Here is a 55478-nt window from a genome sequence, read left to right on the forward strand (position 1 = left end):
GCCGTGAAACGCCCCAGCGCCTATGGTACTTCGTCTCAAGACGCGGGAGAGTCGGTCGCCGCCAGGTCTGCAAAACGCAACAAATCAAAATCTTCTCTTAACAAAACAACGGCCATAAGCCGATATAAACCGGCCGCAACAATCGCGGTCCGTTCCGCTCAAAACAATAACGCGGGGTGGAGCAGCCCGGTAGCTCGTCAGGCTCATAACCTGAAGGCCGCAGGTTCAAATCCTGCCCCCGCAACCACTGAGACTTGAATATTTGCCCATTCAAGCCGCTTCACAGAAAGCTCCTCCGCATACGCGCCGAGGAGCTTTTGTTTTTGGGCCTGCGTCTCAAGTTCGCCAGCGCGACGCTTCTCCAGATAGTCGTGACGCTGCAACGCCTCGAACTGCTTCTCCACGCAAAACCATCATAGGCACAGCGGTTTTGTGGAGAGGTCCCGCAGCGCCGCTCGACCGGTCAAATATTGCGGATCATATCAGGCTCCTTCGCGTGCCGCTTCCAGAATGAGCTCGGCGACTTCATCTGGGTGCGAGATCAGCGACAGATGGCTGGCTCTTAACTCGATTGTCTTTGCGCCCATGCGTTTGGCGAGAAACCTTTCCAGGTCTGGATTGATCGTGCGGTCCTCGCTCGACACCGCATAATAGCTAGGCTTGTGGCGCCATGCCGCTTCCGTGACCTTGCCCGAGAGCAGTGCTTTCTGAAACGGATACTGCGTCGCGTAAAGCACTTCCGCACGAGCCCTTGGAATGTCGCCGGCGAAGTCCCGGAGAAACGCCTCCTTGCCAAGCCTGCCTTCCTCGCCGTCGAAAACGATACCGGCAGATGCGGGAGGAGTAGGAAAGGTCTTGGCTAATGCGGCGAAATCCTCGTTCGCGTCAGGCGCGCGGGCGGCGATATATACGACAGCTGACACGTTAGGATGCATGCCCGCCTGGGTGACGATCATTCCGCCGAATGAGTGCCCTACCAGGACGGTCGGTCCATCTTGCCGCGCCAGCACGCGCTCAGCTGCAGCAACCGACTCGGGTAGGGTGGTCAGAGGGTTCTGGACTGATGTGATATTCAGACCCTTAGGCTGCAGCCTTGATATTACCTCACTCCAGCAGGAGCCATCAGCGAAAAGCCCATGGACCAAGACGACGTTGCTGGCCTTTGGCGGGCGGGCAACCGCCGGGGCAGCCATGCCCTTCGTCGAAACGAGCGATGCTGCCGCACCGGCAAGCAATGCTGTTGAAAATGTGCGCCTGTTAATGATCATATCGGACTCCTTTTTTGTGATAAAGCACATGCTTCAGACGAGTCTTTCGGCGGCATTTCCCCGATTTTACATCTTCACGCTTATGTGATCGCTGGCCGAAAGCGAAGATTTTCGAACGCCACGTAACAACAGGTTTCGTCCAAACGAAGTTGCAGATGCATGGACACACGGGAAAACAGATGGGCGAGAGCGATGCGGGCCGAACGTATTGGAGATGGCGCAGCCTACGAGGCCTTTCTTCGAGATTTCGCAGCTTCAGTGCGGCGCATCGTTGAAATGCATTTGCGGCGCATGCACTTCAGCGTCGCGGAGGCAGAAGATGTTGTGCAGGAGGTGCTTATTGCCGTTCATTCCCGTCGTCATCAATGGGATATGCATAGAGCTCTGCTTCCCTGGCTGAACGCGATAACGCGCTACAAGATCATTGACGCAAGCCGGCGGCTGCGCCGCGACGCACGCGCGCGCATTGATCTTACCGAGGAGGAATGGGCTGGCATTTTCTCTTCTGAGGCGTTCGATCCTGAACGTAGTCCGGCAGATGTCGAGAAACTGATTTCTGCCTTGCCCCGTGGCGAACAGGCTGCCGTCCGCGCGATCGGTCTCGAAGGTGCCTCCCCGAAAGAGGCGGCGGCACGCCTTGGGTCAAGCGAAGGTGCGCTGCGGGTCGCGTTCCATCGCTCTTTGAAGAAACTAATGGCCGCTGCGCAGAGATAAGGCTTCACGCATGAACGACCACCGAAGGCCGGTAGGCCGAACTACGGACGATCTGATCAAGGGACTGGCAATGCAGGCGGGCAAAGGTTCATCAGGTACGCCCAGTCTGTCCATTGTCCTTCCTGCCACCGTGATCTTTTCAATCTTGGCAGCGATCAGCGTGGTTCTGCTGATCGGGGGGGCGCGCTCAGATCTCATACAAATAATGCCGACTTGGACATTCCTGTTCAAGTTCATCGGCATGATTCTTGTTGCAGCCGGCGCGCTCCAGCTCACCAGGACCGTGGTACGGCCAGGCCGGGCGGTTAGCGCGATGCTGTGTCTTGCTCCGGGCCTAGTGTTCCTACTATCCGGGGCCGTGCTCGATAGGAGCGGCTTTCCGTTCCTCGGGGTTCGCACGTACTCAGCCCCAAACTGTATTGGTATGATCGTCATGGCTTCCATACCAGCGCTGGCTGCCGTTCTTGCTGCAATGCGGGCCGGAACGCCTACGCGACTTCGCCGCGCAGGCGCTGTTGCAGGTTTGCTCGCAGGCTCCGTCGGTGGTCTTGCCTACACCATCGCCTGTCTCAACGATGGCGCTGCCTTCGTCGCATTGTGGTATTCAATCGCTATCGCATTCGTGACGGCAATTGGGGCATCGGTTGGTCCCAGAATTTTGAGGTGGTAGCCGGTTCCGGCCGACATAAGCCATGCCCCCTATACACTCTCGGGGACACAGGGAGCTTTCGGGCTCGGGCAGCGGCGTGAACCTGTAGGGTGTCATCTCTCGTGCCAGATCATCGAAAGTTGATAGGCCCATACGACGCCTCAAGGTAGTGACAAGGAATAACGACAGAGCAAGAAATGAAAGATCACATACGCAGCACAGCCATTCCCTCACGGACGATACAAACGCCACAGTCCATTAGCGCCGAAGCGCAAGCGGTATTGTCGCGTCTCGTTGACGAGGACGGCCACCCTATTAATGCACAGTATGAAATGCCGTCTCCGGAAGATTTCTCAGGCTGGATGAAGGTGAAAGCCGTGGCCGACGCGCATTACGCCGCCGCGGTCAAAGGGCTGGAGGAGAACCTGCAGTCAACTGCCGAGACGATTACTGTTGAACACGCAACGATCCATGTCGCGACACCGCACGGAGCCTTCGATGAGCGTCACGCAATCATCGATCTTCATGGTGGCGCATTGGTTTTCGGCGGCGGAGAGGCCTGTCTAGTGAGCGCGCTCAGTCAGGCGCATTATCAGCCTACATCACCGGCTCGGGCATTCTCGTCGACGGCGGCATAAGTGCCTGAGTATCGTACGAGGCGGCGACCTGCCGCCTCGTACGTCGCGTTCGGATTCTCCTGCCAAAGGGCAGACGATCATGGAGGCATCTGGAAAACGGTTTCGCTGCGCTAATCATCAGGCTCACTGAAATTGAAGTGCAAGCTCGTGATTTCAGCTACGTTCCCCGTTCCGCCGTTGGGTTCTCCTAACGAGATTATTTTGGTGCCGCGTCTGGCGGCTGGAGCGGGCTGATTTTCGATGAAGCGCCATGTGACGAGACAGAACGAAACACGTGGATACGGAGAAATAATTTGAAGACGATCGGCATACTTGGCGGAATGTCCGCAGCCTCGACCCAAATTTATTATCATGAGCTCTGCAGGCTTACGCGCGAGAGCCTGGGAGGACTTCATTCTCCTGAGCTTCTCATACGATCGGTCGACTTCGACGAAATCGAAAAGTTACAGGCATCCTCCGATTGGGATACGGCGGCAGAAATCCTGAGGGAAAAAGCCGTTGCTCTGGAGCGCGGAGGTGCCGACCTTCTCATCATGGCAACGAATACCATGCACAAGGTTGCGGACAAGATCTTGGGCGGGGTGTCGATCCCGTTCGTACACATCGCAGATGCGACTGCGACAGTTATCCTTGACAGCGGTTTCCGCAGGCCGGGACTGATGGCGACCGCCTTCACGATGGAACAGAACTTTTATACCGACCGCCTGATCGCTCGAGGACTTTCGCCGATAATTCCTGAGGCTGACGATCGGGCGGAAACCCATCGCATTATCTATGACGAGCTGTGCCGTGATGTTGTTCGCGAGGAAAGCCGCTTGACGTATGAACTGATTGCGCAGCGGCTGATCGATCGAGGCTGCGACTGTCTTGTCCTCGGGTGCACGGAGGTGGGGATGCTGTTGAATCAGGATAATGTCGGCGTCCCCGTATTCGATACCACCCTGGTTCATTGCAAAGCTGCACTTCAGGCTGCTTTGCAATGAGATGCCAGGCATTTTGACTATGCGACCCGCTCGCGAGAAAGCCTCGGGGAAATGGTCAGATCTGTTCTCCGAGGTGCTGTTGAACCCATTTCACCTCTTCCGACGCCGTGCGCCCGAAATGCCGTTTAAAATCGCGGCTGAACTGCGCCGGGCTGACATAGCCGACTGAAGCCGCCACCGTCGCGATCGTCCCGCTTTGGCGGGCGATCATAAGTCTCGCCTCATGGAGCCGCATCGCTTTTACGTATTGCATCGGACTCGAGCCGGTCAGGTTCTTGAAATGAACGTGGTAGGAAGGAACACTCATTCCCACGTCTCGAGCCAGATCCGCGACCGCAATTTCGGAGCCGTAGTTTGCCCGCAGCCACGCCACGCTCTCAACAAGTTTTCCGGACGTTCCTTTCCGCTGAAGGGCCGCAATCACCGCGCCGCCTTGCGGGCCGACCATGACGCGGTAGTGCAATTCGCGCAGGATCGAGGTGCCGAGCACAGCGACATCAACCGGGCTGCCGAGGGCCGTCAGTAAGCGCAGCAAGACGTCTTCGATACCGCTATCCATTTTGCTCGAAAAGAGACCTCTCGGCTCGGCCCTTTCGGGGCTGGCGTATTGTTCGACCTGCAAGGCAATCTCGGCCGCCATCTGCATATCGAACTGGAGATAGACGGCCAGCAGGGGCCGCCGTGGACTGGCCGTAGACGTCATCCGGAAGGGAACGGGTACCGAAACGGCAAGATAGTGGTCCTCATCGTAGAGGTAGATTTCCCCATCTAGAATGCCGTGTTTGCTTCCTTGCAATACGAACACTGCCCCCGGCCTATAAAGAACCGGAATGTCATTAAGCACCGATTCCGTCCGTAGGATACGCACACAACTGACCGCAGTTTGATTGTAGCCGAGACGAGGAGCTAGTTGTCCGGCCAGGATGACAAGCCGGTCATGCGGAGAGGGAGGCTTCTCGCTATTCATAGGATTTGGCAAAACTCTGAGAGAATCCGCGGTCGAACTAGCCGCTTTGCTAGAATATCTGTCACATGCAAGATTGATCAAGGAGTTTCAGAGATGTCGAGCAAAACCTTCTTCATCACCGGAGCGAATTCCGGTTTCGGCCTCGCCATTGCCACGGCCGCCAGCCAGGCGGGCCACACGGTCATCGGGACCGTCCGCTCCGAAGCCTCACGAGATATGTTGTCCAGGACGCTTCCCGCACTCCATACCGTTCTTGGTGACGTCACCGAATTCGACCGCATTCCGGATGTGGTCCAGCAGGCGGAAGAAGAACACGGTCCAGTTGATGTCCTGATCAACAATGCAGGATATGGTCACGAGGGCGTGCTCGAGGAATCGCCAATCGAGGAGATGCGCCGCCAGTTCGACGTGAACGTGTTTGGCGCGGTCGCGGTCGCCAAGGCGTTTCTTCCGAGGTTCCGTCAGCGTCGCCGCGGGTTTATCATCAACGTCACGTCGATGGGCGGTATGATCACCATGCCCGGCATCGCCTATTACTGCGGCAGCAAGTTTGCCCTTCAGGGTATTTCCGAAGTCATGCGTTCGGAGATGGCGCCGTTCGGCGTTCACGTGACAACCCTTTGCCCTGGGTCGTTTCGAACAGACTGGGCAGGGCGCTCCATGGTCCGTACAGAGCGGTCGATTGGGGATTACGATAGCCTTTTTGATCCGATCCGCGAGGCGCGCCAGGCTGTCAGCGGTAAGCAACTCGGCGATCCGCAGAAGTTGGCTGCCGCGGTCCTAACGCTGGTCGCGTCCGAAAATCCTCCGCCGCAGCTTCTGCTTGGCAGCGATGCTCTCAAGCACGTGACGGCGCGGATCGACCGTCTGCAGCGGGAAATTGAAGCGTGGAAAGACATCACAGTGTCCACAGACGGAGGATGAAAGAAACCAAAATATTTGTTATTGACGTTCTGCCTACTAGAAGGTAGACAGACCGCATGAGCAATCCTTCGACCACCTCCGACGATATCTTGGCCTCTGCCCGAACCCTCATCATGAGCGGAGGCTATAATGGCTTCAGCTATGCCGACATCTCGAAAGTGGTCGGAATTCGGAAGGCCAGCATCCACCACCACTTCCCTAGCAAGGTCGATTTGGTACGTGAATTGGTCAAGCGCTATCGAGAAGACGGCCAGACAAGTGTAACGGTTCTTGAACAAAGCGTTCCAGATGCACTGGACATCCTGAAGGTTTATGCGAACCACTGGGCGAAATGCATCGAGGATGCCAGCAGGCCATATTGCGTGTGCGCGCTGCTTGCCAGTGAATTGCCATCCCTTCCGCCGGAAGTTGCAACGGAGGTCACGGCATTCTTTCGCTTTATCTCCTCGTGGCTTGCCTCGGTGATGGAACGTGGATCTACGCAAGGCACCCTAGTCCTTGCCAGCGCGCCTGAGGTCGAAGCCGAGGCATTTTTGGCGACGGTTTATGGGGCGATGCTTTCGGCGAGAGCCTATGGGAAGCCTGAAGTATTCGCGACAATACTCCAACCCGCACTCAGCCGACTGACGCCCACTGCTTCTCACTAATCCTGCGGTGGTTATGCCACCCAGGTAAAATCGCGTCCTTCGAAACTACCAACTAGTAGGAAGAATGAAATGAAGAAAATTTTCCCTGCACTGGCTCTTGGCCTTACGACTGTCCTTTCGGCACCTGTCCATGCTGAAGATAAAAAGGCCGCGCCGATCCACGTGCGCGGCAGTATCGTCACCTACGCGGGATCCACGCTCAAGGTGAAGACGCGCGAAGGTGAGACAGTCGATGTCGCGCTCGCCGACGACTGGAAGGTGGCAAGCGTAGCAAATGCCAAGGTGACCGACATCAAACCGGGCGATTTTGTCGGCATCGCATCCTTGCCAAAGGCCGACGGTGGTGATGGTGCGCTTGAGGTTCTCATTTTCCCGCCGGCAATGAAGGGCACAGGCGAGGGTAGCTATGGCTGGGATCTTAAGCCCGAAAGCAGCATGACCAATGCGACCGTCGCAGATGCCGTCAAAGGCGTCGATGGTCGAACTGTCACCGTCACCTATCACGGCAAGGAAAAGAAAATCGCCATTCCCGATGGAACGCCCGTCGTGACCATTGCTGCGGCCACCAAGGAAGATCTCGTTTCAGGCGCCGTGGTCTTTATCACTGCCGAGAAGTCCGAAGCGGGCCCGATCGCCCACCAGGTGGTCGTTGGCAAGAATGGCGTGGTTCCCCCCATGTAAGCCACGTCGGCACTGGCCGGAGCAGCCGCCCCACTACTCCGGCCAGCAACTACAGATCGATGCTGCTTGATCTGCAGCCGTGAGATGTCACAGACAAGAGATGCTGAGATGAGCGCAAACGCCTCCAATGATAACGTTCAATATCCTCGGACAATCTTCATCCGCCGCCACTCCGTTGCGACTCGCCTTACGCACTGGTTGAACGTCCTTTGCCTGAGCTTCCTTCTGTTGAGCGGGCTGCAGATTTTCAATGCCCACCCGGAGCTTTACTGGGGGCATTACGGCGCAGACGGCGATCCTGCGGTGCTGACGATCGGCTCCGATGGGGAAGGGGGCGCGCCGCGCGGTTTTGTACGTGTCGCCGGGCTACAGATACCGACGACCGGCGTCCTTGGCGTTTCCAATGTTGATGGGGAACCAACCGCGCGAGCTTTCCCGTCATGGGTGACAATCCCGTCGTTCCAGGATCTCGCATCTGGCCGTCGCTGGCACTTCTTTTTTGCCTGGCTTTTTGTAATCAATGGCATTCTTTACCTCAGCTTCAGCCTGCTGAGCGGGCATTTCAGGCGGGACCTGGCACCAAAGGCGCGTGAGCTCTCGCCTCGCCATCTTGGCCGCGAAGTCCTCGACCATGCTCTGCTACGCTTTCCCGAAGGGGAGGAGGCCAAGCATTACAATGCTCTTCAAAAACTTACCTATCTGGCCGTCATTGTTATTCTGTTGCCTCTGATGGTCCTGACAGGTCTGACCATGTCACCCGGGTTGGATGCCGCTTTCCCCGCCCTCATCGATATCTTTGGCGGACGTCAGTCCGCGCGCACCATCCACTTCATCACAGCGTCAGCGCTTGTCATCTTCGTCATCGTCCATGTGGTAATGGTCGTCCTGTCGGGGACCTGGAACAACATCCGCTCGATGATCACTGGACGCTATGCGATCCAGGAAAAAGGCCCAAAATCATGAGCACGCTTTTTACGAGACGCCGCTTTCTGGTCGGTGGCACACTTGGCGCCAGTGCCTTGACTCTTTCCGGTTGTGATCTTCTGGATCAGAACGCGGATGTCGCCAATGTCCTTCGCTCAGCCGAACGCCTGACCATGAAGGCGCAGAGACTACTCCAGGGTCGTGATGCTCTGGCGCGGGAGTTTGATGAAAAGGACATTTCCCCATCCTTTCGGGTGAATGGAACGAGTGCTCCCGATAGTGACGAATATCTTGAACTGGCCGAAGGCAAATTTACGGCCTGGCGGTTGAAAATTGACGGCCTTGTTGAGCGTCCGCGAGAGTTTTCGCTTGCCGATTTGAAGGCGCTCCCGGCCCGCACGCAGATCACCCGCCATGACTGTGTCGAGGGCTGGAGCGCTATCGGCAAATGGACGGGGGTGCCGCTTGCAAGCCTGCTGCGTCTGACCGGGCTCAAGCCGACAGCGCGCTATGTCGTACTACATTGTGCCGACGAACTCGAAAAGACGCTCGACGGGAGTGGCCGCTATTATGAGAGCATAGATCTCATCGACGCTGTTCATCCTCAAACCATTCTGGCCTACCAGATGAACGGCCAAGACCTCAGCGTCGGCCACGGCGCTCCCTTGCGCCTGAGGGTCGAGCGGCAGCTTGGTTACAAGCAGGCGAAATACATCATGCGCATCGAACTGATCGACAGCTTCGCCGGCCTGTGGGGCGGGAACGGCGGTTATTGGGAAGACCGCGGGTACGAATGGTACGCCGGCATCTAAGGCCGCCGAACTTTTAGCCGCAGGATGATATGGTGATGAGCAGACGCAAGTTCAGAAAATAATGCCGGTTTCAGCGACCTCGTCTTCACGACAGGTCGCGATCAACCACACCAACTCGATCCTCTCCGATCCTGACGGCCGATGGGTGGCAAAGCGGCAAGGCACGATCAACGAGGCATTCGAGAAACGCATGCGCTTACCGAGCGATCACGGTAGCTCACAGAACGTCGAGTTCTCAAAGGATCCAGCCGGGAAACTCTCCGGCGAAAGCGACCGAATTGGTCGAAATGAGTGGGACGAGAATACCGCATTTGGGAAGCACGTCGGCTTCTTTTGACGGAGCCGCGTGATCAACTTAACCAATCAGGCAAGTGGAAGAATGCAATGGCGAACAATCGAAACTCCAACTCCGCGAGCAGCAATGAACAATGGCTGAAGCAATACTACTTTACCCGGGCAGCGTTTTCAGTGCTGTGGGTCGTAGCTGCATTAACCGTCGGACAGCAGTCATCTGAAGTGGCTGCCGCCCTGCTGATCATCTATCCGGCTTGGGATGCCGGCGCTAACATCGTCGATGCGACCAGGAGTGGTGGCTTCGCTGCCAACCGGAGCCAGGTAATCAATGTCACAGCGAGCTCGGTTATGACGATTGCCGTGATCTTGGCGCTGACAATGAGCATGAACTGGGTTCTCGGCGCCTTCGGCCTTTGGGCAATTTTTTCCGGGTTGCTGCAGCTTGGCACTGCTATCCGGCGTTGGAAGACAACTGGCGGTCAATGGGCGATGGTCTTGAGCGGCGGCCAATCAGCTGTGGCCGGAGCAATCTTTATGTTTCAAGCGCAAATGCCGCAGGTACCTTCGATCTCTACGGTGGCCGGTTACGCTGGTGTCGGTGCATTCTATTTTCTTGTTTCGGCAATATGGCTGAGTGTGAGTCTTTTGCGTCGTAGTGTGCGCGGAGCAGAACTTTAAGGTCTGAGTGTTTGGCCTGTGGGAAGCCAGCTTTCCTCCTTGATGAAAACGCCGACATGATGAACGAAAGGTTCGTTATACAACTACTGCTTCAATCCTGGGTTGATAGTCAATTTCAGACCGAAACCAATGTATTCCCAGGAGAAAGTCACGAGCCGATCATGGGCGCTGCGCTCAGCCGTGGCTTACGGCGACTGTATGGAAATCTCTAAGATTAGTCTGTCTCACTTGAAGGATACCTAAATGATCTCCCACGAGACCGCAGAGCAACTAGCGTTCTATCGAAAGACCATCGACAACCTGGATTCAGCTCTTCTCCATATCCTGGCTGAGCGGTTTCGCTGTACCGAGGAAGTCGGCCACTTGAAAGCAGAACAGGCGATGTCGGCGACAGATAGCGAGCGGGAGCGACGTCAAATGGATCGACTAAGGAATATTGCCGATGATGTAGGCCTGAATCACCTCTTCGTCGAGAAGTTGATGCATCTGATTGTAGGTACTGTTGTTGAGCGGCATAGGGAGATTGCGGCCGAGAGTGAAGAGCTCGCTGGACCTATTTGACCGCAGCGGTTCAATAAGCTTGATCTGAGATAACATCAGAAAGACAGGCTTGGCGTTTCCGCTCCGTGTACTGGGAAGAACTTGTAGAAGATCGCGCGCTCAAGTTAGACAGGAGCCACCGAAAATATCGTGCTCGTCCACGGTGCGCTCGTTGATGGCTCCGGCTGGCGCAGCGTTTATGACATTCTGACCCGCGACGGCTATACTGTCAGCATTGTCCAGCAGCCGCTGACAGGTTTGGACCAGGACATCGCAGCCACCAAGAGCGTACTTGACCAGCAGGACGGCGACGTCGTTCTCGTCGGTCACAGTTACGGTGGTACGATCATCACGGCGGCAGGCGATGACCCTAAGGTCAAGGCACTTGTTTACGTCGCCGCGCTGCAGCCCGAAAAGGGCGAAAGCACCGCACGATTGCTCCAATCGATGCCGTCACCAAGCAACGATCTCAAGCCGACAAAGGACGGCTTTCTTGTTCTCGATCGGACAAAGTTCGCGGCCGATTTCGGGGCGGATCTCCCTATGGATCAGGCCGAGTTCATGGCCCGGTCTCAGATGCCGGTCGAAATCGCTGGCGTTAACGCGCAGGTTCCGGTTGCCGCCTGGCACGATAAGCCTAGCTACGCAATTGTCGCCAAGGACGATAAGACGATAAACCCCAATCTGGAGCGATGGATGTACAAACGCTCCGGTTCAAACGTCACCGAGATCGACGGTAGTCACGCCCTCTTTATTTCGCAAGCCATTGCAGTTGCGAAGGTTATCGAGGAAGCAGCCAGAGCTGCCAAGTAACAACAGGATAGCGGCTCGCACTTGGAGCCCGTCTCTCTGAATTCGTCAGCTGCGTTCCGTGTAAGGACGTTACGCAGCTGATCTGGGACTTGACCATTTGAAGTACCGGCGAGCCTCGACGGCTGCTTCATGGCTGAATCCCCCGCACGAAGGCGCGGCAAGTCAGCATCAGACTGTGGATCACGGCGCCGGCTTGGCTCCATAGGCGGTGTAGCTAAACAGCCAACGCTTCTGCCGGTGGCAAAGATACGGGTATGGGGCAGTCCAATAATAACCGATTTTGCCGCAAAAGCGGATTAAATCAAATTCTTGGCGAGAACGACAAGTAGGTCAAGAGTTCGAACCCCTTCAAGGCGTGAAGTGGTTCACTACGGTCCGCGGGATAGTGTCAGCCACTCGGCGTTTGACGCGAAAGCTCTCGAGCTAGCTCCAAGAAAGCTCTAACACCCGCCGAGAGGTTTCTGCGGCCGGGATAGTACAGGCTGAGCCCCGGATAGGGCGGCGTCCAGTCTTCCAGTATTCGGACAACGCGCCCCGCCTGGATTTCCGGCAGAATGTCTTGTTCGAAGATGTAGCCGATGCCGGTGCCGTTGAGAATGGCGGTTCTCGTAAGGCTCGCCTCATCGAGGGTAATGGGGCCACGTACATCGACTTGCAACTGCTCGCCGTCTTTTTCGAATCGCCACCGAAACAAGGAGCCGTCCGGCAACCGAACTCGGATGCATCTGTGACAGAATAAATCCGAAGGAGTAGCCGGGGTGCCGTATCTCTCGAAATACTCGGGAGAACCGACAACCGCGTGCCGTTGGGGCCGCCCAAGTGAAACAGCAATCATGTCGCTTGGAACGAGATCTGCAACCCTGACGCCGAGATCGAAACCATCCCTGACGATATCGACCAATTTACCTTCCGTGACGATATCGACATGCATGTCGGGATAGCGGCGCAGGAACTCCAGAACGAGCGGTGAGATGATGGCGCGCGCCGCAAATGGCGCAGCGTTGACCCTTATCGTTCCGGACGGTGTTTCACGCTGCTCGCGCACGGCTTCCAGGGCGGCGTGGAGGTCCTGAAGCAAGGGAGCGACTTGCTGGATAAAGAGCCGACCTGCATCCGTCAGCGAAACGCTCCGCGTCGTGCGGTTGAACAATCTCACCCCCAACCCTGCCTCGAGCCTGCCTATCGTGTGGCTCAAAGCGGTGGTCGAAATGCCGAGATCGATGGCGGCTGCCCGGAATGACCCACGCCGGGCAATGGCGACGGCCGCTTCCAACTCCTTCACGCTTGGTTGGTTCATTGTCCCGATCTGTTCATTACCGCATGCCGGCTTATCCCACTTATCCGCGCAATGGTCGAGAGTTAAATATGATGACGCAGATGCTCCTTCGAAAATCCTGCGGTCGATACCGTCGTAATGCAGAGGAAAACAACTTCATGCCAGCACTACCCAAACTCATAGCCGATTATGTCGAGGCTAACGCACAACTCGATGTGGGCGGCATGCTGAAACCCTTCGCCGCCGACGTGGTCGTCCTGGACAATGGACACCGTTATGAGGGCCACGCCCAACTGAGAACCTTGCTCGAAGAGGCAGCAGGCGTGAAGGCGATCTTCACACCGGATACCGTCCGACATGAGAACGGTCAGGTCGTGGTCGAGGGCCCTGCCCACGGCGACTTTAAAGGCAGCCCGATCCGTTTCACCTATCGTTTCACGTTTGAAGACGACGCCATCCAAGCCTTGGAGATCACGGTATGAACATCAAAGCGGATCCAACCGAGTTCGCTGGAAAGCGCGTGCTCATCAGCGGCGGCACGAAGGGTACGGGCCGCGCCACGGTCGAGCGGTTTCTAGCAGGTGGTGCCCGGGTGATCACTGCCGCCCGCGGAGCCCCAGAGACCATCGACGGCGTGGAGTTCGTCGAAGCGGACTTGACAACAGCCAAGGGCGGAGAGGCCCTGGCCGAGGTGGCACTTGAGCGTCTGGGCGGGATCGATATTCTGGCTCACGTGCTTGGCGGATCATCGACGCCGGGCGGCGGCTTCGTCGCCCTGACGGACGACCACTGGCTATCCGAATTGAACCTGAACCTTCTGGCGGCCGTTCGCCTTGATCGTCTTCTGATCCCGCAGATGATCGAACGTGGCAGCGGCGCGGTGGTGCACGTGACCTCCATTCAATCGGTACTTCCTTTGCCTGAGGCCACCACCGCCTATGCGGCCGCCAAGGCTGCGCTCAAGACATATAGTAAGTCGATCTCCAAGGAGCTCGGTCCCAAGGGCGTGCGAGTCAACGTCGTTTCCCCCGGCTGGATCATGACCGAGTCGTCCGTGGACTTTTTGAAACGACTGCAGGCGGCAAATGGCGGCACGATCGAGGAAGCGCGGCAGGTCGTTCTTGACAGCTTGGGCGGTATTCCTATCGGGCGTCCAGCTGATCCCCACGAGGTCGCCGACCTCATCGCCTACCTGGCCTCGGATCGCGCCGCTGCAATCCACGGCGCCGAGTTCGTCATTGACGGCGGCACCGTTCCGACTGTTTGAGGGCACACCCCGGCGTTCGTACTCTCTGCGGACGTCGGCTTCACTGTGCCTGCCTTTTGTCTTCGTTGCCGGATCGCATGTCGATGGTGGACGATGTTCTCAAGGTCTCCGGCACTGACGGCCTTCGCGTCGGCGACTCTTCGACTATGCCGCGGATCACCACCGGCAACACGATGGCGCTTTGCGTCGTTATCGGAGAGGGGGCCGCCGGATCTAACCGAGCATCTCACTGCCTTATGGCTTGAGTGGGCGCTTTTCTTGATCTGTCTATGGGTGGCTTACAAAAGCACGGCGGCACTTGCGTGGGGTGCCGCAGTGCTTCTAGCGGCCAGCGTGCCCTAGATGTCCAAGCCTTTATCCATGACAAAGGACATCATGGATTCAGCGCCGGAAATTGACAGGCCGCGGGATCGTATCCCTCAAGAGCGCTACGCAAAAAGCCCGCTAATCGGGCGAACTGAGTACGCAACAGACGCTAATGGGCTGAAAAATAGCCGGGACGCCAAGTTCCTAAGAAAGACCCTCCTGCCAAGCCTGGTAGACGGTCCTTATGCTGGGCCGAAAACCCAGGCTGCGGGCGAGAGACGTGTCGACATGCAGGTACCATGGATTTGCGAGAGGCTCGGAACTTGAATCCAACCGGGACCCCACCATGCCCGCGAGTTCGTAGATGGAGGTGGGCGCCTCGTCGGCCAAGTTTACCACGTGCCGATCAAAGGTACCCTCCAGCGCCAGCGTGACTGCCAGTGCAATGTCACGATGGTGGATCGTGCTCATGCGTTGCGCCGGGTGCCAGGTGCTGATGTGCTCGGGCAGAGATTCAAGATGTCCGTCACCATCGCCATAGACAAAGGGGAAGCGAAGGATCGACCAGTTCAACCCGCTTTCGCGCAGCTCTTTCTCCGCGGCCACCTTGCTCGCGGGATAGGTGTGCTGTGGCTCGACCGGATCTTCTTCCCTTCCCGGATGCGGATTGTCCTTATTGTAGACATGGCTGGTGCTCGACATGATGAACCGCGCGCCGGGAGCATGGGCCTTTACGGCGGCAATCAGGTTGCGTGTCCCGTGGAGGTTGCTCTTCCAGATGAGATCGGTGTCTTGGGTACGAAACACGGCGGCCAGATGCACGATGGCGGAAACTCCGCGAACGGCGTCTATCAGGCTTGAAGGCTCGAGAATATCGCCGGTCACGGCTTCAGTTGCCTCTGCGCAGGCCTTCCCCGCCCGGAGCAAGACACGGCAGACAAAACCGGCCTCTGCCAGCCGCGGCAGAAGTCGCTCGCCAACGAGCCCGGTGGCTCCGGTGATCAATACGGTCATTTGCTCAATCCTTTCGCAACAGGGTCTGCAATCGTTCGGTCGCTGATTTGAGGACGCGGATGGTCGTGGCCAGATCGACCTCGTCGATCCCGCCGAAGGCAGCGTCGTGAATGAAAGAAAGATCAGGAATTCTGCGCCACAGCGCCTCACCTGCGGCTGTCAGCGTCAGCAGACGTTGACGCTGATCGCCGCCATCCGAGGTCTGTGCGACCAAGTCCTTTCGGACCAGCGTGGCGATGATTCCGCTCAGGGTCGCCCTTTCGAGTTCAAGTGCGCGACCGAGGTCTCGCTGGACTGACGGGCCGTTGTTGACGAGATACCAGAGAACATACCATTGCGTGGATCCCAGATCGAAGGGCCGCAAGCGCTCGTCCATGAGGGCCCGGCCCGCGAAGTAACACCGCTTCGTCCATGCCCCCACTGAGAGATTTTTGGTGTCCGCCTGATCGTGCATGGGAAAGCCTGCCCATTTCGTTTGCTACCATACGATAATTGCAAGGTAGCGAACGAATGTCAACGCGGGTTCGGATGAGGTAATCTCAGAGTGCTGAGCCAGAAAGCTGGACAGCGTCTTCGACGAAAGCGGCGCGATGGAGCGGGCAATCCAGGCGACCATCCACGATGCGGCAACGGCCAAGGTAACCGTGGCCCTCAGGGCGTTAGCGTCGGCCCGCCTGTGCCCGGCAGTGCCTGTCACGACAGCGATGTCATGGGCGGATGCTATCGCCACCGCTTCACATGGTCGATGAGTGCCCGAAGCTTCGGAGCGAGATTGCGCCGGCTGGGGTAGTAGAGAAAGAAGCCGGCAAAGGGAGGGCAATAGTCCTGAAGGAGAGGGACCAACTGACCGGATTTCACATAGGGCTTGAACGTGTCTTCCATCCCGAAGGTGATGCCGCCGCCGGCACAGGCTGTGCGGATCATAAGCCACATGTCGTTGGTGGTGATCTGGGGATCAACTGCCACATCGAAATCGCGCCCATGCTGGCCGAATTCCCAACGATAAGGCGCGCTGTGTGGCGCTGGACGCCAGCCTATACACCGATGGGCAGAGAGCTCCGAGGGATGTTCGGGTCTGCCGAAACGCTCAATGTAGGACGGCGCCGCGAAGGCGCCCTGGCGCTGCTCGCCCGACACCGGAACGGCAATCATGTCCTGATCGATGACTTCGCCCAGACGGACCCCCGCGTCATAGCCTTCCGCGACAATGTCGAATTCCTCGTCCGTGACGGTCACATCGATCTGAATGGCGGGAAAGGCGTCCGCGAAACGCGCCAGAAGCGGCCCTGAGATGAACTGTTCGGCGATGGATGACACCGCCAGCCTCAACAGTCCGCTCGGTGCGCTGTCGCGGTCCGCCGTCGCGTCGAGCGCCAGTCCGACTTCGGAAATAGCCGGCGCCACCCGCTGATACAGCCGTTCACCGGCCTCTGTGAGACTGACACTGCGCGTGGTGCGCTGTACGAGCGCTACACCCAGCTGATCCTCGAGACGGCGGATGGTCTGGCTGACGGCTGGCCTTGTGACGCCCAAATTCTCCGCGGACACGCGAAAGCTCCGCGCTTCGGCGACTGCCAGGAAAACAGAGATGCCATTCAGATCGATCGCTATTGGTTAGAATTAGTTACCATCGTGGTCATCATTGGGCAAGTTGTTCGCTCTCCTTGGCGCGTCTATCTTGGATCTCACAACCAGGAGACAGCGATATGACGCTTGATCACTACAAACTTCTTGGACGATCGGGCTTGCGAGTTTCGCCGTTGAGCCTCGGAACGATGACCTTTGGTTCCGACTGGGGATGGGGGGCGGACGGCGACGAGGCCCGCCGTATCTTCGATCTCTATGTCGACCGGGGCGGCAACTTCGTCGACACGTCGGTAAATTACACCGACGGCCGCGCCGAGCGGCTGCTCGGGACCTTCTTCGGCGACAAGCGCGAGCGGATCGTCCTTGCAACGAAATTTACGATGGCGCGGGAACCGGGCAACCCGAACTCCGGAGGCAACCACCGCCTGAACATGGTGCGCTCCGTCGAGCAGAGCCTCACGCAGCTCGGCACGGATCGCATCGACATTCTTTATCTCCATGCATGGGACATGACGACCCGGCCGGACGAGGTCATGCGAGCGCTCGATGACCTCGTTCGGACCGGGAAAGTCCTCTATCTCGGCATCTGCAATACGCCTGCATGGCGGGTTGCACAGATGCAGACGCTCGCTGACATCCGCGGCTGGTCTCCTTTCGTGGCGCTACAGATCGAATACAGCCTCGTGGAGAGGACCGTCGAGCATGAGCTCCTGCCGACGGCTGCGGCTTTGGGCCTCGGAGTACTTCCGTGGTCGCCGCTCGGCGGTGGCGTGCTCACGGGCAAATATTCCCTTGCCGACGTGGAGGATTCGCAAGAGGCGACGGTGTCTGCCAGCCGGAAGGGTGTCATAGCTTCGTCCGGGCATCTGAACGGACGTGCGATCGAAATTGCGGACGAGGTTCGGACCGTCGCCGAGGAGACCAACTCCACACCATCACGGGTGGCGCTTGCATGGACGCTGACCAATCCGAGCGTCGTCTCGCCCATTGTCGGCGCCCGCACGCTCGCCCAGGCCGAGGACAATCTCGCATCTCTGGATCTGGTGCTCACACCGGAACAACTGGATCGTCTCGACCGGATCAGCGCACCGAGCCCCGTCTTTCCCGCTCGCTTCACGCAACGCCCCCTCGTCCAGCAACTGATCTTCGGCGGCGCCGCTGTCGAACGCCGGGACTGACCGTTCAAACGACGTGATGCCTGTCGACGGTGTCGCAGCTTCATTGCCGGTCTATCGGCCCGAACAAGCTCTCAGCAAAAGGAAAGGACCGATACCATGACCATTCTTCCGACACGCCAGTGGGTCGCCGGCGCAAGCCGAACAGCTCTCGTCACACTGGGATTGCTGTCGCTCGCCCTGCCGGGTGCAGCCTTTGCCACCACTGTGGCAACGCAGATGCAGGCTCCGGACAGTGCCGCGATCGAACGGCAGAACCGGGCGATCGTGGAAGCCGCCTTCGAAAAATGGCGCGGGGGTACCTATGTCTTCGCGGAACTTCTCGCTCCCGACGTCGTGTGGACGATCCATGGCTCCGGACCGGTCGCCGGCACCTATCGCAACCAGAAGGATTTCATCGAACAGGCATCACGTCCCCTGACCAGCCGTCTCGCGACGCCGGTCGTGCCGGAGGTGCACAACATCTTTGCCGACGGAGACACCATCATCATCCGCTTTGACGGAACGGCGACCACGACCTCGGGCGCACCTTATCGCAACCAGTTTGTCTGGATATTCAAGATGAAGGACGGCCTCGTCGTTAATGCGGAAGCCTTCCTGGACCTCGTTGCCTATCAGCAGGTCGTCGACAACAACGCCCCGCGTTCCCAATGACCGACGCCTGCGGTTTCGGCAGAACTGAGTGTCTGCCGAACCGACACCGCGCGCACATGCGCGATCGCCTCCAGACCGAGAACAGAAACGCTTAACGGAGCCCGACCATGCGACAGCCATTTGCAGCACTCATCACAGCGGCCACCCTTTCGATCCAACCCGCAGAAGCACAGGAGACCAACTTGCAGCCGAACCATCCCTATGTTGGCATGTGGGTCACCGACGACAACCGTGTTCGCCATGAACTTCTGCCGAGCGGTCGTTATGTCGAGGCCCGCGGTCAGCGTGAGCGAGCCTATGAGGGCCGCTACGAAGTCGATGGGACGCATATCGAGTACTGGGACGACACGGGCTTCACTGCCGACGGCGATTTCGTCGATGCCAACACATTGCACCATGGCGGCATGATCTTGCGTCGCAAGCCAGCGACGCCCTGACATACCAGGCGAGCATCCGCAATGCGAAACGGCTAAAAGCGATGGGTGCCGCAGGTCTACCTCATCCATCTGACGGGGTCGGATGCCATTCACCATCGCCCCGTCATCGTGACCTGTCCACCTCTCGCAGGAGGTCGATGAAGGCCCGTAACGGGGACGGCACGTGCCGGCTGCGCGGGTAATAGAGTGCCAGCCCCGGTGTCGGCGGACACCACTCGTCAAGTACGGTCACGAGTTGGCGGGACTCCAGAAACGGCCGGGCGAAGTAATCCGGCACATAGGCAATGCCACGGCCGTCCACCGCCGCCTGCACGAGAAGATCATTGTCATCGAGGGTGAGGTTGCCCGGTACATCGATCACGACTTCGGCGCCGCGTTTTGAGAACTCCCAGCGATAGCGCTTTCCGCTCGGCAGACGTTGGCGGACGCAGCAATGCGCATAAAGATCGTCGGGTGTTTGCGGTCTCGCCTTGCTGTCGAGATAGGACGGCGCCGCCACGGCGACGAAACGCACGTCGCCGCCGAACTTCACCGCGACCATGTCTTTCGGGACGGTTTCCAGCAGGCGTATTCCGGCATCGAAACCCTGTTCCACGATATCGACGAGCCGGCCTTCCGAAACCAGATCAAGCTCGACGTCGGGATAGAGATCAAGAAATCGCGGCACGACCTCTGCGAGGAGAATGCGCGCGCCGCTCTTGTTTGCATTAATCCGCAGTGTGCCGCTCGGGGTGCCGCGTTCCTCCGACAAGGTATCGAGCGCCTGATCGAGTTCCTGGAGGACCGGATCGAGGCGCGCGAGCAGGCGAGCGCCGGCCTGGGTCAGCGACACGCTGCGTGTCGTCCGGTTTAAGAGCCGCACGTCCAGTTTTGCCTCCAGTCCGATGATCGCGTGGCTGAGAGCCGAGCGCGAAACGCCCATGATGTCGGCTGCTCTGCGAAAGCTCTGGTGACTGGCCACCGCTGCAAAGGCGGCGAGATCGTTCAAACTAGGGCGTACCATTCGTGAAATATCCTCACCATCTTATCTCAAGTTGATGATCTTATATCACCAATGTTGATGTTTTACATTCGCATGGACAGAAGGAGTTCACATGCCGAAGACATGGTTTATTACCGGCGCTTCCTCGGGACTCGGTCTCGAGATGACGCAACAGCTGCTCACCCAGGGACACAAGGTAGTCGCAACGATCCGCCGCGCGGAGGCGCTGACGCAACTCAAGCGGGCTTTCGGCGAACGCCTCGATGTCGTTCCGCTCGATCTGGTCAAGCCGGAGAGTATAAGCTCGGCCGTCGAAGGCGTATTCGAGCGTCACGACCGGATCGACGTGATCGTCAGCAATGCCGGCTACGGCCTGTTCGGTGCTGCGGAAGAGCTCACGAATGGAGAGATCGACCGGCAAATCGCCACCAACCTTACCGGATCCATCCATCTGATCCGTGCAGCACTGCCCCTTCTTCGAAAGCAAGGCGGGGGACGGATCGTCCAGGTCTCGTCCGAAGGAGGGCAGATCGCCTATCCGGGCTTCAGCCTCTATCACGCAACCAAGTGGGGTATCGAAGGCTTCGTCGAATCCGTCGCACAGGAAGTGGGTCCCTTCGGCATCGACTTCATTATCGCCGAGCCGGGACCGACCGGCACGAATTTCGGGGCCAATCTCGTCCGTTCGACACCGATGGATGCCTACGATGAAACCCCTGCCGGGGCCGTTCGCCGGGCGATCAGCGACGGAAGCTTCGAGATCAAGGGAGATGCCGCGCGCACCGTAGCCGCAATCATATCAGCCGCCGAGAGCGAGACGCCGCCATTGCGGCTGGCGCTGGGTAGCACGGCCTATTCATCTATCTCACAGGCGCTTTCCGCACGCCTGTCTGCCCTTGAGGCGCAGCGTGGAGTGGCGAATTCCGCCGATCGGCAGGATCCGTGAACCGCAGCAGCGGCGGAAACACAGACCTCATGAACAGGAAGGAAAAAAACATGTCCATTCGACCAGCTATATTGGCCCTTGCCCTCAGCATTTCGTCTTCTGCCTTCGCGCAGACTGCCGCAGAAAATCAGGTAGTAGGCACTTGGCGGATGATGTCGGCGACGATTGATCCCGGTGGAAAAAATATCTCCGCCTATGGAGAGAAACCCAACGGTCTTCTCGTCTTCACTCCCGACATGCACTTCGTGGAAGTTCTCACCGACGCCGACATCCCGCGGTTTGCTTCTAACGCTCGCGGTGAGGGAACGGATGATGAAAATCGCATGGCCATGTCACGCAGTATCGGGTTTTTCGGAACCTACACCCTTGATGAGAAGGGAGAATTCAGCGGAAACCGTGTCGAAGGGGCGACATTTCCGAACTGGGTTGGCAGCGTGCGCACACGTGATGATCTGAGGCTGGTCGTTGACGGCGACCGCATGACTGAACAATTCCGGAGGCCGGAAGGCACTGAAATCAGGATCGAATGGCAGCGCGTCAAATGAGGCACCGGAGGGCGGTCCTCTGCAAAGGCCCTTCGACCATGACCAAAAACGAAGTTGAGCTATCCGGAGGAAAGAGCCATGCTTTTCAATCGCCGTTCCATGTTCAGGGCAGGAGCCGTAACCGCGCTGGCGCTTTCAACGCCTCAGATCATGACATGCGCTGCCTTCGCGGCCGCTCCACCGAAATCGGACATCACCAACACCGGTTTTTACCGCTTCATGCTGGGTGAATTTGAGATCACCGTCATCCTGGATGACATGCGGACATTTGACGGACCTCATCCGACCTTCGGCGCCGATCGGGATGCCGGTGAGGTCCGGTCTCTGATGGAGGCGAACTTCCTGCCGTCGAATCGTATGGTCGGGCAATTCAACCCGGTGCTTGTGAACACAGGGACGGACCTCATCCTATTCGACACCGGCAACGGGCCGGAGGGCAGGGAGTTTGGAACCGGGCAACTGGCGAGCCGCATCGCGGCATCGGGCCATGCGTTGTCCGACGTAACAATCGTGGCGATCTCTCATCTGCATGCCGATCACGTCAACGGGCTCATGGAAGGCGATCGTCCGGCGTTCAGCCGGGCACGATATGTCGTCGGCCGAGCGGAATGGGACTTCTGGACTTCATCTGACTTTGCAGGAACGTCGGCCGCCATGCATGCGACCGCCATTCAGAGAAAGGTCCTGCCCCTCAGGGAGAAAATGACCTTCATTTCCGCTGATGTATCGATAGCGCCGGGTGTTACAAGCATGGCGGCCGCCGGACACACGCCGGGTCACATGGCATTCTTACTAGAATCGGCCGGCCGCAGACTGCTGCTGACGGGAGATACGGCAAACCATTTCGTTGCCTCTCTGCAGAAGCCGGATTGGGAAGTTTTTTTCGACATGGACAAAGGCGCCGCTGGCAGCAGTCGCAGAAGGATATTCGGTATGCTGGCTGCCGAGAAAATCCCGTTTATTGGCTATCACATGCCTCATCCGTCGGCCGGCTATGTCGAGCCGCTCGGCACAGGTTTCCGTTTCGTGCCGGTGAGCTATCAATTCCTTATATGACGTCGGCAAGAACGAGTTACTCCTTGGCCTGCCAATCGTAATTCTTCATATGGTCGAGAAACGTACGCATGGCGCGATTGGGAGAGGGCAGCTGGGCCTACTCGCCGCCGCAGGAGGGAAGGACCCCTCCTGCTGTTTCACGCGTCATCTTAATCCGATACTTGACGGTTCAGCGCTGAGTGCGTTTTCGAACAACGTTTTTCCTGGACCGGAAAGCCACTGTTCCACCCTCAACATGGGTCCGAACTCACGTTCGAGGGCAGCGATGTCTGCGATCCCTGCGACCACGCCGTTATCGACGAGAGCAGTCAGCCGTTTCAGAAAGTTATTCTCGCTCAGCAATTCCTCGGAAAACCGCTGGTAGTGAATAGGGCGGCCTGCCGCACGTGAGAAGGTGTCTTGCAGATCCTTGCCTGTGATGTCTTGTCCCGACAGTTCTATCACCCGGCCGGCATGGAGGTCTGGCTGGCAAAGGATCTGCGCGTTGATGCGCCCGAGGTCATGGAGCGCTATCATCTGCATCGACTGGTCCGGCTGCATGAAATATGTGAAGACTCCGGTGTTCAAACCCATTCCGGGGAGCATCATCATCTCCATGAAGCTAGCGGGGCGGGTGATTGTCGTGGCGATTGGCAAGCTGCGAACGTAGTCCTCGATGCGAGACTTGCTGTCGAAATGACCCATCCCAGTATGGCCCTTCCCCGCCGCTCCGGTTGAGGAATACACAAGATGAGCAACTCCATTGGACACCGCGCTGTCAACGACAGACTTGCCCTGCTCAACTTCCTGTTCATCTGTAAGCAAACCGGATGGGGAGCTCGTCTGCACGCTGAAAACGCCACGTATTCCGGTCATCGCGCGGTCGATCGATGCGCGATCGAACAAGCCACCCACCACCAGACTGACGCCGTGCGCGGCGAGTGACTTGGCCTTTTCGCTATAGGGGTCACGAACGAAGGCGCGAACCTCCCGGCCAGCTTCGCGCAGTGCCCGTGTCACCGCTCCCCCTTGCTGGCCTGTCGCTCCGAACACGAGAAACTCCGGCGTATTTGACATGTTAGTTCTCCTTGGTAACTTACGCAGTTACCATGTGGAACAATTGGAAAAAGCGCGCAAGACGGCACAATTTTGGTCCTCGGGCACACGAAGATAACCAATGGAAGTGAATGCAGGAGATGTAATGCCACGCGAGATAAATGGACGACCTGTGATTGAAACTCCGCGGGGACCGGTTTTGACACCTTGCGCCCCGGGCAGCGTGCTGGCTCGCCTTGGCGACAAATGGACGATCCTTGTCATCTCGATGCTTTCACTTTCCCCCGATGCACCGATGCGGTTCGGCGCCCTTCGACGCGGCATTCCCGATATCTCGCAGCGTATGCTGACGCTTACTCTTCGCAATCTTGAGAGGGATGGGCTCGTCGCACGGCACTATTACACCGAACTGCCACCACGCGTTGAATATGAGCTGACCGATCGCGGAAAATCGATGCTCAAGCCGCTTGCGGGATTCACGGACTGGATCCGCGACACATGGCAAGACATCGAAGCGTCGCGTAGCGAGTTCGATGCGGCCGAACAACGCCGGATTTAGAAGAAGCTCCGATCTGCTTCTACGCAAGCTGCTGGTCAAATCGCTTTAGGTCGAGGGCATCCTTCGCCTTCCAGTGATAGCTCCTCATGTAATCGAGAAACGCACGCATGGCTGCGCTCGGGAGGCGGCGGCTGGGGTAGTATAGAAACCAGTGCGGCAAGGTGGGGCTCCAGTCGCAGAGAAGCTCCACCAGCCGGCCGGTTTGGATATACGGCTTGGCGTAGTCATCGAAGACATGGGCGATTCCTCTGCCCGCTAGTGCAGCTTGCAGTTCGTTGTGTGCAGAACTCACCGTCAAGCGTCCAGTTGGAGTGACTTCGATCTCTTCGGTTCCCTCGTCAAAGCGCCAGGTGACGAGCGTGCCACCAGGGAAACGGCGTCTTATACAGTCGTGATCAACGAGTTCGTGCGGCGTCTGCGGCTGTCCGCACCTATTGATATAGTCAGGTGAAGCTATGATTGCATAACGAAGTGCGGGTCCAAGCGGCAGCGCAATCATGTCCTGGGCCAGCTGCTTGCCGAACCTGACGCCGGCATCGAAACCCTGTTCCACGATATCGATGACGGCCGCATCGCTGATGATCTCGATCTTCACCTCGGAATAAGCATCCATGAAGTCGAATACCAGCGGGCAGAGAAAATGATCGACGGCCGGTGCCGGCGCGTTGATCCTAAGAGTTCCGGATGGGCTATCACGCAATTCGTCGACCTCTGCGATTGCGAGCCTGATGTCGCTCAACGCGGGTGCCAGACGTTCGAGAAGACGTTGTCCAGCCTCCGTCGGGGACACGCTCCTCGTCGTTCGATTAAGAAGCCGGATACCCAGAGCCTCCTCCAGAGCGTTCATTGTTTGGCTTAACGCCGATGATGAGATCCCTCGCTCGTGCGCAGCTGCGCGGAAACCGCCACAGCGCACGATGGCCACGAACACATCGAAGCTATCCAGACGAATAGGGTCCATTGGGAAGTTTCTCTAATCAAGCTGATAAACTTACCGCAGGTTATCAGATCAATCGCCCCATGTCATGGTGAGCTTAGAGCTTATCGCCGTGCTCGATCTGCTTCCTTTAGCGGGCAGTTCGACCAGCCAAGCCAATGAAGAGTGTCCAACGTAGAAGGGAAGACCGATGAATGCCTTCACCCTCAACAGACGTGCTATCATGCTGTCCGCTGTCGCAGGCGCATCGAGCATGCTCATCCCAAGCCTGGGTGGCTCCGGCAGAGCCAACGCCCAGGCCGCGTCCCCGGTGGCCGGCAATGCCGGTCACTACCGCTTCCGCGTCGGCGAAATAAGTGCGACTGTCTTGAGCGATGGTGTGATTGGTGGCCCGCCCCGCGTCTATGCAAGCAACGCGCCGGAAGCCGAGCTTCAGGAGGTCCTGCGGCAAGCATTTCTTCCGACCGACCATATGACGCTCAACCTCAACACGCTGCTAATCGAAACCGGTGGCCGGCGGATTCTGATCGAAGCCGGAGCCGGCAAGACCATGGGCCCGAATGGCGGGCGCATCTTCGATAACCTCGCGGCAATCGGTCTCGATGCCGCGGACATCGATGCGATCGTCATCTCCCACACCCATCCCGACCATGTCGGCAATCTGAGAACCGCAGACGGTGGCAAGGCCTTTCCCCGCGCCACGGTCTTCGTTCCGAAGGCCGACTGGGACTTTTTCGTCCGCACCGATCCGGATCTCTCCTACATGCCGGTGCCGGAGGAATTCCGTCTGCGCTTCGCCGCAAACATCAAGAACAGCCTCGAGCCGTTCATGAACGATGTCGAACTTTATGAAGCCGGCGCCGAGATCGTGCCGGGTCTGACGACCATCGTCGCATCCGGGCACACGCCGGGCATGGCGACCTTCCTTGTCCATTCCGGGAGCGACCAGTTGCTACTGACCGCAGACCTTGCTTATCACCCTGTTGTCAACATCGACAGGCCCTGGCTTCCGGGCCCGGACCGCGACAAGGAGACGGCCTTATCTTCCCGCCGGCGCATCTTCGACAGGGCCGCTGCAGAGCGCATGCCCGTGCTTGGCTTCCACTATCCATTCCCCGGTCTTGGTCGGATGCTCAAGACCGATGGTGGCTACGCCTGGGTACCAGCCAATTGGCAGTTCTGACGGCTAACGAAACAGGAGCGATCTCATGGACCAGTCAAAGATCAACAGACGCAGCTTCCTTGGCACGATAAGTGCGGCGGCGACAGGGCTGGCACTTGCCACCAACGCTGCGGCGCAAACCCAGAAAACGAATGTGGTGTCGCCAGCCACTGGATCAAGCCCGGACGTGCTGACCCGCACCTTGCCGCGTACCGGCGAAAGGGTCACAGCTCTGGGTCTCGGCACTTTCCTAACCTTCGACCTGAAGCCCGGGGATCGCCGCGACGCTCTGCGCCAGGTCTTCGAACGGTACGTCGCCGCAGGCGGTCGCGTCGTCGACACGTCGCCACTCTACGGCTCGGCAGAAGTCAGTGTCGGCCAGTTCATGGGCGAGTTCGAAGGGTCCGACGAGATGTTCCTCGCCAACAAGGTCTGGTCGACAGGAGAGTATCTCGGAGACGAAAGCCACGCCGTTGAAAGCTTCCGGCAATCGCGCATGCGAACATGGCGTGAAACGATCAATCTCATGCAATGCCACAGCATCACCAATGCGCCGGTCGTCATTCCGCTGATGAGGGCATGGAAGAAAGAAGGCCTCATACGCCATGTCGGCGTGACCCATCACGAGTCGGCAGCGCAGGACCAGCTATTGGCGATCGTCCAACGCGACGACGTCGATTTTATCCAGACGAACTACTCGATCTTCAACCGGGATGCCGAGCGCCGCCTTCTTCGAGCCGCGGCCGACAAGGGCGTCGGCGTGCTCATCAACCTGCCGCTTGAAAAGGCGCGCCTGATGAAAATCGTCGAAGGACAGCCGCTTCCCGGTTTCGCCGAGGAGTTCGGCGCGACGAGCTGGGCGCAATTCTTCCTGAAATGGGTCATGGCGCACCCGGCCGTCACAAGCGTGCTCTGCGGCACGTCGAACCCCGACCACATGAGTGATAATGTCCAGGCGATGACAGGCCCGCTTCCGGACGAGCGCATGCGTGCCCGCATGGTCGCACATATGGAAACGATTCCCGGCTTCGGCTCCATCGGCACGATGCCGTGGTATCCCGGCAAAGAGAATATGTATTCCGGCCTGATCCGAGAGGCACAGGCGAATGCCGCGCAGCGCCTGCGGTAACGCCGCCTCGATTAATCCGCCATCACCTTAGAACAAATCACTGGGAGACCGACTTTGCTTTCCACGAGACGCTCGCTTCTGACGGCCTTTCTGACGCTGCCTCTCATCGACGTGGCGAGAATGAAGGCGTTCGCGCAGGCCGCTCCCGAACTCCCGCTTACTCTTGCATGTGACGATGGAGACGAACCGACCCTTGAACGGGAAGCCGGTCCATTCTTCAGGCCACACTCGCCGCTCAATCGGGATCTCTATCCGGATGCGCCCGGAGGCGAGCGAATTACCGTCGCCGGTTTCGTGCTCGACAATCGTTGCCGACCGCTTGGCGGCAGCCTCGTTGAAATCTGGCACGCCGATGAGAACGGTGACTACGACAGCGTGGGTTTCCGCCTGCGCGGACACCAGTTCACCGACACCCACGGACGCTGGTGGTTCAATACCATCGTACCCGCGCTTTATCCCGGCCGCACGCGTCATTTCCATTTCAACGCCCAGCGCCCAGGTGGGCGCGTCCTCACCACCCAACTCTATTTTCCCGGAGAGCCCAGAAACGCCGGAGACGGGCTGTTTCACGAGGCGCTACTCCTCGACATGAAGCAAACCGGTGACGGAAAGTTCGGACGGTTTGATTTCGTGATCTGACCAAGGAAGGCGGCGGGAGAGGAGAGGGTTTAATCGCCCTACGACTTTCTCAACTTGCGTTGACGTGCATTCCGCCCATTTGCGCAGTTGACAGATACAAATCGCTCTCAACGCATCTTACGGCCGCTATTGAAAATCGGCTGCGGGACGCCGTAAAGCACGACGTCCGGACAACGCGAAGGGCAAATCAGGCGTTGAAGCCGGCGTCCACACTGAGAACCGCACCGGTAATCAGACTTGCAGCCGGACCGGCCAGAAACGCCACCGCGCTGGCGACTTCACGGGGCTCGCCAAACCGGCCGAGCGACGTGAGGCTGCGCTGATAATCAGCATTCTCGCCATTGGCCGGGTTCATGTCCGTGTCCGTTGAACCGGGAAGAACAAGATTGACGGTGATGCCCTGAGGCCCGAGTTCGCGCGAAAGGCCCCGCGTGAACGACAGAAGCGCCGACTTCGACATGGCATAAGCCGTCACACCCGGGAAAGGCACACGCTCCGCCAGGGAGGAGCCGATAGAGATGATCCGGCTCCCCGATGAGAGATGCGGGATCGCCGCCTGTGAGAACAGGACGGGCGCACGAACGTTCACATCAAGCATGGCCTGCAGGTCGGCGAGTGCCAGATCCGCGGTCATGCCGGCGGTTCCGATGCCTGCGCTGTTGATTAGAATATCAAGCCCTCCAAGTGTGCCGACCGTCTGGCTGACGGCGCGACGGATGGCATCCGGGTCGGCGCTGTCGGCCTGAATGGCAAGCCCACGCCGGCCTTTTTCCTCGATAGTCTGAACGACCGATGCAGCCCTGTCTGCGGAGCGCTGATAGGTGAACGCGACATCCGCGCCATTCTCAGCCAGCGCAATTGCGATCGCGGCGCCTATTCCCCTCGAGCCGCCATTCACCAAGGCACGTTTTCCCAGCAATTCCATCATTGTTACCTTTATGCAGTGATCGATGCATAAATAGGTAGGGTCATTGCAAATTGCCGTCAACGGATTTATGCAGTGGTCGATGCAAAATTACGTTTTGACCTCTCCAGAGCATTCAGAGCCGACCCACCGCTCACGCGGCCGACCGCGGGAATTCGACCGCCAGGCTGCGCTTGCCGCCGCGACAAGACTGTTCTGGATCAAGGGTTATGAGGCTGCCTCCATCGCAGATCTAACGGAAGCGATGGGGATCGGCACGAAGAGCCTCTATGCAGCCTTCGGCTCAAAGGACGCACTCTATGCGGAGGCCCTCCGATATTACTACACGACCTACGAGGGGTTGGTCTGGACGCGCTTCAGGGCTGCTTCGACCGCGAGAGACGCAGCGCTGGTATTTCTTCAGGATTCCGCCATCGCCATGACCGGTGGAGATTGCGATCTGCCCCACGGGTGCATGGCAACGCTCGCCGCTGTAGGCAGCGAAGGACACTCCGAACTGGGCGAACTCATGCGAGTGACTCGTGCAGGGGGTTTCGATCTCCTCAAAGCGCGCTTCGACCGAGCGAAGAACGACGGTGATCTAAAGGCCACGGCAGATACGACCAAACTGGCGAGGTTCGTGCAGACAGTCCAAAGCGGCATGGCAATCCGCGCCCGCGATGGAGCGGACCGCGCCGAACTGCACGCTGTGGCGGAAATTGCGCTTTCCGGCTGGGACAATATCACCGGCAACATCGATCACAGGATGCAGGGCAAGGCTTGAACTCTTTGGCCGAGTGCTGAAGGAACGCGTCGGGCTGTGATGGAATGTCCGGTGCCTGCCGGATTCAGCCGGAACAAGAATAGCCATGCAGGTCGAGCTGCTGCTGGCTAGGATGGATTTTTCTGACCATCGAACAACAGATCCTGATGCGCCGGTTCGAATGCCCTGCGCGGTCTTCGTCGACTGATGCGATAGACGGCCGCGGGTGGAATATTGGCGAGGGTGCATCCGATATACGTTGCCTTCAGGCCCAGACGGTCAAGCAAGGGTCTGGCGATCGGACATTTCGGGCCGTAAGTGAATTGGTAGAATGCTCCACCATAGCGAAGATGCGAAAATGCGCCCTCCAGGATAGCATGCACTTTACGCGTCGACATCGACAGAAGAGGAAGGCCACTTACGACGGCACCTACAGGCGCCAATGCTTGCAGCGACACCTTGCTCAATTTGGCAGCATCCATCTCAATGATTCTTGCAGTCGGAAAACGAAGGCTAAGCTGCGTCGCGAAGTCAGCGCCATATTCGATCAGCACGAGGTTTTCTTCAGCGACACCTTGATGCAGCAAGGCCTGTGTGAAAACGCCTGTCCCCGGGCCCAGTTCAATGACTGTGCCCTTCTCCGCAGATATCTCGGCTGTCATGAGAGAAGACAGCGCACGCCCTGACGGTGTAACGGAGGCGACCCGGAGGGGAGCGGAAAGCCACGCTCGAAAAAACAAAAGCGCATCAGCAGTCCTATTCGTCATCGCTTGCTGGCTCCCGGATTCAGGCGCATCGAATATCCTCGCTGAAGCCGCCACACCAAGGCTGCGAGTACTTCCGCGACAACAAGCAGGACCAGTATTTTCAGGGCGAGCGCGGACGAATTGATGCCAGGAATGGCCAGCACAGCCAGGTAGCCGGCCGCGATGAACAAGCCGTTCCACAGAACGATGCCGACTGCTATGCCGGATACAAACCGCAGCGTATTCGTGCCTAAAAGCCCGGCCGCTACGGGCGAGATCAACCGCACGGTGGGAATGAGTTGCGACAGGATCGTGAGCGCTCGTTCCCGGGCACGCAGGGAGGACAATGTCCAGTCGATGCGTGGCTGGGATAGACCCACCCATCTGCCGGCCGAGTGGAGAAGCCCTACAGACCTTTTTCTTCCGACAGCGCGTACGAGAAGATAGAGACCGAGGGCGCCCATAAAACTCCCGACCGTAGTCGCGATGACAGCGGTGTGGAGGGACCAGACATCGTCATCGGCCGCAATGCCTATGGCAACGAGAACCCCATAGGAGGGGAGGGCAGGCAAGAAGCGTTCCGCCAGCCCGATCGCAAACAGCCCGAATATGCCGTATACCGCAATCCAGTCGACAAGGTTTCCGAGCGGGTCCATATCTCACCCCTCCCGTCTGATCGTTGTCGCGTCCAGACCGGAGAGCTCGGGAGGAGGAACTTGTGCATCGAACGATATCCCCGTCAGCCTTTCCGAAATCTCCCACAGCTTATGCGCCACATGCTTCTCCAGCGCCTGTCGCGGGAGCTGCGCTTCTGTCGGGTGTCCACGGGTTTCGCCCAGTTTATCGGGGCCGTAATAGCTGCCGCCACGGGCTTTTGGAGATGTCGCCGCGAACAAGGTCGGCAGCGCGCCTTGCGAAACCGGCTGGAACAGAAACCACATGAACGACCTGAGGAGGCCTTGAGCGCTGCGGCGACCGGGGCCGTTGTGAAGCAGATCTGTGCGCGATATTCCCGGGTGTGCTGCGATACTGGTAATACCCCAGCCCGCTTCTTCGCTCCGTCGTTGCAGTTCGAAAGCAAACATCAGACATGCCAGCTTCGACTGACCGTAGACAGGCATGGGCTTATAGCCCCGCTCCGCTTGCAGATCGTCGAAGTTGATCGCGACGTTTGCGCCTCGCACAGCAATGCTGGAAAGCGTCACGACGCGCGGGTCTTGTGCCCGCATGAGCAACGGCAGGAGGTAGCCCGTCAGAGCAAAATGGCCGAGATAGTTGGTGCCGAACTGCAGCTCGAATCCATCCTTGGTCGTCTTTCGCGCTGGCGGCGTCATGACGCCAGCGTTGTTGATAAGAACGTCGATATGGTCGCGCGTTTCTTTCAGTCTTGTGGCCAGAGCTTCGATCGACGCGAGGTCAGCGAGGTCAACAGTCTCCAGTGCGACCGATGCCTGGGGCGCCTTTTCCTTGATGCGCCGAATAGCGTCGGCACCTTTCGTCGGATTGCGCCCTGCGATAATCACGTCGCCACCGGCTCGGGCCAGCGCAAGCGCGTCTTCGAAGCCCAGACCGCCGGTTCCGGTGATCAGGATCGTCCGGCCCTTTTGAGACGGCATATCGTCAAGTGTCCACGGTTGTGACATCATCAAATCCTTTTGTTTCTGGTGGGGCAAGATCGCCCGCCGAAGACGCATTGTTCGGGACACGTCTTCGGCGGACAGAAGGTCGCCATGGGGTGAGGCGACCTTTCACGGATCCGGAGCCGGGGCGCTTCCGGGTCCGAGCCTATTCGATGGCGGCGATACTTCGCCGAGGGGCGGCCTTGCCGCGACCTCGCGCGTTCGCTGCATCCAGGCCGGATATTCCGGAGCGATCTTACTGACAGCCTCCAATTCGATGACCTCATCCGCACTGAGCGTGACTTCCGAAGCTCCGACACTGTCATCGAGCTGAGCGATCGTCTTCGCACCGACGATGACGCTTGTGACGTGCGGCTGGTGCAGCAGCCACGCCAGCGCAATCCTTGCAACGCTGACACCCTTGTCGGCGCCGATGCGTTCCATCACATCGATCACGTCATAAGCTCGATCCATGGCGACCGGCGGAAAATCGAAAGTTGTCCGCCGGCTACCTTCCTCGCCCTGCTTGTCGCGGCCGAACTTGCCGCTAAGCAGCCCGCCTGCAAGCGGGCTCCAAACCAGAAGACCGAGTCTTTCGGCCTTGATGAGCGGAACGATTTCCCGCTCGATATCGCGGCCTGCGAGGGTGTAGTAGTTTTGCGAGGTGGCGATCTTCGCGATCTGAAGGCGCTCGCTGTGGCCCAGCGCCCGCGCCATCTGCCAGGCCGACCAGTTCGACACGCCGACATAACGAACCAGACCCTGCTGGACCAGCGCATCCAACGCAGCAAGGCTTTCCTCGATCGGAGTTATGTTATCGACGTTATGAAGCTGGTAGAGATCGATGTAATCGACCTGTAGTCGCCTTAGACTGGCCTTGACGCTATCCAAGATGTGGCCCCGGGAATTGCCGGCGTCGTTTGGCCCTTGGCCCATGGGCCCGCAGACCTTGGTTGCGATAACCACGTCCTCTCGTCGGACACCCAGGTTTTTGAGTGATCTACCGATCATCTCTTCCGATACGCCATTTGAATAGATGTCGGCGGTATCGATAAAGTTGATCCCGTGCTCAAGTGCGCGGGCGATCAGAGCCTGAGCGTCGTCTTGCTGGACGTTACCCATATTAGCCCAGATCCCCTTGCCGCCGAACGTCATGGTGCCCAGGCACAGCTCCGAGACAAAAAGGCCCGTGTTTCCTAATGTGATGTATTTCATGACGAGCGTGTCCTGAGAGAGGGTCCGGTTGCGAACCCGCTGCGGCGCATGTACGCCGCAGCGGGCATCATCAGGCGATTCCGCCATTCGCGAAGACGTTTTGACCATCGATCCACGCCCCGTCCTGCGAGCAGAGAAGGCCTATGACATTTGCGATATCCTCTGGCTGGCCCAGCCGACGAAGCGGGGTTGCTTCCGGTATGCCGCGAAGCGCCTCTTCCCCGTGCTGACGCAAGAGTTGGGTATCGACGGCGCCTGGCGATATCGCATTGACCGAAATGTTGCGACCGCCCAACTCCTTGGCAAGAACGCTGGAGTAGATCTCCTGCGCCGCCTTGGTTGCGGCATAGGCTGCCGTGCCGGGAGGACTCATTTTGATGATACTTGAGCTCAGGCTGATGATCCGGCCACCATCGCGGACGCGTCGTGACGCCTCGCGCAGCACGTTAAAGCTCCCTTTGATATTGGTGGCCATCATCCGGTCAAAGGCCTCGTCGGTCATCTGACTGAAAGGACCGACGTTCATGATGCCGGCATTATTGACGACGATATCGACGCCACCGAAGGCTTCGTCATTAGCGTCGAAAAGTGCGTTGACGGCAGCCGGATCCGCCACATCTGCCTGGCGAACGATGGCACGGCCGCCAGCGGTCTCGATATCGCGAACGACCTGCTCGGCAAACTCGCGATTGGTAAGGTAGTTCACAGTCACGGCGAAACCATCCCGCGCCAGACGCCGGGCGGTGGCTGCACCAATGCCGCGGGAAGAGCCGGTAACGATCGCGCCACGCTTGTCACTTGGTTGGGCGATAGCGCCAGTATCGGACGATTGGGCCGATGCGATGCCGCTCATGGCGATAGCGGATGGCACGGCTGCCGCGAGGGCGAGGAATGTGCGCCGGGAATTGTCTGTGTTGGACATTGGAACATCTCCTAAGAAGTTTCGAATGGTTCAGCCTGCAACGGCGGTTTGCGGTCAGGGTTGGCGAAGCAAGGCGCCAACTCTTTGGTTTGCAATGAGGAGAGTGATGCCTGCCAGGACGGTCGAGAAAGGCACGATCAACAAGCCGAGGCCGAGGCCGTTTGAAATATCGGCTGCGCTGGCAGCATCGCTGACAACGCCAACGATCAGAGGGCCAAGTGCGGGGCCGAGGAGGCCGCTTCCGATCATGACGAGGCTGGTCGCCTGTGCCTGACGTCCAGGACCGGCGATCAGATGCGCGGCTCCGAAGCCCCAGGGCAACATGAATGAAAATGACAGCATTCCGGGCACGAAGAGCGCAATGGACATCCAGCCGGTCGGTGCAAACAGCGCCGCAGTTGTCGTTACACTGGCGATCAGGAACAGAATTGCCGGCGGGTCGAGCACCTTGCCGGAGCCTGAGCGAACAGCAAAATCAAACCAGCGTCCACCGCCCAATGTACCGATGATCCCCATCAATCCTTGCAACATGCCGAACGAAACACCGACCTCTGTCGCGGTAAAACCGTGGGTGCGGATCAGAAAAGGCATGGAGAAGGCATAAAAAGGCGCTCCTGCGAAGCCCAGGAAAACGGCGCCGGTGAACAACCAGCGGAACACCGGGGACGACAACAGGTCAAGGCTGGTTCGCAGAAAGGGTTCGTCGCGAGAGGCTGTACCTGGAAGCGGAGGGGTGGGGCCGGCAACAAGAATGGTCAACAATCCGATCAAGATGCCGATGGCTCCAGCACCGATCAAAACGACGCGCCAGCCGAAGACATCCGCAATCGCGCCGCCTGCCGCAAACCCCACCATCGTGCCTAGGGGGATACCCATTGCGAACAGACCGATTGCAAGACCGCGCCGCTCAGGTCCGATTTTGCGGACGATGAGAGCATGGCCAGCCGGGACGGCGCCAGCCTCTCCGAATGCGACACCGAAGCGTGTGAGGGCCAGGAACATGAAACTGGCTGCAAAACCACCGAGTGTGGTCATGACACTCCAGACCAGGACGCAGGACACCAGTACGAACCGGGGTGATCCCCGATCTGCTGCACGGGCAAGCGGCAATGAGAGAAGTGCGTAGCAAACCGCGAACGCAAGCCCGGTGAGTAGGCCTACCTCGGTGTCGGTCAGCGACAGGTCCGTTTTGATTTTTTCGGCCAGGATAAACGGCAGTATTCGATCGATCTGTGAGAACGCGTTGACCAGGAGAAGCACGATGCATATGGCGGCCATTCGCAGGCCTCTTGCGTATTCCCGGCTGGAGGCAATGGGCGGCGCTCGTGTCTCTGACGCGTCTATTGACCGGGCGACAATTTCTGTCATCTTGGGGTCACTCCTCGCTTGGTTGCACCCTTAAGCTAGATGGAGTGTCCAATGACCAGAATGCCCGAACCTTCAAGAAACTTGCCTATTCCTGCAGGAGAGGCGATGATGCCGGCGAGGAGCCACGTCTTGCCGTGGCCCCTGAAGCAACCGGAGCCCCGCTTGAATACGCCATTGCTCTCTGCCGTCACCGCCTACATCGAAGACCAAGGTGGCGGGCAAGGCCTGTTCCCGACGGCCATAGAAGGCTTCAATATCGTCCGCTCGTTTCAGTCGATGATGCCTATGCGCAACATCTATCGGCCGTCGCTATGCGTCGTGCTGGAAGGGGCGAAGGAGTTGCAGTTTGGCGATGAACATCTCAACTACCGCAGCATGGAGTGCTTGGTCGTCAGTGTCGGCGTCCCGGCGACCGGAAGGATCGTGGAGGCCAGTGCTGGAACGCCTTATGTCGGCGTCATGGTCGATTTCGACGTGGCAACCGTGCGGGAAGTCCTCGAACAATTGGATATACCGCCAGCGCAGTCGGACACGACCGGTCCTTGCGCTTTTATCGCCAAAGTGGATCAACCACTAGCCGATTGCATTCTCCGCCTGGTTCGACTTCTGGCAACTCCGAAGGCGATTCCGATCCTGGCGCCTTCGATCGTGCGCGAGATTTGCTATTGGCTGTTGAGCGGCCCGCATGGCGGCGAGATCTGCAAACTTGCCTGTCCGGAGTCAAACATCGAACGTGTGGTAAGGGCCGTATCCCTTTTGCACACCAACTTCGCGGAAACTTTGCGCGTCGATCAGTTGGCCGATGTTGCGCGGATGAGCCCGTCTTCGTTTCACCAGCACTTCAAGGCACTGACCTCGATGACGCCGCTCCAATTCCAGAAGCAACTACGGCTGTTGGAGGCGCGCCGCCTCATGGTCACGAAAGCCGCCAATGTTGCCGAAGCTGCGTACAAGGTCGGGTATGAGAGTGCGTCGCAATTCAGCCGAGAGTATTCAAGAACTTTTGGAATCGCGCCTAAACAGGATGCTCTAAACCAACAGCGCCTCCACAGTGAATATGCGAGCCGCACCATTCGATCCGCGTGATCTCAACAGGAAGCGGTTGCGGCTAAGGTGCAAACGGGTCGAGCTGAGCCGACACCTCTGGTTCCTAGGCCCAATCGGTCCAGACAGGCAAGAGCCATATCCAACTGGCGCAGGATGAAAAACGAGATCGTAGGTCGATGTATCTGGCGAGGACATCAGGACGTTCTGACAAAAGCGTTGTTGCCCGAAGCTGCGCCGGACACTTCCGAAGCTTGGTTCTTGCGCATTGGTCAAAACGCGTCGATCGACTTTATAACGCGGCGGTCGAGAGGCCTCTTTGATCCGATGCAGGGATGACGCCGCAGCTGTGAAAATTACCTGTAAGGTACAAGTCTCGGTGCAATCAGGCCCCCGCAACCAAATTCCATACCAATTCAATGGGCTCCGAGATAAATCGGAGCCCTCAGACCGCTGACAAACCCGCCGAAAATATCGACGGGTTTGTCAGCGGTCTGAGGCGCCCAAACGGGCGGCTTTTTTGTTGCCGACGCGGCAATAGCTCAGGGCTCCGAGGAAAACTCGCAGCCTCGCAGCCCTTTCTGCGTTCAAAAAAGCTCCTCCGCGTAGGTGTCGAGGAACTCTTTATGTTTCGTAACCGACCAATTGGCACCTGCTCGAAATCATCGAATTTGATGACCTGCACTGAACCAATTCCGTGCGCTATCCCGCTCTATCGAACGCGAGCGAGCGGAATTCCGCTTGCATTCGTCCCCTGAATAATGTAGCGGAATTCCGCATATCTACCATCAAAGAGCGGTATTCCGCATGGCGCACACGATTTTCAATATCCTCGGCACGCAACTGCACGAAGCCCGGGTCCGACGCGGCCTGAGTCAACCACAACTGGCCATGCGGGTCGGGCGAGATCGAGCGCGGATCTCCGAACTTGAGCGCGACCTGAGCGGTGACCGATCGGGCCGCGATCGGCTCACTCTATTCGCCGAGATATGCGATGCGCTTGATCTTGTTCCCGTTCTCGTTCCCCGCTCTCGCGCCCTTGAAGTCCGTGCCTTGGTCAGTGAGACCGACAAAGAGGAGCGACGCGCGCAACCCGGCCGCACGGCTTTCGACGAATTGTTCGTCGATCTCGGCGCCGAGGATGAGGGCGAACGCTGATGCCGAAAAAAGAGCCCGCTATCCTTGGCGTCCATCTTCTCGATTATGCGCGTGGGCCGGTCCGGGTCGGCACATTGACACGAGACGGGGATGGAGGCGTCGTGTTCTCGGTTGCAGAACCGTATCTCAGAGACACCCAGCGCCCTAACCTGAGCCTCGGCTGGTATGATCCGGACAGCGATAAAAACACCCGTGCCCGGCTTGCCTATCGCGGAGACAAGATCGGTCTGCATGGAACATTGCCTCCATGGTTTGCCGGATTGCTGCCTGAGGGCGCCCTTCGCGAACTGGTTCTCAATGAAATGGGACCCGGGGACCATGATCAATTCGACGTCGTAACTCGGCTTGGTGCCGACCTGCCGGGAGCAGTCCTGATCACTCCAGAAACCGGCGTGCCGCCCTCGATAGGTCCGTTTGAGATGGAGACGGTCGCGGGCTTCCAGGCGCCGTTGCCGGAGGGCGCCGTGAAATTCTCCCTGGCCGGCATCCAGCTCAAGTTCACCGCCAATCCCGACGGCGATCGCCTCACGGCACCGGGCAGGGGCGATACTGGCCGCTGCATCATTAAGGTCGCGAGCGAGCGATTTCCCGGCCTGCCGGAAGCAGAATATGGCGCCATGCGCCTGGCGGAAATGATCGGCGTTCATACTGCCAAATGTCGCCTTGTCTCGCGCGACGCGGTGGTAAGCGTATCCGCTCACTTCCTCGAGCACGGCAAAAGCGTCCTGGTCGTTGATCGCTTCGATCGAACGCCTGCCGGCGAGCGCCTCCACATCGAGGATGCCGGACAGATCATCGGTGCGGTCGGAGATCGCAAATATACGATGGCCACGACAGAGACCGTCCTCAATATGGTGCGTCGCTTCAGCACCGATCACCGAGACGATATTCTGGAGGCGGTACGCCGCGTTGTCGCGGATGTGCTGCTTGGAAATGGCGACAATCATCTCAAGAACTGGTCATTCTGGTTTCCCGAGCCCGGCCAAATACGCCTCTCGCCAGCCTATGATATCGTCCCGACAGTCCTGTTCATGTCGGGGGATACAATGGCGCTACGCTTTGTCGGGACTCATAATTTCGAGAATGTGAATCTGCGTCGCTTCGAACGGGTCGCGAGCTTCTTGCGCGTCGATCCGAAATGGATCGTTGATGAAGTCAGATCCACCGTCGCGCGCGCCCTCGAACTATGGCCAGACCGCGCCACCGAGTTCTTAGGCGAGGAATGGGCGAAGCTAATCATGGATCGGCTGTCGACGCTCCAGCTCGTTCGCGAGGTGAGGGGCTAGACCCGCCGGCGAAGCCTGCGTGTTGCGCAACGATGGTTTGCGTGCCGCCCGCAACCAACGCTTACAAAACACAGAAGATATTGAGACACGTCATAGAAGCTCCTCCGCGTAAGCGTCGAGGAGCTTTTTGCGTTCGGGCACAAGAAGCGAACGAGCCGAGCCGTTGTTCCGGGCGTAAGGCCTTGGTCCTAGGTTGCGCAAATTTCACTCTTGTTCACACAGCTGTCAGCTCTGCCTCTTACGCAGATCGCCAGGCTGCTCCAATGAGGTGAAATATATGCGATCTTGGCTTTACATGTTTGCGGCTCTGGCCGTCCGTGTCCTCTCTGTCCGCGACCACAGTGAAGGTGACGGAGGGCGGCGAAGGCGGAGCTCCGATGACCCTGAAGCTCGATCAGCCGACAGTGAAGGCAGGGCAGAGGGTTCCGCTCCAATAGATGCATCCGTGGATACCGGCGGGCGAGTTGCCGGTATCCACAGCCGGCTCTTCGGAAATCTTATCATCAGTTCCGGTATCAAATCCCGTTCAGGCAATTGTCAGGCAAGAGGCAGACAAGGACGCATGGCGACAGAAGCCATGTCGTCGAAGCTGGTGGTTGAAACACAGGAATTATGAACATGGCCTATCAAGCCGTACCGCTCGGCCGCGCCAGCGCCAGCTGGACCTTCTTCCTCGTGGCCTTGACCTGGCTGTTGCTGCTTTCCATTTTTCATGCATTCCCGGCGATGGATATTGCAGCCTCGTCATTCTTCTTCCGGGGAGCGCTTTGCGGGGGAGGTGCGGAATGCGGCAGCTTTGCCTTCGGCCGCTATGAATCCATCAAATTGCTGCGCTGGGCTCTGTATGTTTTGCCATACATCGCGGCCGTCGCGATCGTGATCGCCGTCACCGCGGGAAGCCTGTCCAAATCGATTGCGGCGAAAATGCCGATGCGGCGCCTGTGGCTCTCGCTCGCCACTTTGGGCCTCAGCACGGGATTGATCGTCAACCTGCTGCTGAAGAGCCATTCGGGGCGACCCCGCCCGATTCAGACCACCTTTTTCGGCGGTCACATGGACTTTATGCCGGCCGGATCGTTTCTCGGTCAATGTACGAGCAACTGCTCCTTCGTGTCTGGTGAGGCATCGGGAGCCGGCTGGTTACTGTGCCTGATCTTCCTTCTGCCGCCGAAGGCAAGGCTCTGGTTCGGCCGGCCGGTTGCCATTGCTTCAGTTGCGACCGCAGTCCTGCGCGTGGTGGTCGGCGCCCATTATATCTCCGATGTAATCCTCGGCTTTTTGATGCCGATCGTCGTTTTCTCCGGCTTGACCGCGCTCGAACAGCGCATTCTCACTCCCGCCAGATGACCGGTGATACTCACACAGAACAATGTTTGACTGTCCTTTGAGGCTTGGTGCACGCCGGATTATTTACCCATCTTCCGCCGCCAGGGATTCCGACATTTCATCAACACGCCATGAAAATGCCAGCGAGTATATTCGCGCCTTGATCCGGCAGGATTTGCAGAACCGCGATGAGGCATGGAAAGCCTTGCAAAAGGAACCAGCCCCACCAACCGAAGGGAAGTAGTCATGGCGGAAAGGACCTTCCATTCGCTGGGAGCAATCAGGTTGTGCCGGGCGACCCACTCGATCGGTACGCGGGAAGGGGGCCTTTTATCTCTTCACTTCGCAGCCCTTCGCGGTATAATTAGACATTGCTAAAATAGAAATGGAATGGCCGTCAAAACCGAAAGCCTTCGGTCTTTGGGCCGGGATCAAGTATGGGGGTCGAACATGCTTAGCGGCTTTAGCAGGGCCTGCGCGCTAATCCTTTTGTCAGGGAACTTCGCTTTCGCCCAATCGGATCAGATAGAACCAAACGCTGGAACGTGGAAAACGTGGGTAATCACGTCGGGCAAAGACTTCCGAGTCCCGCCCCCACCGGATACTTCCGCAACCGAGTTGGAGCAGGTCCGCGGACTTGTCGCAAAGAACGATGCGCAGGTCGCCGCCAAGATCACGTTCTGGGACGCCGGCTCGCCGGGCTATCGATGGATCGACCTGGTCAACCACCGTCTTCTCGTAAACCAGACGATCCCCAATGCGCATCGCGTCTACACCTATTTGACAATGGCGGTCTACGACGCCACCGTCGCGGCTTGGGAGTCGAAATACTTCTACAATCGCGCCCGCCCGAGCGAGGTGGATACGACACTGCCGACTGCGCTGCCTACGCCTCGCAGTCCCGGTTATCCATCTGAACACGCGGCAGCCGCCGCCGCCGCCGCGACCGTTCTTGCCTATTTCTTTCCGGACGAGGCGTCGTCGTTCCAGGCGATGGCCGAAGAAGCCGCACAGTCGCGTGTGCTTGCCGGTGTCCAGTTCCCAAGCGACTCTTCCGCCGGCCTGGCACTGGGGCGACGCGTGGCAGAGCAAGTGATTGCGCTGGCAAAGGCCGATGGCTCCGATACCGTCTGGACCGGCACGGTGCCGACCGGGCCGTGCATGTGGGTCGGAAGCAAACCCGCCAATGCAAACATGCCAAATTGGAAACCGATTCTGCTCGAGGCAGGCGATGAATTCCGGCCACCGGCTCCGCCCGACTGCAAGTCTGCGGCCGTGAAGGCGGAGACGGAGGCAGTCCGGCAGTTTGAGCGAAAATTCTCCAACAACTACAAGGCGTTCTACTGGCAAAGCCCATCCGGCCTGTTCACCGACTGGTATGACTATGCCAGTAAGTGGATGTTCGAGGACAAGACGGATTCGAACCCGCCGCGCGCCGCACGGGCTTACGCGATGCTCGCAACGGTCTACTACGACGCCTACATTGCAAGCAATGACGGGAAATACGCTTATTGGTACCTGCGACCCAACATGCTTGACCCGAGCATCACTCCCCTGTTCGCAGTGCCCGCCCATCCCAGTTATCCGTCGAACCACTCCACGTTGTCGACTGCCCGATGCGAGGTGCTGGCCTACCTGTTCCCCGACCGGGCGGAGTTCATCCGCGCGGTCGGCAAGGAGGCGGGCGATTCCCGCGTGTGGGCCGGCATCCACTATGAAATGGACAACCAGGCCGGTGCCGCACTTGGCAAAGCGGTCGCCGGGAAATTCATCGAGCGGGCAAAAAAAGACGGGTCAGACTAGCGGAAGGGAGGAGGCCGGTTTGATCCGTTTGCCAGCGGATGACCGCCGGCGCCTTCTCCTGAAAATGTCGCAATCGCAAGCGAGGGGTTCTCGGTCGAACGTTCCGTTCACTCAGCAGCCGACGTGCGAGACGATGCAGATGCGGCGCGTCTCATGGCCATTGCTTTCCCAGTATGTATGCGTTTTGGCGATCAAGGGATCGTCCATTGCCTCGGATTGCGCCTGCAGCTCTTCCAGGCCTGAATTGATGAGGTCAAGACCCGTGGCCGTTTTTTAGTCGTGAGTTAACCAGCGCAGAACACAATGAAAGAAGCACGCCCGCATCTTCTCCGCCTTCGACATTTGACCCATCGTGATCTGGAGGTGGCTTGCGGCATAGATGACACGAGCTTTTGTCACAATGGCCGCTTCATCGCGGCCGCCAGGCCCGCGAGGCTGCGCTCGCCATGGCGGAGTTGGCGGTAGACGAAGCTATCTCTATCGGGCTAGATAAATTGCGTCCGCTGGGGTGGTTCGGTAAGGACACACGTTCCACGGCGAAGCGCAAAGCGGTGCTGCAGTTGAACTTCCGTACCGAAATTACAAATCTCTGAGCAATCAGGTCCCCGCAACCCCGGACTTCGAGCTCGCCCCCCCTCGACGATTTAGCCCACGCGCTGCTTCTGGCCGACTGGTCGAGCGTTCACGGCTATCTCGGGCTGGTCGGCAAGTTTTCTCGGATCGCCGAACGGCGATATCGTTCTTGCCGATGTGCTGCGTGCGCTAAGGCCAGATAGGCGATGATGGAAGCTGGCGCACCGGCTGAACGCCCGCCTACACAGGTCTATTGGGTCGCGATGCTATGGACCCCAGGCGGAAGCCTGATGCGGCGCTGCGTCGCAACGAGGGCAGGGCGGCCCTCCGTGGCGATGCGCCAGACTTCGACAGCGCCGGCGGGTGATGCGTTTTCGCTTCTGTACCGATGGACGCCGACAAGGACGTGGCGTCCGTCGTGATCGAACGCCAGGCCCTGGGGTAGAACTCCCGAGACCGGCCATTCGCCGTGATGCGTCAGTCGCCCGGTTTCGCTGCTGATTTCGTAAAGACTGAGCGAAGCTTCCTTGGTCCAGTCCGGCGAGCCGTCCGGCTTTCCGGTTCCGCGCAGGTTGGACGTGACAAGGAAACGTCCATCAGGGCTGAAGGCAATTGTTTCTGCGCCCCAGCCGCTGACAGCGATGTGGGGCACCGTATGCCGTGCCGCATCGCCGGAAGTGCCGACATCTGCGAGCCTGACCGTCGTCAGGATTCCTTCTCGCACGCCGTAGAACCCCTCGGTGTCGATCCCCCATTGCAGGTCGGACGTAACGTAGTAGCGGCCATCCGGCGAGAAACAGCCGACGAAGGGAAACTTGTTTGTCTGAACGCGATTGCCCCACGGCCGGATCTCCGAGACGGCCCCGTTCTGGGTTCGTATGACCTCGTAGAAGGCGACCTGATTGCGATCGACCAGGTTGACGGCGATGTACCGTCCGCTCGGGTGCCAGCGCACCCAGGTCGATTTCAGGGGAATAAATCCCGTTGACGGTTCGAGGTTAAGACCGAAGCTGGTGACAGTTCCGAAATGGCCGCCGTCGAGAGAAACGAAGGCGAGTTCGCGGTCGGCATCGACGGTTATCGCGACGATGAGGTCGCCGGACGGGCTGACCTCGATGGCCTGCGGTTGAGCGCCGACCCGCACACTGTCGATGATCGTTGGCTGCTCGCGGTCGAGCTTCACCGAACGGATCGTGTCGCCTTGCGGTAGTTCATCAAGTCGCGTTGCGCCCTCGGGTCGCGGGCGGAAGGTCTCCGCCACGAAGGCGAAATCTCCATTCGGCGAAATATCGAGAGCGCCCGGCGGGCCGTAGGTCGAGTTGGATATTTCCATTTGCGTCACCTGTGGCGTTCCGCTCTGCGGAGAGGTGATGATGGATAACATGTCGTTGTGCTCGGCGTCTGGAGGCCCGAGTTCACCAGTTTCGTACACGGTCGGCACCATGTCGGTATCCGAGAGGACAAGGACCGTGTGGGCTTCGGTCGCGGAAGCTTCCGCAGACGCGATGATGGGCATCAATCCAATCGCCAACGCGGCAAAGCTTGGACGGGTTCGCATGACATCAACCTCTGTTTTGTTTGATCTTGACCGCCTTTCTCCCATTGCCAACATCAGTCGTCCAATCGATATTGGATATACGAATATCGCTCAAAGTAATATTCATAAGCCATCGGAGGTTCACCATGAAGCTCGCCGCAGTCGATCTGAACCTGCTTGTCGCCTTTGACGCTCTGCTGAGCGAAGGGAGCGTCAGCGTTGCAGCGGCGCGGATCGGATTGAGCCAACCCGCCATGAGCAAGCGGCTGGCGCATTTGCGGCAGCTTTTTGCCGACGATCTCTTCGTCCGTAGCGCCGATGGCGTGCGCCCAACAGAAAAGGCGCTTGACCTTGCTGATCCGATCCGCGCGGCGTTGCGCCAGATCGAGGACACTTTGGGCGGGCTCGGACGATTTTTGCCGGAGCGGTCGCAGCGGGTTTTCAGAATTGCGACAACGGATCACGTAACAGTCACCCTGATTCCCGACTTGATGGCGACCTTGCGAAGGATTGCGCCAGGGATCTCCCTCGTGATCCGAAGCCTTCATCGCCAGGAGGTGATCGACCAGCTTGAGAAGGGATCAGTCGATCTTGCGATTACGATCCTGCCGGATGCTCCGACCAGCATAAAGCGGGCGAGTCTCTTTCATGTGGACTGGATTTCGCTCGTATCGGCCTCACACCCCGAAATCACCGATGAACTGACGCTAGGCCTTTTCCTCAAGTATCCGCATCTTCTGGTCACCCATGTCGGTGATCTCAAGGGCTATATCGATCGCATGCTGGATGATCGCGGCATGAAGCGATACGTCGCGATGAGCCTGCCTTACGCACTGGCAGTGCCTGCGATCATTGCACGCACCGACATGATCTGCACCCTCTCAGCCAACCTGATCGATTTGGCCAGCTGGCCCGATATACGGTCTTTTCCTGTGCCGTTCGAATATTCCGGATACGAGGAGACGATGCTCTGGCACCGTCGGAACGACAGTGATCCGGGCCATAGCTGGCTGAGGCGTACACTGCTGGAAGTGAGCGAAACCGTGGAGCGGCGCGCATAGGGCGTCCTCGGCACAAAGCTGTTCCACTTGGTCTCCTGCGCCCGGACAGGGGCAAAATCGACAAAGGCCCTCAGCGTGGGCAGCAGAGAGTTTCGTTTCGGATAATAGAGGAAGAGGCCCGGTGACTCGATCGCGCGATCGCTGAGAACGCCGATCAGCCGCCCGGCAAGTCGCATCCCTGTCCTGCACGGCGCTCATCACGTCGATGTTGCACGGTGACCTTTCAGTGTCCGGACCGGCCATGCTTCTTCACCGGCCCAACTCCTGTTCGCAGATCCGGCACATCGGAAATCCGGTCAAACCTGACAGCGTGGGATCGCGCGCCTTGTAGAGCTGCGCGACGCAGGGACTCAAGCTGACCGAGTACGACAACATCGAAGCTGTTTTCCATGGATAGCGGCCACAACGGCGGCACATCGTCACCATAGACAAAGCCGAACTGCTGAGCCACCCAAGTCAGCCCGCTTGTGCGAAGCTCGCTCTCAGCGGCGAGCTCGCCGGCAGGATAGTGGCTCGTGTCAGTTACGAAGCTGCTTATAAGTCATGCTTTGTATGCGGATATGTTCGCGCATCACCGTCTCGGCTTTTCGCGCATCGTGTGCCTCGAGTGCCTCGAGTACCTGTCGATGCTCCTTCATTGAACTCGTCAGGCGGTCAGCGACCGTAAGTTGTGCCTGCCGGAAGGGGCGGAGGCGCCGCTGCATGTCGCGGGTCTCCTCTGCCAGGAAACCGTTTCCCGTGGCGTCATAGATGATGCCGTGAAACGTCTCGTTTTCCTGGTAGTACTGTCGGTAATCCTGTATCGAGAGGGCGCGGTCGCAACGCAGTGCTGCCTGCCGCAGCAGCATGACCTGTGCCGTCGTTATCCTTTGTGCAGCAAGCTTGGCGCACCAGGCTTCCAACTCGGCCATGACTTCGAACATCTCCACGAGTCGGACGAAGTCCGGCGTGCGCGCGAATGTTCCGCGATTGGGATGAAAGACGGCCAAGCCCGAGCTGGATAGCAACTGCAATGCCTGCCTCAGCGGTGTGCGCGAGACGCCGAATTCTCTCGCAAGGCTCACTTCATCAAGCCTTTCGCCATCCTTGAACCTTCCATCTGCAATCATCGCTTCAAGACGTTCATAGATTAGATCTGCGGTAGATGTCTTCGTGGTCATCGCGCCCTCACCATGCTTCATCCTTTATCAGAGCGAGACGAACATTGCATCGGTTCCCGCCGTATTGCACTCACTTGTAAATAATTGTGTACAACATCAAAAAAATGCCTACAATTAATACAAACATAAAAATGCATAAAAATAGAGCAACAATAAAGGGAACGCTATGAAACATGTCATTGCCCTTTCGGCATTTCTTCTGCCCGCCTGCCTGGTATCCACCCAAGCCTCCGCCGGTAAAGCCGACGATGTCCTCAACATCGCATTCTCCAAGGAGCTGGAACACGTTGATCCCTATTACAACACGGCCCGCGAAGGGGTCCTTCTCGGTTATGCCGTTTGGGACGCGCTGCTTTATCGTGATACGGCCACGGGCGAGTACAAGGGAAACCTCGCGACGGAATGGAAATGGGTCGATGCTACCACGCTCGAACTGAAACTTCGGCAGGGCGTAAAGTTCCAGAACGGCGAAAGCTTTGATGCCGATGACGTTGTCTTTACATTGAATTACGCCGTCGACCCGAAAAACGGCACGAAAGCTCAGGCAAATACCAACTGGATCAAGTCGGCTGAGAAGGTCGATCAGTTCACGGTGCGCATCCATACCAACGGACCGTTTCCGGCTGCATTGGAATATCTTGCGGGCCCGATCGTTATCCAGCCCAACGAATACTATCAGGCCGTTGGTCAGCAGGGCGTCGCCCTGAAGCCGATCGGGACAGGGCCTTACTCTGTTGAAAGCGTCGAGCCGGGCCGCCACTTTGTGTTGAAGCGCAATCCCGACTATTTCGCTGCGGCCAAGCCGAAGGCGTCAATCGGCACGATCGATATCCGCACGGTGCCGGATGCCAATACGCAGATGGCTGAACTGTTCAATGGCGATATCGACATCGTCTGGGGTGTGCCATCCGACCAGGCCGACAAAATGGCGACCGTCGGTCAGTTCCAAGTGGTGAACGCACCGACCATGCGTGTCGGTTACCTCAGCTTTGATGCCGCCGGCCGCACGGGCGATAGTCCGATGAAAAACCTCAAGGTCCGTCAGGCGGTCAATATGGCGATCAACCGCCCGGGCATCATCGACGCTTTGATGAAGGGTACGACCAGGGTCATCAACAGCGCCTGCGCGCCAGACCAGTTCGGCTGCGAGCAAAACGTGATGGTCTATCCCTACGATCCGGCAAAGGCCAAGGAATTGCTCACAGAGGCGGGCTATCCGAACGGTTTCAGTATCGATTTCTACGCCTATCGCGATCGTCCCCTTGCCGAGGCGATGATCGGCATGCTCGCCGAAGTCGGCATTACCGGTAAGCTGAATTACATGCAGTATGCCGCACTTCGCGAGAAGCGGATCAAGGAAGGCGCGCCCATTTCCTTCATGACCTGGGGCTCGAACTCGCTCGCAGACATTTCGGCGATCACCAGCGCGTTCTTCCGCATGGGCGGCGAGGACGATGCGCGCGATCCAGAGGTTGCAGGCCTGCTGGAAAAGGGGGATAGCTCGACCAACCCGGACGAGCGCAAGGCCGCCTATTCCAAGGCGCTGTCGGTCATCGCCGACAAGGCCTATTGGACACCGCTCTGGGTCTATTCGACCAATTACGTGATGGGCGCCGACGTCAACTTCAAGCCAACGCCGGACGAGATCATCCGCTTCTACGACATTAGCTGGAAATAAGTTGTCTCGGCAGCGTCCGGGCTGGCCATGCTGGTCCGGTCGTGCGACCGGCTGAAGACCATCTTCTCGTCCCGCAGCGCGATCAAAAGGGTGCTTCGTGTTCAAATTTATCCTGGCGAAACTCGGGTTGGCGTTGCTCGTCGCGCTGACGGTCTCCTTCATCAGCTTCATCCTCCTCTATCTGGCCGGCGACCCTGCGGTGTCGATCGCCGGGGAAAACGCTACCGCCGAGGTAATCACTGCGGTGCGCCAGCAATACGGTTTCGACCGTCCGCTGATCACGCAGTATCTGGACTGGCTGATGCGTGCCCTTTCGGGCGACTTCGGCATGAGCTATTATTTCCGGGTGCCGGTCGCCGACATGATCGCTGAGCGTCTCCCGGTGACGATGGCCATCGGCGGCCTCGGCATGCTGTTTGCGCTCATCGTCGCCATCCCGATGGGCGTGCTGGCTGCCGCGTTTCCCAATACCTGGATCGACCGCGCCGCGATTGGGATCGCCGTCGTCGGCCAGGCGATCCCAAGCTTCTGGTTCGGTCTCATTCTGATTGTCGTCTTCTCGGTCAATCTCGGGATGCTTCCGGCCTCTGGTACCCGCACCTGGACGGGCTACATCCTGCCGATGGTCGTGCTCGGCTATTATGCGATGCCGGCGATCATGCGGCTCACCCGTGCCGGCATGATGGAAGTGCTGGCAGCAGACTATATCCGAACGGCGCGCGCCAAGGGGCTGAACTGGCGCATCGTGATGTTCAAGCATGCGCTGCGCAATGCCATCATCCCGGTCGTCAGCCTGGCCGCCGTCCAGCTCGGCTTCATGTTCGGCGGCTCGGTCATCGTCGAGACCGTGTTTGCGCTGCACGGCGCGGGCTTCCTGGCCTGGGAATCCATCTCTCGCAATGACCTGCCGACCATGCAGGCCCTGATCCTGATCTTCTCGATGTTCTACATCGGCCTCACCTTCCTGGCAGACATCCTGAACGCCTGGCTCGATCCGCGCTTGAGGAGCAACTGACATGAGCGAAATTTCCGTGGCTTCCGCCTCTCCCGCCGTCGCGTCGACTAGGCAGTCCGCGCGTTTCATACACCGGGCACTGCGCCACCGCAGTTTCATGGTCGGCTTCCTGATCATCGCCGTCGTCGTCGCCGTCGCCATTTTCGCGCCGCTTCTTGCCCCGCACGACCCCTACAGGCAGGATCTGCTCGCGCGCATGGCACGGCCGGTCTTTCTCGGCGGTACCTGGCAGCATGTGCTTGGCACCGATACGCTGGGCCGCGACTATCTGTCCCGACTGATCTACGGCGCTCGAGTATCGCTGATGATCGGCTGTGTTGCCGCCTTCATTTCCGCCATCATCGGCACCACGCTCGGCATTCTTGGCGGCTATTTCGGCGGCAAGGTGGATGCGGTCGTGATGTTCCTCGTCTCCGTGAGGTTGGCGCTCCCGGCAACGCTTGTCGCGCTTGCGGTCGTCGCCCTGTTCGGCGGCTCATTGACCGTGGTCGTGGTGGCGCTCGGCTGCCTACTGTGGGACCGGTTTGCTGTCGTCATGCGTAGCGCCACCATGCAGGTGCGCAAGATGGACTATATTGCCGCCGCCGAAGTGCTCGGCGCAAACGTGCCGCGGATCCTGTGGAAGGACGTGCTGCCGAACGTGATGAATGCGCTGATCGTCGTGCTGACGCTGGAAATGGCGCATGCCATCATCCTCGAGGCGGCCCTTTCCTTCCTCGGCCTCGGCGTCCAACCGCCGACCCCGTCCTGGGGACTGATGATTTCGGAGGGCAAGGAGATGCTCTTGTTCGAGAGTTGGCTGATCGCAATCCCTGGTATCGCGCTCTTCATCCTGCTGCTCGCCATCAACATGCTGGGCGACGGCATTCGAGACGTCACCGCACCGGAGGGCAGAAACTAATGTCCAGTTCCGTCCTCTCCATCCGCAATCTCACCGTCGACCTTCCCAAAGGTGGCGATCGTCCACATGCGGTCACCAATCTGTCGCTCGAGATCGGGGCGAAGCAAATCCTCTGCATAGTCGGCGAGTCTGGCTCCGGCAAGTCGATCACCTCGCTCGCAACGATGGGGCTTCTGCCCAAAGCGCTGAAGCCATTCTCGGGCGAGATCCTGTTCGATGGACAGGATGTGCTGAAGCTTTCGCCGAAAGAACATGCGGCGCTGCGTGGCACGCGCATGGGGATGATCTTTCAGGAGCCGATGAGCGCGCTCAATCCCTGCTACACAGTGGGCGAGCAGATCGAGGAGGTGTTCCGCGCCCATACCAGGATGACGCGGGCCGAGCAGCGGGCTCGTACGCTATTGCTTTTGGAGGAGGTTCGGCTTCCCGAGCCGCAACGCCTTTATCATGCCTATCCGCACCAGCTTTCCGGAGGACAGCGGCAGCGCATCGTCATCGCCATGGCGCTTGCGATGGAGCCGCGGCTGTTGATCGCCGACGAGCCGACGACGGCCCTCGACGTTACGACGCAGGCGCAGATCCTCGACCTGTTCAAGGAACTGCGAGACAAGCGCGATGCGGGCATCCTGTTCGTCACCCATGATTTCGACGTGGTGGCCGAAATCGCCGACCGCGTGCTTGTCATGCAGAATGGCCTCGTGGTGGAGCAGGGCAGTGCTGACGATGTGCTCAACCATCCGCGTCACCCCTATACGCAGCGACTGATCGATGCTGTTCCGCGCCGGCACAAGGCCAAGGGCACGCCGGACAGCAACCGTCCGATCGGGCTTCGCGTCGCCGGCATTGAGAAGACGTTCCGCACGCCAGCGACGCTGTTCAAGCCGGCCCGCACCGTGGCTGCGGTCAAGCCGATGGATTTCGTCATCCTCGAAGGGCAGACGCTCGGCATCGTTGGCGAATCCGGCTCGGGCAAGTCGACGCTGGTGCGCTGCCTGATGGGGCTGGTCGAGCCGGATGAAGGCTCGGTCTGGGTTGGCAATCAGAGGCTCGATACCGCGAGTGTGGCTGGGCGCCAACAGTTCCGTCGGCATATCCAGATCGTTTTTCAGGACCCATATGGATCACTCAATCCCCGCCGCAGGATCGGTGACCTGCTGATCGAGGGACCGGTCAATTTCGGCGTGCCCAGGCCCGATGCCTTGAAGAAGGCGCGCGAACTCCTGACGATCGTCCGATTGGAGGAAGATGCACTTGAGCGTTATCCCGCGCAGTTTTCGGGCGGCCAGCGGCAACGTATTTCGATCGCTCGGGCGCTAATGGTGGAGCCTAGGATACTGATCGCCGACGAGGCGGTTTCCGCCCTTGACGTTTCGGTGCAGAAGGATGTCCTGAAGCTCCTCAACGAGATCAAGGCCACGGTCGGACTAACGATGATCTTCATCACCCATGACCTGAGGGTGGCCTCCGAGGTTTCGGACCACATCCTCGTCATGCAAAAAGGAGAAGCGGTCGAATACGGGACGGTCGATCAGGTCTTTGGCAATCCCCAGAAGGACTATACCAAACACCTCGTCACGGCGATGCCGGGGAAAGGTTGGGAGGTTCCCGATATGACGAAATTGAATGCTGGCAGGACGGTATAGGGCAGTGACGATGAACAGGAATGCAATCATAGCCGCGGCTTCGGCCTATGCGCGAGACGGGGCTCTGGCTGGTGATCTCAAGCGTCTGGTGGCCCACCGGTCGATCAGTCAGTCGGAGGGTACGCCGGAAGCCCTGATGAACTACCTTGCCGACGAGATGGTGCCGATGCTTGCAGCTCTCGGCTATGAATCCGGCATTTTCGCCAATCCCCGCGAGAACGGCGCGCCGCTTCTGATCGCAAGCCGTATCGAGGGCGACGATCTGCCCACGGTGCTCACCTACGGGCATGGCGACGTCTGCAACGGCGAGGCGAGCCGCTGGCGCAAAGGGCTCGAACCCTTCTCGCTCATCATTGAGGGCGACAAGCTCTTTGGGCGGGGCACGGCCGACAACAAGATCCAGCATCTCATCAACATCAAGGCGCTGGAGCATGTGATCAAGGGGCGGGGTTCGCTCGGCTTCAATTCCAAGATCGTCATCGAGATGGCGGAAGAGACCGGTTCCTACGGCCTGCGGGAATTCTTCGCGCAGCAGAAAGAGGCGCTTGCCGCCGACGTGCTGATCGCGTCCGACGGGCCACGGCTCACGGTTGATACCCCCACCATGTTTATGGGATCGCGCGGCGGGCTTCCGTTCGATCTCGTTGTCAATCTGCGCGATGGCGATTATCATTCCGGCAATTTCGGCGGGCTGCTGGCCGATCCTGTCATCATACTTTCCCATGCGATCGCCTCGATCGTCGATGCCCGCGGCCAGATCCAGGTGCCCGAATGGCGGCCGACGAGCCTGACCGATGACATTCGCCTGGCCTTGAAGGACCTGCCGCCGCGCCGGCACGATCTGGACTGGGGCGAGACGGACCTGACGCCATCCGAACGGGTGTTCGGCTGGAATTCGCTGGCCGTGCTCGCCATTTCCTCCGGCAATATCGCGGCACCGCAAAACGCCATCGCCGGCTCGGCCCAGGCCCGCTGCCAGTTGCGCTTCGTTGTCGGGACCGACATCGACGACATCGTGCCGGCGTTGCGCCGCCATCTCGATGCGCATGGGTTTTCGATGGTCGAGGTGCGGGAAGCGAAAGAGGAGCCGTTCAAGGCGACCCGCTTTCCGCCCGACCATCCTTGGGTGCGTTTCGTCGAGCGGTCGATCGCTGCAAGCAGCGGCAAGAGCCCGCATGTGCTGCCCAACCTCGCCGGTTCGCTGCCGAACGACGCCTTCACCGACATTTTGGGCCTGCCGACGATCTGGATTCCCCATTCGCATGCGGAATGCGGCCAACACGGACCGAACGAGCACGCGCTTCTGTCGATCGCCGAAGAGGGGATGCGGGTGATGACCGCGCTGTTCCTCGACATCGCCGATAATGGCGGAAAGGCGGATGCGATTGCCTGACGATGGTTGATTATGGTCTTTTGCTCGTCGGCGGCTATTGATGCCGGCCCGAAAGTCACCGCCCGACTGGAGATTGCCATGACAAGGACACACCCCGCCGATCTTACCGCCAGCGAAGCTTCTCGATTGATTAAGGAGAAAAAACTCTCGCCGGTGGAAATGGCGAAGGCCAGTATCGAGCGGGTGGAAACCCTCAACCATGCGATCAATGCCGTCGTGGCGCGAAATTTCGACCGGCTGCTTGACGAGGCGAAGGCTGCCGAAGAAAAGGTGATGGCAGGCGAACCGCTCGGGCCGCTGCACGGGCTGACATTCGGCGTCAAGGACATGATCGACGTCACCGGCCTGCCGACGACCTTCGGTTCGGAGATTTTTCGCGACAATATCGCGACCAAGGACGATGCTATCGTCGCCGCGATGCGTGCTGCCGGCGCCATGCCGCTCGGTAAGACCAACAATCCGGACTGGAGTGCCGGCGGCAATACCATCAACCGCCTCTATGGTGCGACCGGAAATCCTCACGATCCGACGAAAAGCGCGGCCGGTTCTTCGGGCGGTTCTGCGGCCTTGCTTGCCTCGCTAATGGCGCCACTTGCTACCGGATCCGATACCGGTGGCAGCTTGCGCAATCCCGCCGCATTTTGCGGTGTCGTAGGGTTTCGCCCGTCCCCCGGGGTCGTACCAGGCGACACACGGCCGATCGGGCTTTTCCACCTCTCGACCAGCGGCCCGATGGCTCGCAACGTCGCCGACGTCGGGCTGATGCTGTCTGTCCTCGCACGGCCGGACCGCTTTGATCCCTTCACCGTCGTCGTCGCTGGGAAGACCGCCTGGAATCCCTTCGATTTCGCCGATCCGAAACCGCTGGATTTGCGCAAACCGCGCATTGCCTTCACCGAGGACTTCGGTTTCGCCCCAACGGAGAACGTCGTGCGCGACGCCTTCCGCAAGGTCGTCGCAAAGATCGTGCCGCATCTGGGTACGTCCGACGAGCTGCATCCGGCCTCGGGCGATGCCGACCGCATCTTTTCGGTGCTGCGTGCAATCGCCTTTGTCGGGCATCGCCTTTTCCTCGAAAAGGAGGCCGACAAAGTCGGCCCCAACGTCAAGGCCAATATCGAGGAGGCTTTCACTTACGGGGTGCAGGACGTCTATGACGCAATGGTCGCACAGACCGCCTATTACCGCAGGTGGCAGCGTTTTTACGACGATTGGGATTTCATTCTCTGCCCGGCGGTGACGATCAGCCCGCGCGACTGGCACGAACTCTATCCGACCGAGATCGACGGCAAGCCGACCAAGAGCTACTACCACTGGCTTGCCATGGCCTACGCCTCGACGCTGGCCGGGCATCCGTCGATCACCATTCCGGTCGGGCGAGATGCGCTCGGCATGCCCTTCGGCTTGCAGATCGTCGGCCGCCGGCATGACGATCATCGCGTCCTTCGCATGGCGGCCGCCGTCGAAGCACTGCTCGCTGACGACCCGGAACTTGGTGTGCCGCAGATCGATCTCGACAGGCTGGCCGCTTCTGCGCCAATCAAAGACATGCCGGGCTTCATGCCGGATTGGTGAGCATAAAGTTCATTCTGGCCCGTTCGGGCAGGTTTCCGAATTTATCCGGCAAGGACGATTTCGGCCTGCCGAACGTGAACTTGCGCAAGATCGGGTGAGCTCATGGCCGAAATCGTCGTTCTCGTTGCCCGCATGGTCGGCGTGTCCACGGCCTTGGCGCTCCAGGCGGGCGGGGTCGACCACCCATCAGGGGTTTCACGCTTGGACCGACTAACGAGTGCCCGCCACAGGTCGACGTCGAGACCGATGTCGCCTTGCCGGATCGCGTCGGCCAATAGGACCGCTGCGGCTGCGGATGAACCGGCAATCAGATAAAGCCCTATACCGTCGCCGGAGCTGAAGCCCGACAGCGTCCAGCTCCATGGATTGGCATCAGCGCGAACACAATCCTTTGCATCGACATTACCGCCTCCGGGCTCGCCCCGGCAACATGTCTCGACCTGCAGATGATCATGACTTTCATTAAGATGCGCCTCATACACGATCAATAGGAAAAAACCGCCTCTTGCGACTGTTGCGCTCACTCATCCTGCCGTCGGTCTGCGCCTTG

56 protein-coding genes, 1 tRNA gene and 3 pseudogenes are annotated in these 55478 nt (G+C 58.9%); 41 read left to right on the forward strand and 19 right to left on the reverse strand.

Annotated elements, in window-relative coordinates; translation table 11 throughout:
* Positions 1–170: 170 nt before the first annotated feature.
* Positions 171–247 (forward strand) — tRNA-Met (locus BLP23_RS17350).
* A gap of 235 nt (positions 248–482) precedes the next feature.
* Here the strand turns inward: BLP23_RS17350 and BLP23_RS17360 are convergent.
* The gene (locus BLP23_RS17360) at positions 483–1268 is read right to left on the reverse strand and encodes an alpha/beta fold hydrolase (protein WP_092586465.1); all 786 of its coding nucleotides are present in this window, start codon (positions 1266–1268) and stop codon (positions 483–485) included.
* A 192-nt stretch (positions 1269–1460) separates the two neighbouring features.
* Between BLP23_RS17360 and BLP23_RS17365 the strand changes: the two genes are divergently transcribed.
* The 4 genes from BLP23_RS17365 (at position 1461) to BLP23_RS17380 (ending at position 4252) form a co-directional block, all read left to right on the forward strand.
* The gene (locus BLP23_RS17365) at positions 1461–1982 is read left to right on the forward strand and encodes a sigma-70 family RNA polymerase sigma factor (RefSeq protein ID WP_233426746.1); all 522 of its coding nucleotides are present in this window, start codon (positions 1461–1463) and stop codon (positions 1980–1982) included.
* A gap of 10 nt (positions 1983–1992) precedes the next feature.
* Positions 1993–2652 (forward strand): NrsF family protein, encoded by a 660-nt coding sequence (locus BLP23_RS17370; protein ID WP_092586141.1) that lies wholly within the window; start codon positions 1993–1995, stop codon positions 2650–2652.
* A gap of 176 nt (positions 2653–2828) precedes the next feature.
* Complete coding sequence (locus BLP23_RS17375; protein WP_233426747.1) at positions 2829–3269, forward strand: hypothetical protein; 441 nt, start codon at positions 2829–2831, stop codon at positions 3267–3269.
* A 293-nt stretch (positions 3270–3562) separates the two neighbouring features.
* Positions 3563–4252, forward strand: coding sequence for an aspartate/glutamate racemase family protein (locus BLP23_RS17380; RefSeq protein WP_092586142.1), 690 nt, complete (start codon positions 3563–3565; stop codon positions 4250–4252).
* 55 nt (positions 4253–4307) lie between these two features.
* Here the strand turns inward: BLP23_RS17380 and BLP23_RS17385 are convergent, their stop codons facing one another.
* The gene (locus BLP23_RS17385) at positions 4308–5219 is read right to left on the reverse strand and encodes an AraC family transcriptional regulator (RefSeq protein WP_092586143.1); all 912 of its coding nucleotides are present in this window, start codon (positions 5217–5219) and stop codon (positions 4308–4310) included.
* Positions 5220–5312: 93 nt separating this feature from the next.
* Here BLP23_RS17385 and BLP23_RS17390 point away from each other — a divergent pair, with 93 nt between their 5' ends.
* From BLP23_RS17390 to BLP23_RS17430, 8 genes are all read left to right on the forward strand, one after another.
* Positions 5313–6143 (forward strand): oxidoreductase, encoded by an 831-nt coding sequence (locus tag BLP23_RS17390; RefSeq protein ID WP_092586144.1) that lies wholly within the window; start codon positions 5313–5315, stop codon positions 6141–6143.
* Positions 6144–6199: 56 nt separating this feature from the next.
* Positions 6200–6790 carry a TetR/AcrR family transcriptional regulator gene (locus BLP23_RS17395; RefSeq protein WP_092586145.1) on the forward strand — a complete coding sequence of 197 codons (591 nt, stop codon included), beginning with the start codon at positions 6200–6202 and terminating at the stop codon, positions 6788–6790.
* 69 nt (positions 6791–6859) lie between these two features.
* Positions 6860–7471 (forward strand): hypothetical protein, encoded by a 612-nt coding sequence (locus BLP23_RS17400; protein ID WP_092586146.1) that lies wholly within the window; start codon positions 6860–6862, stop codon positions 7469–7471.
* Between the two features lie 108 nt (positions 7472–7579).
* Positions 7580–8434 carry a cytochrome b/b6 domain-containing protein gene (locus BLP23_RS17405; RefSeq protein WP_092586147.1) on the forward strand — a complete coding sequence of 285 codons (855 nt, stop codon included), beginning with the start codon at positions 7580–7582 and terminating at the stop codon, positions 8432–8434.
* A complete protein-coding gene (locus BLP23_RS17410; protein ID WP_092586148.1) occupies positions 8431–9207 on the forward strand; it encodes a molybdopterin-binding protein in 777 nt (258 codons plus the stop codon). Before BLP23_RS17405 ends, BLP23_RS17410 begins: the two co-directional genes overlap by 4 nt.
* A gap of 384 nt (positions 9208–9591) precedes the next feature.
* Positions 9592–10179: a DUF308 domain-containing protein gene (locus BLP23_RS17420; protein ID WP_092586150.1), complete on the forward strand. Its 588-nt coding sequence runs from the start codon at positions 9592–9594 to the stop codon at positions 10177–10179.
* A 243-nt stretch (positions 10180–10422) separates the two neighbouring features.
* Positions 10423–10740, forward strand: coding sequence for a chorismate mutase (locus tag BLP23_RS17425; protein WP_092586151.1), 318 nt, complete (start codon positions 10423–10425; stop codon positions 10738–10740).
* Positions 10741–10869: 129 nt separating this feature from the next.
* Positions 10870–11532: an alpha/beta fold hydrolase gene (locus BLP23_RS17430; protein ID WP_407691798.1), complete on the forward strand. Its 663-nt coding sequence runs from the start codon at positions 10870–10872 to the stop codon at positions 11530–11532.
* A gap of 388 nt (positions 11533–11920) precedes the next feature.
* Here BLP23_RS17430 and BLP23_RS17435 read toward each other — a convergent pair whose 3' ends face one another.
* Positions 11921–12829: a LysR family transcriptional regulator gene (locus tag BLP23_RS17435; RefSeq protein WP_092586153.1), complete on the reverse strand. Its 909-nt coding sequence runs from the start codon at positions 12827–12829 to the stop codon at positions 11921–11923.
* 137 nt (positions 12830–12966) lie between these two features.
* Here BLP23_RS17435 and BLP23_RS17440 point away from each other — a divergent pair, with 137 nt between their 5' ends.
* The 3 genes and pseudogenes from BLP23_RS17440 to BLP23_RS17450 form a co-directional block, all read left to right on the forward strand.
* Positions 12967–13290, forward strand: a complete 324-nt coding sequence (locus BLP23_RS17440; RefSeq protein WP_092586154.1) for a nuclear transport factor 2 family protein — start codon at positions 12967–12969, stop codon at positions 13288–13290.
* On the forward strand, positions 13287–14075 hold the full coding sequence (locus BLP23_RS17445; RefSeq protein WP_092586155.1) for an SDR family oxidoreductase: 789 nt from the start codon (positions 13287–13289) through the stop codon (positions 14073–14075). Before BLP23_RS17440 ends, BLP23_RS17445 begins: the two co-directional genes overlap by 4 nt.
* Positions 14076–14116: 41 nt before the next feature.
* A pseudogene (locus tag BLP23_RS17450) lies at positions 14117–14320 on the forward strand (GMC oxidoreductase); the annotation flags it as partial.
* A 265-nt stretch (positions 14321–14585) separates the two neighbouring features.
* Here the strand turns inward: BLP23_RS17450 and BLP23_RS17455 are convergent.
* The 3 genes from BLP23_RS17455 to BLP23_RS17470 all read right to left on the reverse strand — a co-directional run bounded on the left by BLP23_RS17455 (position 14586) and on the right by BLP23_RS17470 (position 17006).
* Positions 14586–15395: an NAD-dependent epimerase/dehydratase family protein gene (locus BLP23_RS17455; protein ID WP_092586157.1), complete on the reverse strand. Its 810-nt coding sequence runs from the start codon at positions 15393–15395 to the stop codon at positions 14586–14588.
* 4 nt (positions 15396–15399) lie between these two features.
* Complete coding sequence (locus BLP23_RS17460; RefSeq protein WP_233426748.1) at positions 15400–15771, reverse strand: MarR family winged helix-turn-helix transcriptional regulator; 372 nt, start codon at positions 15769–15771, stop codon at positions 15400–15402.
* A 344-nt stretch (positions 15772–16115) separates the two neighbouring features.
* Positions 16116–17006 (reverse strand): LysR family transcriptional regulator, encoded by an 891-nt coding sequence (locus tag BLP23_RS17470; RefSeq protein ID WP_092586160.1) that lies wholly within the window; start codon positions 17004–17006, stop codon positions 16116–16118.
* 95 nt (positions 17007–17101) lie between these two features.
* On the opposite strand from BLP23_RS17470, the gene BLP23_RS17475 reads away from it, so the two are divergent.
* From BLP23_RS17475 to BLP23_RS17485, 3 genes are all read left to right on the forward strand, one after another.
* Positions 17102–18160 carry an aldo/keto reductase gene (locus BLP23_RS17475; RefSeq protein ID WP_092586161.1) on the forward strand — a complete coding sequence of 353 codons (1059 nt, stop codon included), beginning with the start codon at positions 17102–17104 and terminating at the stop codon, positions 18158–18160.
* A 96-nt stretch (positions 18161–18256) separates the two neighbouring features.
* Entirely contained in the window at positions 18257–18811 is a 555-nt protein-coding gene (locus BLP23_RS17480) for a nuclear transport factor 2 family protein (RefSeq protein WP_092586162.1), read from the forward strand.
* A 107-nt stretch (positions 18812–18918) separates the two neighbouring features.
* Positions 18919–19248 (forward strand): Atu4866 domain-containing protein, encoded by a 330-nt coding sequence (locus tag BLP23_RS17485; RefSeq protein ID WP_092586163.1) that lies wholly within the window; start codon positions 18919–18921, stop codon positions 19246–19248.
* Positions 19249–19351: 103 nt separating this feature from the next.
* Here BLP23_RS17485 and BLP23_RS17490 read toward each other — a convergent pair whose 3' ends face one another.
* Entirely contained in the window at positions 19352–20251 is a 900-nt protein-coding gene (locus BLP23_RS17490; RefSeq protein ID WP_092586164.1) for a LysR family transcriptional regulator, read from the reverse strand.
* A 91-nt stretch (positions 20252–20342) separates the two neighbouring features.
* On the opposite strand from BLP23_RS17490, the gene BLP23_RS17495 reads away from it, so the two are divergent.
* The 3 genes from BLP23_RS17495 to BLP23_RS17505 all read left to right on the forward strand — a co-directional run bounded on the left by BLP23_RS17495 (position 20343) and on the right by BLP23_RS17505 (position 22777).
* A complete protein-coding gene (locus BLP23_RS17495; RefSeq protein ID WP_092586165.1) occupies positions 20343–21176 on the forward strand; it encodes an SDR family oxidoreductase in 834 nt (277 codons plus the stop codon).
* A gap of 50 nt (positions 21177–21226) precedes the next feature.
* Positions 21227–21721 (forward strand): lipocalin-like domain-containing protein, encoded by a 495-nt coding sequence (locus BLP23_RS17500; protein WP_092586466.1) that lies wholly within the window; start codon positions 21227–21229, stop codon positions 21719–21721.
* 78 nt (positions 21722–21799) lie between these two features.
* Positions 21800–22777, forward strand: coding sequence for an MBL fold metallo-hydrolase (locus BLP23_RS17505; protein WP_092586166.1), 978 nt, complete (start codon positions 21800–21802; stop codon positions 22775–22777).
* Between the two features lie 144 nt (positions 22778–22921).
* Here BLP23_RS17505 and BLP23_RS17510 read toward each other — a convergent pair whose 3' ends face one another.
* The gene (locus BLP23_RS17510) at positions 22922–23833 is read right to left on the reverse strand and encodes an NmrA/HSCARG family protein (protein ID WP_092586167.1); all 912 of its coding nucleotides are present in this window, start codon (positions 23831–23833) and stop codon (positions 22922–22924) included.
* 124 nt (positions 23834–23957) lie between these two features.
* Here BLP23_RS17510 and BLP23_RS17515 point away from each other — a divergent pair, with 124 nt between their 5' ends.
* Complete coding sequence (locus BLP23_RS17515) at positions 23958–24371, forward strand: winged helix-turn-helix transcriptional regulator (protein WP_092586467.1); 414 nt, start codon at positions 23958–23960, stop codon at positions 24369–24371.
* A 19-nt stretch (positions 24372–24390) separates the two neighbouring features.
* On the opposite strand, the gene BLP23_RS17520 is transcribed toward BLP23_RS17515, so the two are convergent.
* Entirely contained in the window at positions 24391–25332 is a 942-nt protein-coding gene (locus BLP23_RS17520; RefSeq protein ID WP_092586168.1) for a LysR family transcriptional regulator, read from the reverse strand.
* Positions 25333–25498: 166 nt separating this feature from the next.
* Here BLP23_RS17520 and BLP23_RS17525 point away from each other — a divergent pair, with 166 nt between their 5' ends.
* Genes BLP23_RS17525 through BLP23_RS17535 form a run of 3 tightly spaced genes read left to right on the forward strand, consistent with a single transcriptional unit; the run spans position 25499 to position 28238 of the window.
* Positions 25499–26491, forward strand: a complete 993-nt coding sequence (locus BLP23_RS17525; RefSeq protein ID WP_092586169.1) for an MBL fold metallo-hydrolase — start codon at positions 25499–25501, stop codon at positions 26489–26491.
* Between the two features lie 25 nt (positions 26492–26516).
* Entirely contained in the window at positions 26517–27599 is a 1083-nt protein-coding gene (locus tag BLP23_RS17530; protein WP_092586170.1) for an aldo/keto reductase, read from the forward strand.
* 54 nt (positions 27600–27653) lie between these two features.
* Positions 27654–28238 carry a dioxygenase family protein gene (locus tag BLP23_RS17535; RefSeq protein ID WP_092586171.1) on the forward strand — a complete coding sequence of 195 codons (585 nt, stop codon included), beginning with the start codon at positions 27654–27656 and terminating at the stop codon, positions 28236–28238.
* Between the two features lie 187 nt (positions 28239–28425).
* On the opposite strand, the gene BLP23_RS17540 is transcribed toward BLP23_RS17535, so the two are convergent.
* The gene (locus tag BLP23_RS17540; RefSeq protein WP_092586172.1) at positions 28426–29166 is read right to left on the reverse strand and encodes an SDR family NAD(P)-dependent oxidoreductase; all 741 of its coding nucleotides are present in this window, start codon (positions 29164–29166) and stop codon (positions 28426–28428) included.
* A 79-nt stretch (positions 29167–29245) separates the two neighbouring features.
* On the opposite strand from BLP23_RS17540, the gene BLP23_RS17545 reads away from it, so the two are divergent.
* Positions 29246–29926 (forward strand): TetR/AcrR family transcriptional regulator, encoded by a 681-nt coding sequence (locus tag BLP23_RS17545; RefSeq protein WP_233426749.1) that lies wholly within the window; start codon positions 29246–29248, stop codon positions 29924–29926.
* Positions 29927–30033: 107 nt separating this feature from the next.
* Here the strand turns inward: BLP23_RS17545 and BLP23_RS17550 are convergent, their stop codons facing one another.
* The 6 genes from BLP23_RS17550 to BLP23_RS17575 form a co-directional block, all read right to left on the reverse strand.
* Positions 30034–30672: a class I SAM-dependent methyltransferase gene (locus BLP23_RS17550; protein ID WP_092586174.1), complete on the reverse strand. Its 639-nt coding sequence runs from the start codon at positions 30670–30672 to the stop codon at positions 30034–30036.
* Positions 30669–31307 (reverse strand): DedA family protein, encoded by a 639-nt coding sequence (locus BLP23_RS17555; protein WP_092586175.1) that lies wholly within the window; start codon positions 31305–31307, stop codon positions 30669–30671. The genes BLP23_RS17550 and BLP23_RS17555 overlap by 4 nt, the downstream gene beginning before the upstream one ends.
* Before the next feature lie 3 nt (positions 31308–31310).
* Positions 31311–32294 carry an oxidoreductase gene (locus tag BLP23_RS17560; RefSeq protein ID WP_092586468.1) on the reverse strand — a complete coding sequence of 328 codons (984 nt, stop codon included), beginning with the start codon at positions 32292–32294 and terminating at the stop codon, positions 31311–31313.
* A 105-nt stretch (positions 32295–32399) separates the two neighbouring features.
* Positions 32400–33485, reverse strand: a complete 1086-nt coding sequence (locus BLP23_RS17565; RefSeq protein ID WP_092586469.1) for an aldo/keto reductase — start codon at positions 33483–33485, stop codon at positions 32400–32402.
* Positions 33486–33555: 70 nt separating this feature from the next.
* Complete coding sequence (locus tag BLP23_RS17570; RefSeq protein ID WP_092586176.1) at positions 33556–34407, reverse strand: SDR family oxidoreductase; 852 nt, start codon at positions 34405–34407, stop codon at positions 33556–33558.
* A 54-nt stretch (positions 34408–34461) separates the two neighbouring features.
* Positions 34462–35775, reverse strand: a complete 1314-nt coding sequence (locus BLP23_RS17575) for an MFS transporter (protein WP_092586177.1) — start codon at positions 35773–35775, stop codon at positions 34462–34464.
* Between the two features lie 162 nt (positions 35776–35937).
* Here BLP23_RS17575 and BLP23_RS17580 point away from each other — a divergent pair, with 162 nt between their 5' ends.
* The 7 genes and pseudogenes from BLP23_RS17580 to BLP23_RS34595 form a co-directional block, all read left to right on the forward strand.
* Positions 35938–36861, forward strand: a complete 924-nt coding sequence (locus BLP23_RS17580; RefSeq protein ID WP_092586470.1) for an AraC family transcriptional regulator — start codon at positions 35938–35940, stop codon at positions 36859–36861.
* A 765-nt stretch (positions 36862–37626) separates the two neighbouring features.
* Positions 37627–37977: a helix-turn-helix transcriptional regulator gene (locus tag BLP23_RS17585; protein WP_092586178.1), complete on the forward strand. Its 351-nt coding sequence runs from the start codon at positions 37627–37629 to the stop codon at positions 37975–37977.
* The gene (locus tag BLP23_RS17590) at positions 37977–39263 is read left to right on the forward strand and encodes a type II toxin-antitoxin system HipA family toxin (protein WP_092586179.1); all 1287 of its coding nucleotides are present in this window, start codon (positions 37977–37979) and stop codon (positions 39261–39263) included. Before BLP23_RS17585 ends, BLP23_RS17590 begins: the two co-directional genes overlap by 1 nt.
* A 618-nt stretch (positions 39264–39881) precedes the next feature.
* Complete coding sequence (locus BLP23_RS17595; RefSeq protein ID WP_092586471.1) at positions 39882–40610, forward strand: phosphatase PAP2 family protein; 729 nt, start codon at positions 39882–39884, stop codon at positions 40608–40610.
* A 109-nt stretch (positions 40611–40719) separates the two neighbouring features.
* A pseudogene (locus tag BLP23_RS35120) lies at positions 40720–40815 on the forward strand (transcriptional regulator); the annotation flags it as partial.
* Positions 40816–40979: 164 nt separating this feature from the next.
* Positions 40980–42392 (forward strand): phosphatase PAP2 family protein, encoded by a 1413-nt coding sequence (locus BLP23_RS17605; protein WP_233426751.1) that lies wholly within the window; start codon positions 40980–40982, stop codon positions 42390–42392.
* Positions 42393–42734: 342 nt separating this feature from the next.
* Positions 42735–42868 (forward strand): annotated as a pseudogene (locus BLP23_RS34595) (MYG1 family protein); the annotation flags it as partial.
* Positions 42869–43215: 347 nt separating this feature from the next.
* On the opposite strand, the gene BLP23_RS17610 reads toward BLP23_RS34595, so the two are convergent.
* Complete coding sequence (locus tag BLP23_RS17610) at positions 43216–44523, reverse strand: lactonase family protein (protein ID WP_167363920.1); 1308 nt, start codon at positions 44521–44523, stop codon at positions 43216–43218.
* A 125-nt stretch (positions 44524–44648) separates the two neighbouring features.
* Here BLP23_RS17610 and BLP23_RS17615 point away from each other — a divergent pair, with 125 nt between their 5' ends.
* Positions 44649–45563, forward strand: coding sequence for a LysR family transcriptional regulator (locus BLP23_RS17615; protein ID WP_092586183.1), 915 nt, complete (start codon positions 44649–44651; stop codon positions 45561–45563).
* Positions 45564–46081: 518 nt separating this feature from the next.
* On the opposite strand, the gene BLP23_RS17620 is transcribed toward BLP23_RS17615, so the two are convergent.
* Positions 46082–46723, reverse strand: a complete 642-nt coding sequence (locus BLP23_RS17620; protein ID WP_092586472.1) for a GntR family transcriptional regulator — start codon at positions 46721–46723, stop codon at positions 46082–46084.
* 166 nt (positions 46724–46889) lie between these two features.
* Between BLP23_RS17620 and BLP23_RS17625 the strand changes: the two genes are divergently transcribed.
* The 6 genes from BLP23_RS17625 to BLP23_RS17650 all read left to right on the forward strand — a co-directional run bounded on the left by BLP23_RS17625 (position 46890) and on the right by BLP23_RS17650 (position 54928).
* Complete coding sequence (locus BLP23_RS17625; RefSeq protein WP_092586184.1) at positions 46890–48401, forward strand: ABC transporter substrate-binding protein; 1512 nt, start codon at positions 46890–46892, stop codon at positions 48399–48401.
* Positions 48402–48498: 97 nt separating this feature from the next.
* Positions 48499–49416, forward strand: coding sequence for an ABC transporter permease (locus tag BLP23_RS17630; RefSeq protein ID WP_092586185.1), 918 nt, complete (start codon positions 48499–48501; stop codon positions 49414–49416).
* Position 49417: 1 nt separating this feature from the next.
* Positions 49418–50317: an ABC transporter permease gene (locus BLP23_RS17635; RefSeq protein ID WP_092586186.1), complete on the forward strand. Its 900-nt coding sequence runs from the start codon at positions 49418–49420 to the stop codon at positions 50315–50317.
* A complete protein-coding gene (locus BLP23_RS17640) occupies positions 50317–51960 on the forward strand; it encodes a dipeptide ABC transporter ATP-binding protein (protein WP_092586187.1) in 1644 nt (547 codons plus the stop codon). Before BLP23_RS17635 ends, BLP23_RS17640 begins: the two co-directional genes overlap by 1 nt.
* A gap of 10 nt (positions 51961–51970) precedes the next feature.
* A complete protein-coding gene (locus BLP23_RS17645; protein WP_092586188.1) occupies positions 51971–53353 on the forward strand; it encodes a M20 family metallopeptidase in 1383 nt (460 codons plus the stop codon).
* Positions 53354–53431: 78 nt separating this feature from the next.
* A complete protein-coding gene (locus tag BLP23_RS17650) occupies positions 53432–54928 on the forward strand; it encodes an amidase (RefSeq protein ID WP_092586473.1) in 1497 nt (498 codons plus the stop codon).
* 41 nt (positions 54929–54969) lie between these two features.
* Here BLP23_RS17650 and BLP23_RS17655 read toward each other — a convergent pair whose 3' ends face one another.
* Positions 54970–55452, reverse strand: coding sequence for a hypothetical protein (locus BLP23_RS17655; RefSeq protein WP_139187080.1), 483 nt, complete (start codon positions 55450–55452; stop codon positions 54970–54972).
* Positions 55453–55478 lie beyond the last annotated feature (26 nt).

This window comes from Rhizobium mongolense subsp. loessense, from assembly GCF_900099775.1.
Classification (GTDB): domain Bacteria; phylum Pseudomonadota; class Alphaproteobacteria; order Rhizobiales; family Rhizobiaceae; genus Rhizobium; species Rhizobium loessense.

Coding starts and splice junctions, on each gene's coding strand:
- BLP23_RS17545 (WP_233426749.1), top strand. CDS start 29,246: ATGCAAAATTACGTTTTGACCTCTCCAGAGCATTCAGAGCCGACCCAC.
- BLP23_RS17610 (WP_167363920.1), bottom strand. CDS start 44,523: ATGCGAACCCGTCCAAGCTTTGCCGCGTTGGCGATTGGATTGATGCCC.
- BLP23_RS17365 (WP_233426746.1), top strand. CDS start 1,461: ATGCGGGCCGAACGTATTGGAGATGGCGCAGCCTACGAGGCCTTTCTT.
- BLP23_RS17510 (WP_092586167.1), bottom strand. CDS start 23,833: ATGTCAAATACGCCGGAGTTTCTCGTGTTCGGAGCGACAGGCCAGCAA.
- BLP23_RS17360 (WP_092586465.1), bottom strand. CDS start 1,268: ATGATCATTAACAGGCGCACATTTTCAACAGCATTGCTTGCCGGTGCG.
- BLP23_RS17375 (WP_233426747.1), top strand. CDS start 2,829: ATGAAAGATCACATACGCAGCACAGCCATTCCCTCACGGACGATACAA.
- BLP23_RS17540 (WP_092586172.1), bottom strand. CDS start 29,166: ATGATGGAATTGCTGGGAAAACGTGCCTTGGTGAATGGCGGCTCGAGG.
- BLP23_RS17570 (WP_092586176.1), bottom strand. CDS start 34,407: ATGTCCAACACAGACAATTCCCGGCGCACATTCCTCGCCCTCGCGGCA.
- BLP23_RS17440 (WP_092586154.1), top strand. CDS start 12,967: ATGCCAGCACTACCCAAACTCATAGCCGATTATGTCGAGGCTAACGCA.
- BLP23_RS17390 (WP_092586144.1), top strand. CDS start 5,313: ATGTCGAGCAAAACCTTCTTCATCACCGGAGCGAATTCCGGTTTCGGC.
- BLP23_RS17590 (WP_092586179.1), top strand. CDS start 37,977: ATGCCGAAAAAAGAGCCCGCTATCCTTGGCGTCCATCTTCTCGATTAT.
- BLP23_RS17480 (WP_092586162.1), top strand. CDS start 18,257: ATGACCATTCTTCCGACACGCCAGTGGGTCGCCGGCGCAAGCCGAACA.
- BLP23_RS17500 (WP_092586466.1), top strand. CDS start 21,227: ATGTCCATTCGACCAGCTATATTGGCCCTTGCCCTCAGCATTTCGTCT.
- BLP23_RS17560 (WP_092586468.1), bottom strand. CDS start 32,294: ATGTCACAACCGTGGACACTTGACGATATGCCGTCTCAAAAGGGCCGG.
- BLP23_RS17595 (WP_092586471.1), top strand. CDS start 39,882: ATGGCCTATCAAGCCGTACCGCTCGGCCGCGCCAGCGCCAGCTGGACC.
- BLP23_RS17460 (WP_233426748.1), bottom strand. CDS start 15,771: ATGGACGAGCGCTTGCGGCCCTTCGATCTGGGATCCACGCAATGGTAT.
- BLP23_RS17420 (WP_092586150.1), top strand. CDS start 9,592: ATGGCGAACAATCGAAACTCCAACTCCGCGAGCAGCAATGAACAATGG.
- BLP23_RS17530 (WP_092586170.1), top strand. CDS start 26,517: ATGGACCAGTCAAAGATCAACAGACGCAGCTTCCTTGGCACGATAAGT.
- BLP23_RS17520 (WP_092586168.1), bottom strand. CDS start 25,332: ATGGACCCTATTCGTCTGGATAGCTTCGATGTGTTCGTGGCCATCGTG.
- BLP23_RS17620 (WP_092586472.1), bottom strand. CDS start 46,723: ATGACCACGAAGACATCTACCGCAGATCTAATCTATGAACGTCTTGAA.
- BLP23_RS17370 (WP_092586141.1), top strand. CDS start 1,993: ATGAACGACCACCGAAGGCCGGTAGGCCGAACTACGGACGATCTGATC.
- BLP23_RS17410 (WP_092586148.1), top strand. CDS start 8,431: ATGAGCACGCTTTTTACGAGACGCCGCTTTCTGGTCGGTGGCACACTT.
- BLP23_RS17525 (WP_092586169.1), top strand. CDS start 25,499: ATGAATGCCTTCACCCTCAACAGACGTGCTATCATGCTGTCCGCTGTC.
- BLP23_RS17635 (WP_092586186.1), top strand. CDS start 49,418: ATGAGCGAAATTTCCGTGGCTTCCGCCTCTCCCGCCGTCGCGTCGACT.
- BLP23_RS17405 (WP_092586147.1), top strand. CDS start 7,580: ATGAGCGCAAACGCCTCCAATGATAACGTTCAATATCCTCGGACAATC.
- BLP23_RS17585 (WP_092586178.1), top strand. CDS start 37,627: ATGGCGCACACGATTTTCAATATCCTCGGCACGCAACTGCACGAAGCC.
- BLP23_RS17455 (WP_092586157.1), bottom strand. CDS start 15,395: ATGACCGTATTGATCACCGGAGCCACCGGGCTCGTTGGCGAGCGACTT.
- BLP23_RS17650 (WP_092586473.1), top strand. CDS start 53,432: ATGACAAGGACACACCCCGCCGATCTTACCGCCAGCGAAGCTTCTCGA.
- BLP23_RS17425 (WP_092586151.1), top strand. CDS start 10,423: ATGATCTCCCACGAGACCGCAGAGCAACTAGCGTTCTATCGAAAGACC.
- BLP23_RS17640 (WP_092586187.1), top strand. CDS start 50,317: ATGTCCAGTTCCGTCCTCTCCATCCGCAATCTCACCGTCGACCTTCCC.
- BLP23_RS17550 (WP_092586174.1), bottom strand. CDS start 30,672: ATGACGAATAGGACTGCTGATGCGCTTTTGTTTTTTCGAGCGTGGCTT.
- BLP23_RS17475 (WP_092586161.1), top strand. CDS start 17,102: ATGACGCTTGATCACTACAAACTTCTTGGACGATCGGGCTTGCGAGTT.
- BLP23_RS17575 (WP_092586177.1), bottom strand. CDS start 35,775: ATGACAGAAATTGTCGCCCGGTCAATAGACGCGTCAGAGACACGAGCG.
- BLP23_RS17605 (WP_233426751.1), top strand. CDS start 40,980: ATGGCCGTCAAAACCGAAAGCCTTCGGTCTTTGGGCCGGGATCAAGTA.
- BLP23_RS17395 (WP_092586145.1), top strand. CDS start 6,200: ATGAGCAATCCTTCGACCACCTCCGACGATATCTTGGCCTCTGCCCGA.
- BLP23_RS17485 (WP_092586163.1), top strand. CDS start 18,919: ATGCGACAGCCATTTGCAGCACTCATCACAGCGGCCACCCTTTCGATC.
- BLP23_RS17490 (WP_092586164.1), bottom strand. CDS start 20,251: ATGGTACGCCCTAGTTTGAACGATCTCGCCGCCTTTGCAGCGGTGGCC.
- BLP23_RS17385 (WP_092586143.1), bottom strand. CDS start 5,219: ATGAATAGCGAGAAGCCTCCCTCTCCGCATGACCGGCTTGTCATCCTG.
- BLP23_RS17495 (WP_092586165.1), top strand. CDS start 20,343: ATGCCGAAGACATGGTTTATTACCGGCGCTTCCTCGGGACTCGGTCTC.
- BLP23_RS17615 (WP_092586183.1), top strand. CDS start 44,649: ATGAAGCTCGCCGCAGTCGATCTGAACCTGCTTGTCGCCTTTGACGCT.
- BLP23_RS17555 (WP_092586175.1), bottom strand. CDS start 31,307: ATGGACCCGCTCGGAAACCTTGTCGACTGGATTGCGGTATACGGCATA.
- BLP23_RS17445 (WP_092586155.1), top strand. CDS start 13,287: ATGAACATCAAAGCGGATCCAACCGAGTTCGCTGGAAAGCGCGTGCTC.
- BLP23_RS17645 (WP_092586188.1), top strand. CDS start 51,971: ATGAACAGGAATGCAATCATAGCCGCGGCTTCGGCCTATGCGCGAGAC.
- BLP23_RS17515 (WP_092586467.1), top strand. CDS start 23,958: ATGCCACGCGAGATAAATGGACGACCTGTGATTGAAACTCCGCGGGGA.
- BLP23_RS17435 (WP_092586153.1), bottom strand. CDS start 12,829: ATGAACCAACCAAGCGTGAAGGAGTTGGAAGCGGCCGTCGCCATTGCC.
- BLP23_RS17400 (WP_092586146.1), top strand. CDS start 6,860: ATGAAGAAAATTTTCCCTGCACTGGCTCTTGGCCTTACGACTGTCCTT.
- BLP23_RS17625 (WP_092586184.1), top strand. CDS start 46,890: ATGAAACATGTCATTGCCCTTTCGGCATTTCTTCTGCCCGCCTGCCTG.
- BLP23_RS17565 (WP_092586469.1), bottom strand. CDS start 33,485: ATGAAATACATCACATTAGGAAACACGGGCCTTTTTGTCTCGGAGCTG.
- BLP23_RS17505 (WP_092586166.1), top strand. CDS start 21,800: ATGCTTTTCAATCGCCGTTCCATGTTCAGGGCAGGAGCCGTAACCGCG.